The sequence below is a fragment of the Pseudomonas sp. LBUM1669 genome (genome assembly GCF_059695705.1).
Genome location: NZ_CP166784.1, coordinates 5,798,159 through 5,855,829, shown reverse-complemented (window position 1 = coordinate 5,855,829; position 57,671 = coordinate 5,798,159). Strand labels below are relative to the sequence as shown.

The window sequence follows — 57,671 nt, the reverse complement described above, 5'->3', positions numbered from 1 at the left end:
CATTGCCGGGCGGTTTTTATGGCACAAGAGGATGTCTGGATGAAGATTTCACGCGGTTTTGCACTGGCTTCGCTGATGAGTCTGGCGGCCAGCCCGGTCTTCGCCGGTTTCAGCCTGGATGATGTGACCAAAGCAGCTTCGAGCATGCAGGGCGGTAATGCAGCCACTGCCGCCGCACCTACGCAGGAAACCGCCGGGCTGCTCGGCGCGCTGACGTCGCAGTTGAACGTAAAACCCGAGCAAGCTGTCGGTGGCACTGCGGCGATGCTGGGGCTGGCAAAAAATCAGTTGAGCTCCACCGACTATTCGCAACTGGCCAAAAGCGTACCGGGTCTGGACAAACTGTCCGGCGGCGGTCAATTGGGTGCCCTCAGCGGGTTGCTCGGTTCGTCCGGTAAATCGGCCGGTCTGGAAAACGCGCTGGGCAATGTGAAGAACACCAGCGACCTGAACAGCGCGTTCGGCGCCCTGGGGATGGACGGCAGCATGGTCGGCCAGTTTGCTCCGGTACTCCTTAAATATCTCGGCGATCAGGGCGTTGGCGGTCCATTGCTGGAAAGCCTGGGCGGGATCTGGGGCGCCGGCGCCGGTAGCTGATCTAGCGATGCCCGGCGCGTAATTCGTCGATGCGTTGATCCTTCTCGATCCAGAGCTGGTTGACCCAGTTCTGGACCGTTTCACGAAACACCGGGTCGTTTTCGTAATCGCCTTGCCACAGCGCCGGGTCGAGTTCGCGGGTCTTGATGTCGATGATGATCCTCGGCACGTTGCCGCTGATCAAATCCCAGAACCCCGGAATCTTCTGCTGCGGATACACCACCGTCACATCGAGCACGGCGTCCAGCTGTTCGCCCATTGCCGCCAGCACAAACGCCACGCCGCCGGCCTTGGGTTTGAGCAGGTGGGTGAACGGTGACTGCTGCTGAGTGCTTTTCACTGCGGTGTATCGGGTGCCTTCCAGGTAATTGACCACGGTCACCGGCTGACGCTTGTACAACTCGCACGCCGCTTTGGTGATGTCCAGATCCTTGCCGGCCAACTCTGGGTGCTGGGCCAGGAATGCCTTGGTGTAGCGCTTCATGAACGGGTAATCCAGGGCCCACCACGCCAGCCCCAGGAACGGCACCCAGATCAGTTCTTTCTTGAGGAAGAACTTGAAGAACGGCGTGCGGCGGTTCAGGGTCTGGATCAGGGCCGGGATATCGACCCAGGATTGGTGGTTGCTGATGACCAGATATGAGGTATCGACGCGCAGGCCTTCACCACCACGGATGTCCCACTGTGTCGGGATGCATAACTTGAAGATCAGCTTGTCGATTTCGGCCCAGGTTTCGGCGATCCACATTACCGCCCAGGAGGCGTAGTCGCGAAAACGCCCGGGCAGGATCAGTTTGAGCAGGGCAAACACCATCAGCGGCCCGAACAGGACCAGGGTGTTGAGCAATAGCAGCAGGGTAACGAAACAGCCGGTGAGCAGGCGGCGCATAAGTAACTCTTGAAAGCTTTTGGGCGCGCCATGATATGCAGCTTCGGGCGGCAGGCCAAATCGGCGGTGACGAATGTTTCACCTTTACCTCGTTATGCTTGCAGCCTGATGAGATCCCTGTGGCGAGGGAGCTTGCTCCCGCTGGGCTGCGAAGCGGCCCCAAAGGCTCCGTGAAGTGGGTTGTCAGGAACATCAGGTTGATGAATGGATTTACGACGGCTTCGCCGCCGAACGGGAGCAAGCTCCCTCGCCACAAAGGTAGGTGGTCGTCCAACTATCGTTGTTGTTTGCGGTCTAGAATTCGGCCACTGCGCCCCAATTCCCAAAGGATGCCCATTACGTGAAATCCCTCCTTGCACTGCTTTCCCTCGTGTCCCTGCCGGTCCTGGCCGCTGAGCCGACGCTGTACGGGCGTTACGAATACATTGCGCTGCCGGAAATCGGCGGCGAAGTCCTTAAAGCCAAAATGGACACCGGTGCCCTGACGGCATCGCTGTCGGCCAAGGACATCGAAACCTTCACCCGCGACGGCGACGAGTGGGTACGTTTCCGCCTCGCCACCAAAGACGCGAGCAACAAGGTCTACGAACACAAGGTCGCGCGGATCAGCAAGATCAAGACCCGCTCCGAAGAAGACGAGGATGACAAGGAAGCCATCGAGCCCACCAAGCGCCCGGTGGTTGATCTGGAACTGTGCCTGGGTAACGTCAAGCGCACCGTCGAGGTCAACCTCACCGACCGCAGCAGCTTCAACTATCCGCTGTTGATCGGTGCCAAGGCCTTGCGTGAATTCGGCGCAGCGGTGAACCCGGCGCGGCGTTTCACGGCCGACAAACCCGACTGCTGATTGACGGAACGAGAGGCTTGGGGCACCGTTCGCCCACTTAACTGCCGGGCTCGGACGCCATGCCTCATATCCTGATTGTCGAAGACGAAGCGGCGATTGCCGACACCCTGATATTCGCGTTGCAGGGCGAGGGGTTCACCACCACTTGGTTGAGCCTCGGCGCGGCGGCGCTGGAGCATCAGCGCCAGACTCCGGCTGACCTGATCATTCTCGACATTGGCCTGCCGGACATCAGCGGCTTCGAGACCTGCAAGCAACTGCGGCGTTTCAGCGACGTGCCGGTGATCTTTCTCAGCGCCCGTGATGCGGAAATCGACCGCGTCGTGGGCCTGGAAATCGGCGCCGACGACTACGTGGTCAAACCGTTCAGCCCCCGGGAAGTCGCCGCGCGGGTGCGGGCGATTCTCAAGCGCATGGCGCCGCGACCCGTGGCCGAAGCCTCATCGGCGCTGTTTCGTGTCGACAGCGAACGCGTGCAAATCAGCTATCGCAGTCAGTCCTTGAGCCTCACCCGGCACGAATTCCGTCTGCTGCAATGCCTGCTGGAACAACCCGAGCGCGTCTTCAGTCGCGAGCAATTACTCGATGCACTGGGCGTGGCCGCCGATGCCGGTTACGAGCGCAGCATCGACAGCCATATCAAAAGCGTGCGCGCCAAGTTGCGTCTGGTGAAGGCCGATGCCGAACCGATCCAGACCCATCGTGGCCTCGGTTACAGTTACAGCCCGGGGCACAGCTGATGCCGTTGGGGATCCGGATCTTCCTGGTCTACGTGCTGTTTATCGGCCTGACCGGTTACTTCGTGCTCAACACCGTGATGGAAGAAATCCGCCCCGGCGTGCGTCAGTCCACAGAAGAAACCCTGGTCGACACCGCCAACCTGATGGCCGAGATCCTGCGCGACGATTTCAAGGCCGGTACCCTCAACCAGAACCGCTGGCCTGAGCTGCTCAAGGCCTATGGCGAGCGGCAGCCGAAGGCAAGCATCTGGGGCTTGCCGAAGAACCAGGTCAACCACCGCATCTACGTTACCGACGCCAAAGGCATCGTCGTGCTGGATTCCAGTGGCACGGCGGTGGGGCAGGATTACTCGCGCTGGAACGACGTGTACCTGACGTTGCGCGGTGAATACGGCGCACGTTCCACCCGCAGCGATCCGAACGATGCGACCTCTTCGGTGATGCACGTCGGCGCGCCGATTCGCGACAACGGCCAGATCATCGGCGTGGTCACCGTGGCCAAGCCCAACAGTTCGTTGCAGCCTTACGTTGATCGCACCGAACGTCGACTGCTCGGCTATGGAGCCGGGTTGATCGGCCTGGGCTTGCTGTTCGGCGCGCTGTTGTCGTGGTGGTTGAGCGCGGCGCTGCGGCGGTTGACGGCTTATGCGCAGGCCGTCAGCGAAGGGCGGCGCGTCGAGGTGCCGCATTATCGTGGCGGGGAGCTGGAGCAACTGGCGACGGCGGTGGAGCAGATGCGAACGCAGCTGGAAGGCAAAGCCTACGTTGAGCGCTATGTGCACACCCTGACCCATGAATTGAAAAGCCCATTGGCGGCGATTCGCGGTGCAGCGGAGTTGCTGCAAGGTGAAATGCCGTTGGCTCAGCAGCAGCGTTTCGTGAGCAACATCGACAGCGAAAGCGTGCGGATGCAGCAGTTGATTGAGCGGCTGCTGAACCTGGCCCAGGTTGAACAGCGCCAAGGGCTGGAAGAGCGGGTGGCGATACCGTTGGCGGGTTTGGTGGATGAGTTGCTCAGCGCTCAGGCCGCACGGATCGAAAGCAAGCAGTTGCGCGTGGAACAGCGGATTGCGCCGGATATGACCCTGCATGGCGAGCCGTTCCTGTTGCGTCAGGCGTTGGGGAATCTGCTGGAAAACGCTTTGGATTTCACTGCGCCTCAGGGGCTGCTGCGGTTCAGCGCCGAGCGGGTCGGTGAGCAGATCGAGTTCAGGTTGTTCAACCAGGCCGAGTCGATTCCTGACTATGCGTTGCCGCGTTTGAGCGAACGTTTCTACTCGCTGCCGCGCCCGGACAGTGGGCGCAAGAGCACCGGGTTGGGGCTTAACTTTGTGGAAGAAGTGGTTCAGTTGCATGGTGGGGCATTGAGTATCGGCAATGTCGAGGGTGGGGTGGAAGTCAGGTTGTGCCTGGCTTAGGACCGAGTTGCGGCCCATCGCGAGCAGGCTCACTCCTACAGGGGGTCTATGGTGAACACAAAATTGTGAACACATAGATCCCCTGTAGGATGAGCCTGCTCGCGAAGAGGCCAGCCCGGTCTCCACATAATCTCCATATTCCCCCCACAAAGCCTCCACACACCCACCTCAGACTCTCCCCATCCAAACAGGGAGAGTCCCATGAACCGCAGCCTGACCCTAAAACTCGGGGCCATTGCCCTTCTGATTCTGTTATTGCTGATCCCGTTGCTGATGATCAACGGCATCATCCAGGACCGCCAGCAATTGCGCGACGGTGTGCTCGAAGACATTGCCCGCAGTTCCAGCTACAGCCAGCAACTGAGCGGGCCGCTGATGGTGGTGCCGTATCGCAAAGTGGTGCGCACCTGGAAACTCAACGAGAAAACCAACCAGCGCTACCAGGACATCGGTGAGGAACGCGGTCGTCTGTATTTCCTCCCGGAGCGCTTCGAGCTCGACGGCCAGGTGCAGACCGAGCTGCGCTCCCGAGGCATTTACGAGGCGCGGCTGTTCCACGCCGACAACCGCATCAGCGGGCATTTCTCGGTCCCGGCGCAACTGGGCATCAGGGAAGACTTTGCCGATTACCAGTTCGATCAGCCGTTTCTGGCCGTCGGTATCAGCGACATTCGTGGCATCGAAAACGCCCTGAAACTCGAACTCAATGACCAGCGCCTGGACTTTGTTCCGGGGACCCAGGTGGGCTGGTTAGGCGAAGGTGTACACGTGACGTTGCCGGCGCTGGATATCAAGCAAGCCACGCAATTGACCTTCGGTTTCGACTTGCGGCTGCAAGGCACCGGTCAGTTGCAGATCCTTCCGGTGGGCAAGACCAGCAAAGTTTCGCTGAGTGCCAACTGGCCGCACCCAAGCTTCATTGGCAATTATCTGCCGGCCCAGCGTGAAGTGACTGACCAGGGTTTTACCGCCAATTGGCAGACCTCGTTTTTCTCCACCAACCTGCAGGAAGCGCTGAGCAGTTGCGTGTCCGGTGGTGGTTGCGAGGCGTACAACGGCCGCAGTTTTGGCGTGAGTTTCATCGATCCGGTGGACCAGTACCTCAAGAGCGACCGAGCGATCAAATATGCGCTGCTGTTCATCGTGCTGACCTTCGCCGGCTTCTTTCTCTTCGAAGTGCTGAAAAGCCTGGCGGTGCACCCGGTGCAATATGCATTGGTGGGCGTGGCGCTGGCGTTCTTTTACCTGTTGCTGCTGTCGCTGTCGGAGCACATCGGTTTTGCCCTGGCCTATCTGTTGTCGGCCGGCGGCTGCGTGTTGCTGATCGGGTTCTATGTCTGCCATGTGCTGCGCAGCGTGCGTCACGGCTTGAGCTTTTCGGCGGGTTTGGCGGCGTTGTATGGCTTGCTCTACGGCTTGTTGAGTGCCGAGGATTACGCGCTGTTGATGGGCTCCTTGTTGCTGTTCGGCTTGCTCGGCGTGTTCATGGTGCTGACCCGCAAGCTGGATTGGTACGGGATCGGGCAAAAGCCGGCCAAGCCGTTGGCGTTTGATCTTGGAGCGGTGGAATGAGCCGGTCGCTTGGGTTGCGTGAGGATCAGCGGGAGGGGGAGGTGTTGGTGACGCTGATTCACGGGTTGTTTCCGTTAGATCCGGTGTGGTGCATTCGCGAGCAAGCCCGCTCCCACATTGGTTTTGTATTCGTCACTGCATTTTTGCAACGACATAGATCCAGTGTGGGAGCGGGCTTGCTCGCGAAGAGGCCCTGACAGCCAGCGAAAATCTAAACCTTCGGCGTCGTCGCCACCATCGAAGGCCGCTGACTCACCTCGAAATACCAGGCCGCCAGCTGCGGGTTCGACTCGCGCCATTGCAAATCCGGATGGCGCAAGTCGAGGTAACCCAACGCACACGCCACACTGATTGCCGCCACATCAAAATGGCTGGTCAGCTCGGCAATCGCATCCTTCTCCAACAGCGCCAGCGCGCGACGAATCTTGTCGCGCTGGCCATCGAGCCATTCGTCCCACTGTTTCTCCGGGGTGCGCAGGGCCACTTCATACCGAACCATTACCGAAGCGTCCATGATCCCGTCGGCCAGGGAGGCCAGGGTCAGGCGCCGCCAGCGGGCCGAACCGTCGCGGGGGATCAGCGGGTTGCCGACGTGTTGATGATCGAGGTAATCGAGGATCACCCGGCTGTCATGGATGACGTTGCCGTCGGCCAGGCGCAGGGCCGGGATCTTGCCCAGTGGGTTGTCTTGGTTGAGCGCCTGGTCCGGGCTCACCGGCGTGAGCACGCAGTCTTGCAGCGCCACGCGGTCGGTCTGACCGGTTTCGTGCAACAGCACCATGACTTTGCGAACGAAGGGCGATAACGAATTGTGGAACAGGGTCATGCTGGGGGCGGACATGGCAACGTCTCGGTGTTGGGCAGTGCTGGGCAGCATAGCGCGTTGATCCGATTGCTCAAGATGACAAACGTCAAGGATTGAAACCTGTGCGAGCGAGCCTGCTCGCGATGGGATCACCTCGGTCTGCCTGAGTGACCGCTGCGATCCCATCGCGAGCAGGCTCGCTCCCACAAAAGATCAGCAGCCCGGCAAACGCAACATCAGGGTTTCAGGATTTGCGACTGCTGCGCAGCCGGACGCAGCCTCGCAGGCTCGGCAGCTGCTACAGGAATCCTCCAATCAATTCAAATCAGCGGCGTTGCAGAACGCCGCGCAGCGCCAGGAAGGCGGGGACGCCCAGGCCGAGCCAGCTCAAGGCATCCCACACGCCATCGCCCAGCAACGCGGCGAACAACCCCGCGGCACTGAGCAGGGCAATAACGGTGGGCGTGGCGAAAACCTTCCAGAAGCTCGACTGTCGCGGCCTCATGCTTGAGCCTCCGCTTGCTCGAGGGCAGGTTTCGCCGCCTTGCGCCGCACCACCCACAGATAAACCCCGCTGCCGAGCACGACGATGGTCAGCCCATCCAGGGTCGCCCAGAGGATTTTCATCGGCATGCCGCCGTAATCACCAAAGTGCAGAGGTTGCGACATGCCCATGGCGTCCATGTACCACGGTCGTTCGGCCACTGCCGTGACTTGCAGGGTACTGGCGTCGATCAACACCGGGGTCAGCAGGTGCGACGTCAGGTGGGTGCTGCCCTTCATGAACACGGCGTAATGGTGTTCGCTGGAAAACCGCGTGCCGGGGAAGGCAATGAAGTCGGGTTGCATGCCCGGCGCGACTTCCTTGGCGATGTCGAGCAAACGGGTCGCGGGCGCCAATTGCGTCAAGGGCGGCGCGTCGCGGTACGGCGCGATCATCGCGCTCAGGGCGTCGTTGCGCCAGGCGGCGATTAGCAGGTCGGCGCAGGCACTGATCACGCCGGTCACCCCGACCACCAGTGCCCAAGTCAGGGTGACCACGCCGATCAGGTTATGCAGGTCGAGCCAGCGCAGGCGGGTGGATTTGTCCTGGCGCACGGTGGCGAATTTCAAGCGGCGCATGAACGGCAGGTACAGCACCGTCCCGGAAATAATGGCCACGACAAACATCAGCCCCATGAACGCCAGCAGCAATTTGCCTGGCAGACCGGCGAACATGTCCACGTGCAGGCGCAGCATCACCATCATGAAACCGCCGTTGGCCGACGGCATTTCCAGCGCTTCGCCGGTGCGGGCGTCGAGCATGAAAGTGTGTGACGAATTGGGTTCGGTACCGGCGGTGGCCGCCATGATGGCGATCGCCGCGTTGGGCTCTTCTTCCTCAAAGCCGAAATATTGCATGACTTCGCCGGGGCGATGTTTTTCAGCCGCTTGCACCAACTGCTGCAAATTCAGCTGCGGAGTGTCCGCCGGCATCTGCTTCAACTCGGCGGCATCGCCCAGCAAGTGGTCGATCTCGTGGTGAAAGATCAACGGCAGGCCAGTCAGTGCCAGCATCAGCAGGAACACGGTGCTGATCAGGCTGGTCCAGGTGTGGATGAACGACCAGCGGCGAATAGTTTTGCTTTTCATTTGACGGCCTTCAGAAATACCCAAGCCGTACTCGAAGGAAGGCTTGGGTCTTGGAGCTTCGGCTCAGGCAATTACCACTTGTAAGTTGCACTGGCGACGACGCTGCGCTGGTCACCGTAGTAGCAGTAGAAACTGTCACAGGTGGAGATGTAGTCCTTGTCCAGCAGGTTGGTGGCGTTAAGTGCCAGCGACGCGCCTTTCAGGCTGTTGTCCAGACGGCCGAGGTCGTAATGGACCGCCGCGTCGAACACGGTGTAGGCATTCGCCTTGCCCAGCCAGGTGTTGGCCTGGTCGCCGTAGGTGTTGCCGGTGTAACGAGCGCCGGCACCCATACCGAAGCCGTCCAGCACGCCGGCGTGCCAGGTGTAATCGGCCCACAGCGAAGCCTGTTGGTTAGGCATCAGTTGCAGGCGATTGCCTTTGTTGTCGCCTTTTTGCACTTCGGATTTGGCCAGGGTGTAGGCGGCAATGATTTTCAGGTTTTCGGTGACGTCGGACACCGCTTCCAGCTCCAGACCCTTGACCTTCACTTCGCCGGTCTGGCTGGTGATCGGCGTGGCGCCGACGGTGGTGGTGACCGAGACATTTTTCTGGGTCAGGTCATACACCGCCGCGCTGAGCAGGGTGTTGCTGCCCGGTGGTTGATACTTGATGCCCAATTCCCACTGCTTGCCTTCGGTCGGCTTGAACGATTCGGTGCTGGAGGCCGATGCGCCGGTGGTGGGTTGGAAGGATTCGGCGTAAGACAGGTAGGGCACAAAGCCGGAGTCAAACACATAGCTGATCGCCGCGTTGCCGCTGAAGTTCTTGTCGCGCTGGGTGTTGGTGGCGTCGCCCTTGTTGAAGAACTCGGTGCTGGTGTGGACCCAATCCTCACGTCCGCCGACGGTCAGGCGCCATTGGTCGAGGGCCATCTGGTCCTGCACGTACAGGCCGGTCTGGTAGGTCTTCTGGTTGTAGTCGTAGAACGCAGTGGAGCGCGGCGGACGAACGATTGGCTGGCCATAGATCGGGTTGTTGACGTTGGTGGTCAGTCCGTCGCCGAAAATCGAGGTGTAGTTGGTGTTGCTGCGCTGGTGGTCGAGCCCCAGCAGCAGCGTGTGACGGACATCGCCGGTGGCGAAGTCTGCCTGGAAATTGTTATCCACGGCGAACTGGCTGATGTCTTCATCGACGATGGTGCTGGTGCGCCCGACGTTGCCTTCGTCATCCACCTGGGTGAATGGATACGAGCCGACAGTGAGCCCCTGAAACGACAGATCGGTTTTGGTGTAACGCAGGTTCTGCTTGAACTGCCAGACGTCGTTCAAGCGATGTTCGAACGCATAGCCCAGCGCATAGTAGGTGCGGTCGTAGTATTCCCAGTCCGGGTCGCCGAGGTTCTTGTGATGGGAAACCTTGCCGAACGGCATGTCGATCTTGGTGCCCTGCACCGGCAGGAACTGGCTGGTGATGCCGGTATCGTCGCGGGTGAATTGCGTAAGCAGGGTGAACCGGGTGTCTTCGTCGATGTTCCAGGTCAGGCTCGGCGCGATGTTGTAGCGCTTGTTATCGACGTGGTCGATCTGCGTGCCGCTGTCGCGCACCACGCCGCTCAGGCTATAGAGGAACTGACCTTCGTCATCGATCTTGCCGGTGCTGGCGAAGTTGATCTGACGCTGGTTATCGCTGCCGTATTGCAGCTGGATCTCGTGACTGTCTTGCGCGGTTGGACGGCGGCTGACCATGTCCAGCAAGCCACCCGGCGGGGTCTGGCCGTAGACCGACGACGCCGGGCCGCGCAACAGGGCGAGGCGATCGAGGTTCCAGGTTTCCTGTTTCGGGTTGGCGTAGGTGCCTTTCGGCAGAGGCAGGCCGTCGAGGAACTGGGTCGGTTCAAAACCCCGGACCCGCAGCCAGTCGGCGCGGGTGTCGCTGCCGTAGCTGCTGGCGACGATGCCGGGCATGTAGCGCACGGCGTCATCGAGGTTCTGCACATTGCGATCGTCCATTTGCTGGCGGGTGGCGATCGAAATCGAGCGCGGCGCTTCGACCAGCGCGGTGTCGGTCTTGGTGCCAGCGGCGGTGCGCGTGGCGACGTAGCCTTCCACCGGGCCCCAGGCGCTTTCAGTATTTTCGACGCCGATGACGGCGGTTTCCGGCAGGGCCAGCGTGCCCTCGGGAATGGCGATCAGGCTGTAGGTGCCGGCGTTGCTTTGTTCCAATTGCAGACCGGACCCGCGCAGGGCTTCACGCAGGGCGCCGGCCGCGTCGAACTGACCCTTGACCGGGGCGGAGGTCTTGCCCGCGGCCAGCGATGGGTTCAACGACAGCGCGAGGCCCGCCTGGCTGGCGATCTGGTTCAGCGTGCTGGCCAATGGCGCGGCCGGCAGGTTGTAGGCGCGAACGCTGGACGCCTGTTCAGCAGCAATCAGCGGACTGCTGGCCAGCGGGGCGCAAAGGGCAATGGCGAAGGCCAGCAAGCTGGGGCGCAACAAGGTGTCTAGCGAACGGGACATACAGCGGCTCCTGAATGGAAATATTTCTCAATTGCCTAGGTGCCGAACGAGAATTCAAAAGTGATAGGGCTGGATGAAAATAATTTCGATTCAGTAAGTGAGGGGGCTGAGTCGAGATGTGTGCTGTTGTTGAGGGCCTCTTCGCGGGCAAGCCTCGCTCCTACAGGTTTTGTGTCGATCTGTGGAGCGATGACATCCTGTAGGAGCGAGGCTTGCCCGCGAAGGCGGCCGATCAGGCGCAACATCGCTCAGGGCTTGGCCTCCGTTTTTGCCGCCACCGTCACCCACCACGGCGTTTGCTGTTCGATCTGCACCGGCAGGGTCGGCAGCAGGGCGCTCAGGGCCTTGTCGGTGTCGTGCAGCGGGAAGCTGCCGGTGATCCGCAGGTCAGCCACCTCCGGCGCAACACCCAAATGCCCGCGTCGATATCGACCGAGTTCGTGCACCAGGTCTTCCAGTCGTGTGTTGTCCACCACCAGCATGCCGCGGGTCCAGGCATCGGCGCCGAGGTTCAGCGCGACGATGGGCCCCAGGCCATTGCTGCGCATCAGCACTTGCTGGCCTTCACGCAGGATCTGTTCTTCAGGGCTCGACTGCGGATGGGCCGCCACCGCGGACTGCAACACGCTCAGCCGCGTGCCGTCGTCCTCGCGCTTGACCAGGAATCGCGTGCCCAGCGCGCGCAGGCTGCCCTCGCGGGTTTCGACGATAAACGGCCGGGCATCGCCGTGACCGGTTTCGACGAGGATTTCCCCTTCCTGAAGGATGATCAGTCGCTGTTTCTCATCGAAGCGCACATCCACCGCGCTGTGGGTGTTGAGGTTGAGCAGCGTGCCGTCGGTCAGACGCAGGGTGCGCTGCTCGCCGGTGGCGGTGCGCTGGTCTGCGAGCCAATAGTCGATGGGCAGATAACGATCACCGACGAACAGCGCCAGGCCGATCACTGCAACGATGCTGGCCAGGCCACTGCCGAGCGTGCGTACCCGTCGGCGGATGCTTTCGCGCGATTGCAATAACGCCGTGCGCGCAGGACCGCTGGCGACGCTGAAACGCTGGTCGAGCATGCCCAACTGGCGCCAGGCCCGAGCGTGTTCCTCGTGTGCGGCGTGCCATTTGGCGAATTCTTCACGCTCCACCGGGCTGCCGGAATCCAGGGACAATTGCCAGGCAATCGCGGCGTCGAGCACGTGGGCCGACACCGGTTTGGAACTGGCCGGGCTCATACCGGCTCACCGTACAGCGCGATGTAGCACTGACGAATGCCTTGGGCCAGGTATTGGCGAACCCGGGGCACCGACACACCCAGGCGCTCGGCGATTTGCGCATGGCCGAGGCCGTCGAGACGGTTATAGAGAAACGCCGCTCGAGCCTTGCTTGAAAGCTTGCCGAGCAGGCGGTCGATGTTTTTCAGGTCTTCGAGGATCAACTGCTGTTCTTCCACCGACGGTTGTTCGCCTTCGGGGATCAGCATCAATTCGGTGAGGTAGGCCTGTTCCAGCGCTGCGCGACGGAAATAGTCGAACAGCAGGCCCTTGGCGATCGCCACCAGAAACGCCCGCGGTTCGCGAGGCTCCTTCAGCTCGTCACGGCCCAGCAAGCGCACGAAGGTGTCCTGACTCAGGTCCTCGGCCCGTTGCGGGCAGGCCACATTGCGTCGCAGCCAAGCCAATAGCCAACCGCGATGGTCGCGATATAACGCACCAACGAGCTCACTTTGGGGGCTTTGGACTGACGACACGCAGCATCACCGATTGGGAAATGTTAACTAACGAGAATTGTTCGCGATTGTGGCAGAGGCGGGGGAGGTAAGCAATTGGCCACTGGTCAGGTGGTTTTTGATGCGGGGCTTCAGTTGGACCGCGTTATCGTTCTTCGCGGGCAAGCCTCGCTCAGGATGTCGTCGTTCCACAGATCGACACAAAACCTGTAGGAGCGAGGCTTGCCCGCGAAGGCGTCAGAACAGGCGCCGCAGATTTAGAAGGACGGCGCCCGCTGCCTGCGTTTCCACTGACTCACCCGCTGCTGCAAATTCAACGGGCTATGTATCTGCTGCTGCCGAGCGCGGCTGAACAGAATCAACGCCAGCTCCGCCGTGGCCAAGGCATCCGCGCTGGCGTTGTGCCGTTCGAAAACCTCCAGCTTGAACCAGTCGATCCACTCATCCAGCCCGGCATCGCGAATGTGCGCCTGAGGACACAGCAACGGTGCGATGTCCGCCACATCCAGGAACGGATGCTGCAATTTGTAACCTAAATGATCTTTCAGCGAACGCCCAAGCATGTGTTGATCGAACGGCGCATGAAACGCCAGCACCGGGCTGTCTGCGACGAACTCCATGAATTCGACCAGGGCTTGAGCCGGATCGCTGCCAGCGGCAATCGCGCTAGGCCCCAGACCATGAATCAACACGCTGGGCCCCACTTTCATATCGGCGCATTGCAGCGTGCGTTCGAACTGCTGGCTGAAATCGATCGCCCCGTCTTCGATCACCATCGCGCCGATGGACAGCACCCGGTCCTTGTTCAGGTTCAGCCCGGTGGTTTCCAGGTCGAGCACGACCCAGCGCTGCTCGCGCAGGCTGCATTCACTCAGATCTGCCGCCGAGGGCAAGCGTTGCAGACGCTGTTGCAGTTCACCGGTCAGGCTTGGGCCTGCCGGGCGCAGCCATGAAAACAGACTCATAGCTGATACCGCAGCGCCAGGCTGCTTTGCAGGCGTTGAGCCTGGCGCAGGGATTCACGCAGGATCCGGCGGTCCAGATGATTGAGGCTGTCCGGATCGACCCGGTTGGAGTAGGGCAAGTTCTCTCGGGTCTGTAGTTGATGTTGCTGCATGCGGGTTTGCTGGATGAAGTGGTAGGCCTCTTCATACGCGGCGCCGTCCAGCCGTTCAATGACCTCTTTGGCCACCAATTCGCGAAAGCGCTCCAGGGTATTGTTGGACTCGATGCCATGGGCCAGGGCCAGCAATCGAGCGCCGTCAACGAAAGGCGTCAGTCCTTGGACCTTCAGATCCAGCGTGGCTTTCTCGCCATTCTTGCGCGCGAGCACGAACTCACGGAAACGTCCTACCGGTGGACGGTTGCGCAAGGCGTTTTCGGCCATCATCCGCTGGAACAGCCGGTTGTCATTCACTTGATCGAGAATGCCCTGACGCAGCTGCTCGCAGCCTTGCTCGTCGCCCCAGACCACGCGCAGGTCGAAATAAATGCTCGATCCCAGCAGGTTCTCCGGCGTCGCGTCGCGAATAAATGCCGCAAAACGCCGCGCCCATTCGGCCCGGGACAAACACAGTTCGGGGTTGCCGGCCATGATGTTGCCCTTGCACAGCGTGAAGCCGCAGAGCGCCAGGCTTTGGTTGATCTGCTGGGCAATGGGCAGTAATTTGCCGCGAATTTCGGCGGCATGCGCCGCGTCCCGGGCTTCGAACAGAATGCCGTTGTCCTGATCGGTGTGCAGCGTCTGTTCACGACGGCCTTCGCTGCCGAAGCACAACCAGCTGAACGGAATGCCGGGGTCACCTTTCTCGGCGAGGGTCAGTTCGATCACCCGGCACACGGTGTGATCGTTGAGCAAGGTGATGATGTGGGTGATCTGGGTCGAAGAGGCACCGTGCGCGAGCATGCGCTCGACCAGTTGACCGATCTCGCCGCGCATCGCCACCAGGTTTTCCAGTTTCTGCGCGCTGCGAATGGTCCGCGCCAGATGCACCAGGTCGACCCGTTGCAGTGAAAACAGATCCCGCTCGGACACCACGCCACACAATCGATGGTCTTTCACCAGGCAGACGTGGGCGATGTGGCGCTCGGTCATGGCGATCGCCGCATCGAAGGCGCTGTGGTCCGGCGACAGGAAAAACGGCGCCTGGGTCATGTGGCGTTCGATCGCTTCGTTGAAGTCGTCAGTGCCGTCGGCCACCACATGGCGTAGGTCGCGCAGGGTGAAAATGCCCAGCGGGGCTTTTTGCTCGTCGACAATCACGATGCTGCCGACCTGTTGCTCATGCATCAGGGTCACGGCTTCACGCAATGGCGTGGCGGGGCTGCAGGTCACCGGATGGCGCATGGCCAATTCGCCCAGGCGCGTGTTCAGCGAATATTGAGTGCCGAGGGTTTCCACGGCTTTTTGCTGGACTTGCTGATTGACCTGATCCAGCAGGCTGCTGACACCGCGCAGGGCAAAGTCGCGAAACGTGGTGGAAAGTGCGAACAGTTTGATGAACGCCAGCTTGTTCAGCTGCAGGCAAAAGGTGTCTTCGGCCGCCAGGTGTTCGGTGCGGGTCGCACGCTCACCCAGCAGCGCGGCGAGGGGGAAACACTCGCCGGTGGCGATTTCGAAGGTGGTTTCGGTGCCGTCCTTGGACGTATGCGGGCGTTCACCCACGACCCGGCCTTGTTTGACGATGTAGAAATGCTCAACCGGTCCATCGGCCGGTTTGATGATGCTCTCGCCGGGCGCATAAAAACGCAGCTGACATTGTTCAACCAGGTACGCCAGGTGGGCGTGTTCCATCTGATTGAAGGGCGGGAAGCGCTGAAGGAATTGCAAAGTGCCCTGGATGTTCTGCAACACCGCGGTCTTCCCTGCCTGTGTAAAGGCGTCCTCTTTACTCATAACCATTACCGCAGTCTTTTTTGAATTGTTGTTGTCGGATGACTCAGCCATGGTCGGCCCCTGCGCGCAGGGTGCCCATTGGACGTAAGTCTAGGTCGGGGCGTGCAGGCGTCGGAAGTTAGGAAATGTCTGACGCAACTGTGCGAAAAAACCTCTACATTTACTATAGGAAAACTTTCCGACGAAGTGCACATTGAAGGCCTGCTTAGCGATGTCTGACGGATGAGCTAGGGAATTGAAATGAAAACGTAGAGAAAGCCATGTCTGACCACGATATTTTGAGCGATGCCGAGCGCGAGGCGCTGAGTGCAATCATGCTCGAACCCGATTTGCCGCCGCAGCGTGTGCTGATCGTCGACGACGATAAAGACGCGCGGGAGCTGTTGTCGGAGATTCTCGCGTTGGACGGTATTCGTTGCATGACCGCCGCCAGTGGTGAAATCGCACTCAAGATGTTGAGCGAGAAACCCTCGATCGGCCTGGTGATTACCGATCTGCGCATGGGGCACATCGGTGGCCTGGACCTGATCCGGGAAGTTCGCGAGTCGGTAAGGGCGGCAATGCCGATCATCATTGTTTCCGGCGACGCCGACGTGCAAGACGCGATTGCCGCCATGCATTTAAGCGTGGTCGACTTCCTGCTCAAACCTGTCGATACCGGCAAGCTGTTGGCGCTGGTCAAGCATGAGTTGGGAATGGATGTGCAGGAACCGATTTGAAACAAAAAGGCCCTGATCTTTCGATCAGGGCCTTTTTTTGTCCGGCATCAGTCTTCAGTTACAGGCCATTGGCAGCCTTGAACTCGCGACGACGACGGTGCAGGACCGGCTCGGTGTAGCCGTTCGGCTGCTTCGTGCCTTCAACCACCAGTTCGACCGCCGCCTGGAAGGCGATGTTGCTGTCGAAGTTCGGTGCCAGCGGGCGATACAGCGCGTCGTTGGCGTTCTGACGGTCAACCACCGGCGCCATGCGCTTGAGGCTTTCCATCACTTGTTCTTCGGTGACGACGCCATGACGCAGCCAGTTGGCGATGTGCTGGCTGGAAATACGCAGCGTCGCACGGTCTTCCATCAGGCCGACATCGTTGATGTCCGGCACCTTCGAGCAACCCACGCCCTGGTCGATCCAGCGCACCACGTAACCGAGAATGCCCTGGGCGTTGTTGTCCAGTTCGTTCTTGATCTGCTCTGCGGTCCAGTCTGGATTGACGGCCAACGGGATGGTCAGGATGTCATCCACCGAAGCGCGCGCACGTTTGGCCAACTCGGCCTGACGGGCGAACACATCGACCTTGTGGTAATGCAGCGCATGCAGCGCAGCAGCGGTCGGCGATGGAACCCAGGCGGTGTTGGCGCCGGCCAGCGGGTGAGCGATTTTCTGTTCGAGCATCGCCGCCATCAGGTCGGGCATCGCCCACATGCCTTTACCGATCTGGGCACGACCTTGCAGGCCGGTGCTCAGGCCGATATCGACGTTCCAGTTCTCGTAGGCGCCGATCCACTTCTCGGCCTTCATGTCGGCCTTGCGCACCATCGGGCCGGCTTCCATGGAGGTGTGGATTTCATCGCCCGTGCGGTCGAGGAAACCAGTGTTGATGAACACCACACGCTCGCTGGCGGCCTTGATGCAGGCCTTGAGGTTGACCGTGGTCCGGCGCTCCTCGTCCATGATCCCGACTTTCAGCGTGTTGCGCGGCAGACCGAGCACATCTTCGATGCGACCGAACAGCTCATTGGTGAACGCGGCTTCTTCCGGGCCGTGCATTTTCGGTTTAACGATGTAGACCGAACCGGTACGGCTGTTCTTGCGCGAGCTGTTGCCGTTGAGGCTGTGGATCGCCGCGAGGCTGGTGATCAGGCCGTCGAGGATGCCTTCCGGTACTTCGTTGCCGTCCTTGTCGAGAATCGCATCGATGGTCATCAGGTGACCGACGTTGCGCACGAACAATAGCGAGCGACCGTGCAGGCTCAGTTCCTGACCGTCGACACCGGTGTAGGTGCGGTCTGCGTTCATGGTGCGGGTAAAGGTCTGACCGCCCTTGGAGACTTCTTCCGACAGGTCGCCCTTCATCAGGCCGAGCCAGTTGCGGTAGATCACCACTTTGTCATCGGCATCGACAGCAGCGACGGAGTCTTCGCAGTCCATGATGGTGGTCAGCGCGGCTTCCATCAGGATGTCTTTGATACCGGCAGCGTCGGTCTGGCCGACCGGGGTGCTGGCATCGACCTGGATTTCGAAATGCAGGCCGTTGTTTTTCAGCAGGATCGCGGTCGGTGCGGCTGCATCGCCGTGGAAACCGATCAGTTGGGCGTCGTTGCGCAGGCCAGTGTTGCTGCCGCCTTTGAGGGCGACCACCAGTTTGCCGTCAACGATCTTGTAGCCGGTGGAGTCGACGTGGGAGCCGGCCGCCAATGGCGCGGCCTCGTCGAGGAAGGCGCGGGCGAAGGCAATCACTTTGTCGCCGCGAACCTTGTTGTAGCCTTTGCCTTTCTCCGCGCCGTCGGCTTCGCTGATGGCGTCGGTGCCGTAGAGCGCGTCGTACAGCGAACCCCAACGGGCGTTCGAGGCATTGAGCGCGAAACGGGCATTCATCACCGGCACCACGAGCTGTGGACCGGCCATGCGGGCGATTTCGTCATCGACGTTTTGCGTCGTTGCCTGGAAATCGGCCGCTTCTGGCAGCAGATAACCGATGTCTTGCAAGAAGGCTTTATAGGCCACCGCGTCGTGTGATTGACCGGCACGGGATTGGTGCCAGCCATCGATACGAGCCTGGAAATCATCGCGTTTGGCGAGTAGGGCTTTGTTCTTCGGCGCCAGGTCATGAATGACCTTGTCGGCACCGGCCCAGAACTTATCGGCGGTGAGGCCGGTACCGGGAATGGCTTCGTTGTTCACGAAGTCGAACAGGACTTTGGCGACCTGCAGGCCACCGACTTGAACGTGTTCAGTCATTGCTTGCCTCACTCTGCTCAGCTATTTCGCTTTTCAGCTCTTCAATTTTGACAATGAAGCCTCTGGCTATTTAAACCACAAACCCCCTCCACCAGTACATGCCATTTCGGGCGGCTGGGATGGAACCGATCAACGGCTTTGAGGCCTTGCTGATAGGGCTTTCAGGGCTGCGAGTGTGCCTGTGGCAGACATCGATCCAACGTTATGTAGTGCGCGCTGCGGCATACTACATGATGAATTGCGCTTGTGAAAATTAGACTAATTACGTCGTTCTGCGACCCCGTGACGCATTGCGGTCACGTCGGGGCACGGGATGTTCTCAAAAAACTATTAGATTGTTCCAGTTAAATATAAAAACTTGTACACGATTTGTTGTTTGCAGGTTCATCGCGGCGCTCCTTTCGCGGGAAGCCTCGCTCCTATAGGGGTTGCGTGGTTCCTTGTAGGAGCGAGGCTTGCCCGCGAAGGCGTCCGCCGAATCAACGCAGCAACAACCCTTGCCTATACTTCTTTTTCTATAACAAAAGAGGGCTGCGCCATGGACCACCTCGTACTCACTGTTTTCGCTCCGGACAAGCCAGGGCAGGTCGAGCGCATTGCCCAATGCATTGCCGAGCATGGCGGCAACTGGCTGGAGAGCCGCATGTCGCGCATGGCGGGGCAGTTCGCCGGGATTCTTCGGGTGGGCGTGCCGGCCGAGGCCTACGATGAGCTGGTCGATGCCCTGAAGGCGTTGTCCGCCCACGGCATTCGCGTGCTGATCGCCGAAAGCGGCATTGAGCAATCCTGCACCTGGAAACCGATTGCCATGGAGTTGGTGGGCAATGACCGCCCGGGGATTGTCCGTGACATCACTCGCCTGCTGAGTGAACAAGGCGTGAATCTGGAGCGTCTGGTGACCGAAGTGCGTCCGGCGCCGATGAGCAGCGAGCCGTTGTTCCACGCCGAAGCGATTCTGGCAGTACCGCTGACCTTGTCGCTGGATGTCTTGCAATCGCGCCTGGAAACCCTGGCCGACGATTTGATGGTGGAATTGGTGCTGCGCAGCGAACCCTGACAGGGTTATCCAAGTTAAACGTGCACCTGCCTGTGGATAACCTGTAGAGACAGCCCGCCAGCCCACGCGGGCCGGGCTTCTTCAAGATCTGATCAAAAAACCATCAGTTTCAGCAAGTTGCGCACAAACGGCGGGGATCACGCTGTGGATAACCTTGGGAAGGATCAATGCAGGCCACGAAGGACGTGGCCTGTAGAGGTTTGTGTGTTTTTTGATCAGTTGCGGCGGCGCATAGTGATCACCGCATCGACGCTGTAAATCGCCAGGCCGGCCCATATAAAGATGAAGGCCACCAGCGTGCTGGACGACAAATGCTCGCCAAACAGCAGCACGGCTTGCAACAGCACCAGCGTCGGCGCCAGGTACTGGAGGAATCCCAGCGTCGTGTAGGGCAGATGCCGTGCGGCGGCGTTGAAACACACCAGCGGCACCAGCGTCACCGGCCCGGCCGCCACCAGCCACCAGGCTTCGGACGTGGTCCAGAACTCGGGCTGAGCGCTTGTGGCCGTCTGATTGAACAGCAGCCAGGCAATGGCAATCGGCACCAGCATCCAGGTTTCCACCACCAGGCCAGGCAGCGCCTTGACGGGCGCTTGCTTGCGGATCAAGCCGTAGAAGCCGAACGTCAGCGCCAGCACCAACGACACCCACGGCAGACTGCCGACTTGCCACACCTGCTGCGCCACACCGACCGCCGCCAGACCCACCGCGATCCACTGCATGCGCCGCAGCCGTTCGCCGAGGATCAACATCCCCAGCAGCACGTTTACCAAAGGATTGATGTAGTAACCGAGGCTGGCCTCGAGCATGCGCCCGTTGTTCACCGACCAGACGTAGGTCAGCCAGTTGGCCGCAATCAGCGTGCCGCTCAGGGCCAGGACCGCCAGGCGTTTCGGATTGTCCCGCAGCTCCTGCCACCAGCCCGGATGTTTCCAGACCATCAGCAACAAGCCGCCGAACAGCGCCGACCACAACACGCGGTGGATGATGATTTCTACGGCCGGCACCGATGCGATGGCTTTGAAGTAGATCGGGAACAGGCCCCAGATGATGTAGGCACTCAGGCCCAGGATGTACCCGCGACGCGGGTTGGCGGCTTGCATGCAGAATCCTTGCTTAGGCAGCTAACAAAGAGGGGATTGTATAGATGTGTTGTATTTTTTGTAGGAGCGAGGCTTGCCCGCGAAGAACGATAGCGCGGTATTTCAGACAGGCCGCGTTATCGTTCTTCGCGGGCAAGCCTCGCTCCTACAGGGGATGTGTTGGTCAGAAGAGCTTAAGGGGTTCTTCGTTCAGGGCAGACAGTTGCTCACGCAACGCCAACACCTGATCCCCCCAATACCGCTCACTGCCGAACCACGGAAAGCTGTGCGGAAACGCCGGGTCGTCCCAGCGGCGGGCGAGCCAGGCGCTGTAGTGCATCAGGCGCAAGGCGCGCAGCGGTTCGATCAGTGCCAGTTCCCGTGGGTCGAAGTCGTGGAATTCGTTGTAGCCGTCCATCAATTCCGACAGCTGCCCCAGACATTCCTGACGATCCCCCGCCAGCATCATCCAAATGTCCTGCACCGCCGGGCCCATGCGACAGTCGTCGAGGTCGACGATGTGGAACATCTCGTCGCGGCACATCATGTTGCCGGGGTGGCAATCGCCGTGCATGCGGATGTTCTGGTGCGGCGTGGCCTTGTAGACCTCTTCCACGCGCTTGAGCAGGTCGCGGGCGACAGACTCGTAGGCCGGCAGCAGGCTCTTGGGGACGAAATTGCCTTCGAGCAACGTGGTCAGCGAATCGTGACCGAAATTCTTCACGCCCAGCGCTTCACGGTGTTCGAACGGCTTGGTCGCACCGACGGCGTGCAGCCTGCCGAGCAACTGGCCCAGGCGATACAGCTGATCGAGATTGCCCGGCTCCGGCGCACGGCCGCCACGGCGGGGGAACAGGGTGAAACGAAACCCGGCATGTTCATGCAGGCTGGCGCCGTTGTGAATCATCGGCGCCACCACCGGCACGTCACACTCGGCGAGCTCAAAGGTGAACTGGTGTTCTTCGAGAATCGCTTCGTTGGTCCAGCGCTGCGGGCGGTAGAACTTGGCGATCAGCGGCTCGGAGTCTTCGATGCCGACCTGATAGACGCGGTTCTCGTAACTGTTGAGCGCCAGGATGCGGGCGTCGCTGAGAAAGCCGATGCTTTCGACGGCATCGAGCACGAGGTCTGGGGTGAGGGTTGCAAACGGGTGGGCCATGCTGACTCCTGCGCGCAGCAGGCTGCCGCGTCCGGCCAAGCATGGTAGCGCAGACGGGGCTTCTTTAGTGTTAAGGCTTGAGATGAGTGGTGTTGCCATCGCTAGCAGGCTAGCTCCCACAGGGGATTTGCGGTGTGTCGCAGATCCAGTGTGGAAGAGAGCCTGCTCGCGATGGGGCCCTGTCAGGCGCCGACGATCCCGCCATCCTCACGGGAAATCGCCATCACTGAAGATCGCGGCTTGCCATTCGGCAGATGCTCAGGGAACGTCGATCCACCGTTCTCCCCCGGGTGCTGGATCCCGACAAACAAGGTCTTCTGATCCGGCGAGAAGCTGATCCCCGTGACCTCGCAGCCAACCGGCCCGACCATGAACCGACGAATCTCCCCTGTCACCGGGTCGGCGCACAGCATCTGGTTGTTACCCATGCCGGTAAAATCCCCGGCGTTGCTCGAATCGCCATCGGTGAGAATCCACAACCGCCCGGCATTGTCGAAGCCCAGGCCATCGGGGCTGTTGAACATGTTCTGCGGCGTGATGTTCGACGAACCGCCCTTGGGCGTACCGGCGTGGATGCCCGGGTTGCCGGCGACCACAAACAGGTCCCAGGAAAAGCTTTTGGCACCGTGATCGTCACGGTCGGTGCGCCAGCGCAGGATCTGCCCGTAGACGTTCTTCTCCCGGGGGTTCGGCCCGCCCACCGGTTGACCGTCTTCGCCGCGTTTGGCGTTGTTGGTCAGCGTGCAATAGACCTGGCCATCCTTGGGGCTGACGACGATCCATTCCGGACGGTCCATGCGCGTGGCCTTCACCACGCTGGCTGCCAGGCGCGCGTGAATCAACACTTCGGCCTGGTCGGCAAAACCGCTGCTGGCGTCGATACCGTTTTTACCGTGGGTGAGTTCGATCCACTCGCCCTGGCCTTTCGGGTGATCGGCATTGCCGTCGCCCGCGTCGAAGCGCGCCACGTACAACGTGCCGTGGTCCAGCAGGTCGCGGTTGGCCTTGGGGTTTTTGTGGTTGATCTTGTCGCGGCTGACGAACTTGTAGATGAACTCGCCGCGTTCGTCGTCGCCCATGTACACCACGGCGTGGCCGTCATGGGTTTCAGCCAGCGCAGCGTTTTCATGTTTGAAGCGGCCCAGTGCCGTGCGCTTGACCGGCGTCGATTGCGGATCGAACGGGTCGATTTCCACGACCCAGCCGTGGCGGTTGAGTTCGTTCGGATTCTTCGCCAGGTCGAACCGCTCATCGTGTTGATGCCAGTTGATCTCTTTGCTGGCCGCCACTGCGCCGTAGCGCTTCTGCGCGGCATCGAACTTCTGTTCGGCATTGCTGCTGCCGAAGCAGTCGGTGAAGTTCTCTTCGCAGGTCAGGTAAGTGCCCCACGGCGTCTTGCCGTTGGCGCAGTTCTGGAAGGTGCCGAGGACATTCTTGCCGTGCGGATCGGCGCTGGTTTTCACCAGTGCGTGGCCGGCAGCCGGGCCGCTCAGGCTGATCGGTGCGTTGCCGTGAATGCGCCGGTTGTAGCGCGAGCCCTGGACGAATTGCCACTGGCCATTCTTGCGCTGCACTTCGATTACCGACACACCTTCGCAGGCCAGCGCCTTGCGCACCTCTTGTGCCGATTGCGGCATGCCGCCATGCGGGTAGAGGTAGCGATAGTTGGTGTATTCGTTGTTGATCGCCATCAGCGCCCGGTCTTTTTCACCGGGGAATTCGAACAGGCTCATGCCGTCGTTGTTGTCGCCGAACTGGACTTCCTGCTGCTCGGCGGTGCCATTACCGCTCAAGTCGAACGCCGGGCCGTTTTTTTGCAGAGGCTGGCCCCAACTGATCAGCACCGAAGACTTGTAGCCTGGCGGCAGGGTGATTGCGTCGCTGGTGGCGGCGGGGATGCTGTCGAAACCCAACAGTTTGCTGGAGCCTGCGCTGACACTCGCGGCCAGCACGCTGCGGCTCAGCAGGTTGCCGCCCAGGAACATGGCCGCACCGCAGAGGGCGCCGGCGCTGATGAAACCACGGCGACTGAGGCCGACCATTTTCTCGAGGTCGGTGGACTGGTTTTCTTCTAATAGGCTCACATCAGGCTCCCTGCTGGTTTTTGCAGCCACCTTAAAGAGCAATGATGAAGCTTATGTTTCAGAGCGGTGTACCGAGCAAAACGTTGGACGGCGCGAACTGCACCCGCACCGGTTTGTCAGCGGCAAGCCCCTGGCTTCTCAAGTGCAGTGGCTCGGCCAGCGCGCAGAGGATCTGGCCATTGGGCAGGCCGATGCGCACTTCGCTGGGGCCGTCTTGGGCGTCGAGTATTTCTTCGATGGTGCCATTCAGGAAGTTGTCGCCCGGTGTTGGTTGTTGATCGATGCCCAGTAACTCCAGCCAACCTGCCTTGATCAGGGCCACGACTTCGGTGCCGGTCTGCAGTTCCAGGCGCAGGGTGCTGTCGTGAGTGATCTGCGCATCGAGGGTCAAGCCTTCGGCCAGTTCAAGACGGACCCGGTCGTTGTGCCCCTGGTTGTCGATCGCCACGACCTTGCCGTGCAGTTGATTGCGGGCGCTGGTTCTGAGCATCAGCCGACCGAGCAGGTCCAGGTCGCTGGCATCTTCGGCGGCTTCCAGCACCTGGGCCTGCAAGGCTTGCAGCTTTTGATACAGGCGCAGCACTCGCTGGCCTTCGTTGGACAGTTTGGCGCCGCCGCCGCCCTTGCCGCCGACGCTGCGTTCCACCAGCGGTTTTTGCGCGAGGTTGTTCAGCTCATCGATAGCGTCCCACGCCGCCTTGTAACTTAGCCCCGCACTTTTTGCGGCGCGGGTGATCGAGCCCTGTTCGGCGATGTGCTGCAGCAACGCGATGCGCTGCGGGCGACGGACAATGTGCTGGGACAACAGCGTGGGCAAGGACATGGCTAGGTGCTTTGGGCTGTGGAGATGGGGAAGACGTTGGCGGCTGGACGCGTGGGAGTCAAGTCAGCCCATGTTCCCTGTGGGAGCTAGCAGGCTCGCTCCCACAGGTTTTGTACGTGGTTTTCAGTCAGGCTGCGTCACCGGGTTTGGGCGTGCGGGCCAGACAGTAGATGTCGACCCGCGCGGCTCCGGCATCCATCAACAGGCGAGCCAGGGCCTGGGTGGTGGCGCCGGTGGTCAGCACGTCGTCCACAATCGCCAGGTGCCGCCCTTTGACCGGCGCATCGACCACTAGGGCAAACGCATTGCGCAGGTTCTTTTTGCGAGCGTCGGCATTCAGGTCCTGTTGCGCGCTGGTGTCCTGAATCCTCAGCAGCAGTTTTTCATCGCAAGGGATGTTGAGGCTGTCACCGAGCCAGCGGGCGAGCATCGCGGCCTGGTTGAAACCCCGTTGACGCAGGCGTTTAGCCGCAAGCGGAACAGGGACCAGAGCGTCGGGCCGATTAAGGTCCTCATCGAAGCGATGTTGCAGGTATTGCGCGAGAAGTTCGCCGAGCAGGCGGCCAAACGGCCACTTGGCGCTGTGCTTGAAGCGCGTGATCAATGTGTCCACCGGAAAGCTGTAAGTCCAGGGGGCTGCGACCCGCTCGAAAGCCGGCGGCCGTTTTAAACATGAGCCACACGTCAGGCCCGACGCAGGCAAGGGCAGGGCGCAGGTCTGACAGTGATCGCCCAGCCAGGGCAGGTCGGTTTCACAGGCTATGCAGATGGGCCTGACGTCTTCGGTGGCTTCACTGCAGAGCAAGCAGTGTTGGTTATTATTTAGCCAGATGTAAACCGGTCCTACGTATCGTGGTTGACAGCGCATCACTCTTCCTTAAATATGCCGAACATCCGTGTCGCGTCTGTGGGTATTCCCTTCCCCAGCCGCTTGCCAAGCATAAACAAGGAAACGCCCATGAGCGCCAGCACCTCTGCAACCCTGCGTCATGACTGGTCTTTGGCCGAAGTCAAAGCACTCTTCGTTCAGCCATTCAACGACCTGTTGTTCCAGGCGCAGACGGTGCACCGCGCGCATTTCGACGCCAACCGCGTCCAGGTTTCCACGCTGCTGTCGATCAAGACCGGCGCCTGCCCGGAAGATTGCAAATATTGTCCGCAGTCCGGTCACTACAACACCGGCCTGGAAAAAGAAAAACTGATGGAAGTGCAGAAGGTTCTCGAAGAGGCCGCTCGCGCCAAGGCCATCGGTTCGACACGTTTCTGCATGGGCGCGGCGTGGAAACACCCGTCGGCCAAAGACATGCCTTACGTGCTGGAAATGGTCAAGGGCGTGAAAGCCATGGGCCTGGAAACCTGCATGACCCTGGGTCGCCTGGATCAGGACCAGACCGTTGCGCTGGCCGACGCCGGCCTCGACTACTACAACCACAACCTCGATACCTCGCCGGAGTTCTACGGCAGCATCATCACCACCCGCACTTACAGCGAGCGCCTGCAAACTCTGGCTTACGTGCGCGAGTCGGGGATGAAGATCTGCTCCGGCGGCATCCTCGGCATGGGCGAATCCCTCGATGACCGCGCCAATCTGCTGATCCAGCTGGCCAACCTGCCAGAGCATCCAGAGTCGGTGCCGATCAACATGCTGGTGAAAGTCGCTGGTACGCCGCTGGAAAATGCCGAAGACATCGACCCGTTCGACTTCATCCGCATGCTCGCCGTCGCGCGCATCCTGATGCCGCAATCCCACGTGCGCCTGTCCGCCGGCCGCGAAGCGATGAACGAGCAGATGCAGGCCCTGGCGTTCTTCGCCGGTGCCAACTCGATTTTCTACGGCGAAAAACTGCTGACCACCGCCAACCCGCAGGCCGACAAGGACATGCAACTGTTCTCGCGCCTGGGGATCCTGCCGGAAGCGCGCGAAGAGCACGCGGACGAAGTGCATCAGGCTGCGATTGAACAGGCGCTGGTTGAGCAGAAGAGCAGCGAGCAGTTCTACAACGCGGCTGTTTAACGCTCCACTGATCCTTCTGAAGGAATGCAAAACCCTGTAGGAGTGAGCCTGCTCGCGATAGCATTTTAATATTCAACATAGATGTTGGATGTCATGGCCTTATCGCGAGCAAGCTCGCTCCCACAGGTTCTGCTACATCACTTCTGAATTCTGATCCACGAGGCCTGCATGTCTTTCGATCTCGCCGCACGCCTTGCTGCCCGTCGTGCCGAAAACCTTTACCGCCAGCGCCCTCTGCTCGAAAGCCCTCAAGGCCCGGAAGTAGTGGTCGACGGTCAGCCGTTGCTGGCGTTCTGCAACAACGACTACCTGGGCCTGGCCAATCACCCGCAAGTGATCGAAGCCTGGCGTGCCGGCGCTGCCCGTTGGGGCGTTGGTGGCGGGGCATCGCATTTGGTCATTGGCCACAGCGCGCCGCATCACGCGCTGGAAGAAGCCTTGGCCGATTTGACGGGGCGCCCGCGTGCGCTGCTGTTCACCACCGGCTACATGGCCAACCTCGGCGCAGTCACCGCGTTGATCGGGCAGGGCGATACGGTGCTGGAAGACCGCCTCAATCACGCGTCGTTGCTGGATGCCGGTTTATTGTCCGGCGCACGTTTCAATCGCTATCTGCACAACGACGCGGCCAGTCTGGCCAAGCGTCTGGAGAAGGCCACCGGCAATACGCTGGTGGTCACCGACGGCGTGTTCAGCATGGACGGCGATATCGCCGACTTGCCGGCGCTGGCCCGGGAAGCCAAGGCCAAAGGCGCGTGGTTGATGGTTGATGACGCGCATGGCTTCGGTCCGCTGGGCGCCAACGGCGGCGGGATCGTCGAGCATTTCGGCTTGAGTCAGGAAGACGTTCCGGTATTGGTCGGCACCCTCGGCAAGGCGTTCGGCACCGCAGGTGCTTTTGTGGCCGGCAGCGAAGAGCTGATCGAAAGCCTGATCCAGTTTGCCCGCCCCTACATTTACACCACCAGCCAACCGCCGGCCTTGGCCTGCGCAACGCTAAAAAGCGTTGAACTGCTGCGCACTGAACATTGGCGACGCGAGCATCTGAAAACGTTGATCCGCCAATTTCGCCACGGTGCCGAGCAAATCGGCCTGGAGCTGATGGACAGCTTCACGCCGATCCAGCCGATCATGATCGGCGATGCCGGGCGTGCGATGCGACTGTCGCAGATGCTGCGCGAGCGCGGGCTGATGGTCACGGCGATTCGACCGCCCACCGTGCCCGCCGGCAGCGCCCGTCTGCGCGTGACCCTGACCGCCGCCCACAGTGAAGCGCAGGTGCAGCTATTGTTGAATGGACTGGCCGATTGTTTTCAACAACTGGGACCGGAGCCAAGCCATGCGTGATCGACTGATTCTGCTGCCCGGTTGGGGTCTCGGGATTTCACCGCTGGAGCCTTTGGCGGCCGCCTTGCAGGGGTTGGATGAGCATCTGCGGGTCGAGATCGAGCCGTTGCCGGAACTGGAATCGAGCGATCTTGAGGAATGGATCGATGAGCTGGATTCGACGATCCCGCAAGACGCTTGGCTCGGTGGCTGGTCCCTTGGCGGCATGCTTGCGTCTGAGTTGGCGGCGCGTCGTGGTGACCGTTGCTGCGGCTTGCTGACCCTGGCGAGCAATCCTTCTTTTGTCGCCCATGAGCTATGGCCGAGCGCGATGCCTGGCGAAACCTTCGACGCGTTCCTGGCCGGCTGCAAGGCCGATCCGCGGATGACGCTGAAGCGCTTTTCCCTCCTCTGCGCTCAAGGGGTCGAAGACCCGCGCGGACTGTCGCGTCTGTTGCTCGGTGGTGCGCCAAATGCCTCCGCGTCGATATTGATGAGCGGACTGGAAGTGCTCGCACAACTGGATACCCGCCAGGCGTTGCAGGCGTTTCGTGGCCCGCAATTACATCTGTTCGCCGGGCTCGACGGCCTGGTCCCGGCCGAAGCGGCCGGAGACCTTCTGGCCTTGCTGCCGGACGTCGAAATCGGCCTGATTGAACAGGCCAGCCATGCGTTTCTTCTGGAAGATCCCCACGGTGTGGCGGGGGCGATCCAGGCCTTTTTGCACGAGTCCGGTGATGACTGATTTATCCCTCCCCAATCTGCCCGGCGGTTTGCCCGACAAGCGTCAGGTGGCGGCATCCTTCTCCCGCGCGGCAGCGAGTTACGACAGCGTCGCCGAATTGCAGCGCGATGTCGGCAGCCAGTTGTTGAGCCGTTTGTCCGGTGATTTTGTGCCGGGTGTCTGGCTGGATCTGGGTTGCGGTACCGGGCATTTCAGCCGGGCATTGGGCGAGCGCTTTCCTTCGGGCAACGGACTGGCAATGGACATCGCCGAGGGCATGCTCAACCACGCCCGGCCATTGGGCGGCGCCAGCCATTTCATCGCCGGGGACGCGGAGCGTTTGCCGCTGCAGGATTCGACCTGTGATCTGATCTTCTCCAGCCTGGCGGTGCAGTGGTGCGCGGATTTCGAATCGGTGCTCAGTGAGGCATATCGGGCACTGAAGCCGGGTGGGATTTTCGCGTTTGCCAGTCTTTGTGTAGGAACGCTATTTGAGTTGCGTGACAGCTGGCGTCAAGTGGATGGCATGGTGCACGTCAATCGCTTCCGCGAGTTCGGTATTTATCAACAGCTGTGCGCGGCCAGTGGCTTGAGGGTTGTCAGTCTCGGAACTCGTCCTCACGTGTTGCATTACCCGGACGTGCGCAGCCTGACGCATGAACTCAAGGCGTTGGGTGCGCACAACTTGAACCCCGGTCGACCGGGCGGTTTGACCGGTCGGGCGCGGATCCTCGGCTTGGTCGAGGCTTATGAGCAGTTTCGTCAGGCCGAAGGATTGCCGGCGACTTATCAGGTGGTCTACGCCGTGTTGGAGAAAACCATATGAGCGCTGCTTATTTCATCACCGGCACGGACACTGATGTCGGCAAGACCACCATTGCTGCAGGTTTGTTGCATGCCGCGCGGTCGGCGGGCATGAGCACGGCGGCGGGCAAGCCGGTCGCTTCCGGCTGCGATGTGACGCCCAAGGGTTTGCGTAATTCCGATGCGCTGGCGTTGCTGGCCGAGTGCTCATTGCCGCTGACTTATGCACAGGTCAACCCGGTGGCATTCGAACCGCCGATCGCTCCGCACCTGGCCGCGCGGGAGGCGGGCGTAGCGCTGACGGTGCAGTCACTGTTGGCGCCGATGCGCGAAATTCTCGACATGCAGGCGGATTTCACCTTGATCGAAGGCGCCGGCGGCTGGCGCGTGCCGTTGGCGGATCAGGCCAATCTGTCGGATCTGGCGATGGCGCTGGATCTGCCGGTGATTCTGGTGGTCGGCGTGCGCCTGGGTTGCATCAATCATGCGCTGCTGACCGCCGAGGCGATTGCCCAGGACGGTTTGCAGCTGGCGGGGTGGGTGGCCAATATCATCGATCCGAAGACTTCGCGCCTGGAAGAGAACCTCGCGACTCTCGCTGAGCGGATCCCGGCACCTTGCCTTGGGCGAGTGCCGAAACTCAAGTTGGTGACGGCCGAAGCGGTGGCGGAACATTTGCAACTGGATCTGCTGGATTGAGGTTTTGCCTATGACAAGGCACTGTGCCATTAGTGTTTTTGTCGGGCCTTTTGCCATCAGGTCTGGTTCAATGGCCAAAGTTAATCCTTTGTAGGACGAGTTCCCCTATGGAAATCTCAGGAAACACCGCTTTTTATGCCGGTCTGAGCACTATTCAGACAGGGCAGAACCGTGTCGATCAGGCTTCCAGCCAGATTGCCAGCAGCACCATCGAGCGTTCGGTAACCAGCCAGTCTTCCGAGGTTCAGGTAGACCGCCTGCGTTCGGTAGATCGCAGTCAGCAATCGGACGTGGCCAGCAGCATGGTCGAGATGGCACAGGGCAAGTTTCAGGTTGAGGCGGGCGCCAAAGTCGCCAAGGCTTCCGATGAAATGCTTGGGACGTTGATCGATACTTTCGCTTGACCCCTCGCTGAATCCGTCCTGCCAACGCCGCGACTATTCGCGGCGTTTTTATACGTAAGTCCTTCTCCCTCAACTAATCTTTCCTACAGGGCCTGTTGCGTTGTCAACGGCGGCAGCGCGGCTGCGTGTCCGGCATTTGGCGGCGCGATGACGAACGGCAAAAGATCGGCGCTTGACAAGATTTGGGCGTAAACGTATGTTTCAAACAACTGTTTGACCGTCACAACAAATCAACACGGTCGTTCATTCCCGGTTACATCAGCAGAGGTTTATCGCTATGCCTGACTACAAGGCCCCCTTGCGTGATATTCGCTTCGTTCGTGACGAACTGCTCGGCTACGAAGCGCACTATCAGAGCCTTCCGGCTTGCGCAGACGCAACTCCAGACATGGTTAGCGCCATTCTTGAAGAAGGCGCCAAGTTTTGTGAGCAGGTGCTGGCTCCGCTGAACCGCGTGGGTGACACCGAAGGCTGCACCTGGAGCGAGTCCGGCGTTAAAACCCCGACTGGCTTCAAAGAAGCCTACAAGCAATTCGTTGAAGGCGGCTGGCCAAGCTTGGCCCACGACGTAGAACACGGCGGCCAGGGCCTGCCGGAGTCTCTGGGTCTGGCCGTCAGCGAAATGGTTGGCGAAGCCAACTGGTCGTGGGGCATGTACCCAGGCCTGTCGCACGGCGCGATGAACACCATCTCCGAGCACGGCACCCCTGAGCAGCAAGAAGCCTATTTGACCAAACTGGTTTCCGGCGAGTGGACCGGCACCATGTGCCTGACCGAACCGCACTGCGGCACCGACCTGGGCATGCTGCGCACCAAGGCCGAACCTCAGGCCGACGGTTCCTACAAAGTCTCCGGCACCAAGATCTTCATCTCGGCCGGTGAACACGACATGGCCGACAACATCGTCCACATCGTGCTGGCCCGCCTGCCGGATGCACCGGCTGGCACCAAAGGCATTTCCCTGTTCATCGTGCCGAAGTTCATGCCGAACGCTGACGGTTCGATCGGCGCACGTAACGCCGTGAGCTGTGGTTCCCTGGAACACAAAATGGGCATCCACGGCAACGCCACTTGCGTGATGAACTTCGACGCGGCCACCGGTTACCTGATCGGCCCGGCGAACAAAGGCCTGAACTGCATGTTCACCTTTATGAACACCGCTCGTCTGGGCACCGCGCTGCAAGGTCTGGCCCACGCCGAGATCGGCTTCCAGGGCGGCCTGAAATACGCTCGCGATCGTCTGCAAATGCGCTCGCTGACTGGCCCGAAAGCGCCGGAAAAAGCCGCTGACCCGATCATCGTTCACCCTGATGTACGTCGCATGCTGCTGACCATGAAAGCGTTCGCCGAAGGCAACCGCGCGATGGTTTACTTCACCGCCAAGCAAGTCGACATCGTCAAATACGGCGTAGACGAAGAAGAGAAGAAGAAAGCCGACGCACTGCTGGCCTTCATGACTCCAATCGCCAAAGCCTTCATGACTGAAGTCGGCTTCGAATCCGCCAACCACGGCGTGCAAATTTACGGCGGCCACGGCTTCATCGCCGAGTGGGGCATGGAGCAGAACGTTCGCGACAGCCGCATTTCGATGCTGTACGAAGGCACCACCGGTATCCAGGCACTCGACCTGCTGGGCCGTAAAGTGCTGATGACTCAAGGCGAGGCTCTGAAAGGCTTCACCAAGATCGTCCACAAGTTCTGCCAGACCAACGAGGGCAATGAAGCGGTCAAAGAGTTCGTCGAGCCATTGGCTGCGCTGAACAAAGAATGGGGCGATCTGACCATGAAGGTCGGTATGGCTGCCATGAAGGATCGCGAAGAAGTCGGCGCGGCGTCGGTGGACTACTTGATGTACTCCGGTTACGCCTGTCTGGCCTACTTCTGGGCTGACATGGCGCGTCTGGCTGCCGAGAAACTGGCTGCCGGCACTTCCGAAGAGGCGTTCTACACCGCCAAGCTGCAGACTGCGCGCTTCTACTTCCAGCGCATCCTGCCGCGTACCCGCACTCACGTTGCAACCATGTTGTCGGGTGCCAACAACTTGATGGACATGAAAGAAGAGAACTTCGCGCTGGGCTACTAAGCCTTAACGTAGATCTTCATGAAGCCGCTACTCCTTCGGGGGTGGCGGTTTTTTTTTGCTTTTCAAAACAATACAGCCACCCGTGACCCAAAACTGGCCGCCCTGCAGATAGCCAATATCGCAACCGCTAAAAAAACCTTGGCCAACGACTCAGTAAGTCGGCATTTCTGCCGTTACAGTAGGTGGGCACAATGCCATCTATTGTCATGACGGTCGGAGCTTTACCCTTGCCGCGTTCTTCCGCTGTACGTTTCAGCCATTTCCTACCGTCGTTACTGCTTTTACTTGCGGGGCTTGCGGCCGCCTACATCAAGGACCTCAACGTCTTTTTCACTTCGCTGTTCAACGTGCTGCCGACCCTGGTGCTGTTGCTCGGCGGTGCGTACTGCGCGGTTTACCGACGTCAGCGCGAGCTGTTTCTGATGGTGACGGTGTACATCGCCTACTTTCTGCTCGACACCCAGACCGATTATTACCGCGACAACGGCAAGGTCCGAGATGACGCAGCGGTGGTTTTCCACCTGTGTTGCCTGTTGCTGCCGCTGTTGTTCGGTGTTTTCGCCGCCTGGCAGGAACGCACTCATTTGTTTCAGGACATGGTGGCGCGCTTCGCGGTATTGCTGGCCGTCGGCAGTGTCGCGTTGGGGCTGGAGCAAAGTTATCCCCAGGCCTTGTTGATGTGGCTGTCGGAAATCCGCTGGCCAGCGCTGCATGGCGCCTGGATGAGCCTGATCCAGTTGTCCTATCCCGTGTTCATTGCCTCGTTCCTGCTGCTGAGCTGGCAATACTGGCGTAACCCGAGACCCTTGCACGCCGCACAGCTGGTCGGCTTGCTCGGGTTGTTTTGGGCGCTGCCGAAAACCTTCATCCTGCCCTTCACCTTGAACATCATGTGCAGCCAGGTGATGTTGATGATTGCCGCCGCGGTTGCCCACGAAGCCTATCAAATGGCCTTCCGCGACGAGCTTACCGGCCTGCCGGGGCGCCGCGCCTTGAACGAGCGGATGCAGCGGCTGGGGCGCAATTACGTGCTGGCCATGAGCGACGTCGATCACTTCAAGAAATTCAACGACACCCACGGTCACGATGTCGGCGACCAGGTCTTGCGACTGGTCGCCAGCAAGCTGTCGAAAATCGGTGGGGGCGGTAGGGCGTATCGCTACGGCGGTGAAGAATTTGCCCTGGTGTTCGCGGGCAAGACACTGGAAGAGTGCATGCCGCACCTGGAAGTCATCCGCGAGTCCATCGCCACGTACAACATTCAACTGCGCAACCAAGACGCCCGCCCGCAAGACGACCAACAGGGGCGTCAGCGTCGCGCGGGGCCGGGCGCTTCAAGCGTGTCGGTGACCGTGAGCATCGGCGTCGCCGAACGCGTGGAGCAGCGCACCCCCGAAAAAGTGCTCAAGTCCGCTGACGAAGCGCTCTACAGCGCCAAGGGCGCCGGGCGAAATTGTGTGGTGGCCTTCGGTCAGACTCGCCGTGGCGCGGTGCGCATGGACGCCGCTGCGGGTTGAGTGATGATGGCGCATTCAGCGTCTGGACTGTGATTGTGAGGCAGGGTGGGCAGCAGTAGGTTTGAACGATCTGCTGACGGAGAAACGACCATGCCCGAATACAAAGCTCCCCTGCGCGACATGCGCTTTCTGATCGACCACGTCTTCGACTTCCACGCCAACTACGCCGCGCTCGGCGCCACCGATGCCAGCCCGGACATGGTCAATGCGATCCTCGAAGAAGGCGCGAAGTTCTGCGAGAACGTTCTCGCACCGTTGAATCGCAGCGGCGACGAAGAAGGCTGCCATTTCGACAACGGTGTGGTGACAACGCCTACAGGCTTCAAGCAGGCTTTCGCACAGTACGTGGAAGGTGGCTGGCACGGTCTGGCAGCTGACCCGGCGTATGGCGGACAGGGTTTACCAAGTTCACTGGGCCTGGTCATCAGTGAAATGGTCGGTTCCAGCAATACCTCGTGGGGCATGTACCCCGGCTTGACCCACGGCGCGATGTCGGCCATCCATGCCCACGGCACCGAAGATCAGAAGAACACCTACCTGAGCAAACTGACGGCTGGCCAATGGACCGGCACCATGTGCCTGACCGAGGCGCATTGCGGCACTGACCTGGGCATCATCAAAACCCGCGCCGTCCCTTACGCCGACGGCAGCTACGCAATTTCCGGCAGCAAGATCTTCATTTCGGCCGGCGAACACGACATGAGCGACAACATCATTCATCTGGTGTTGGCGAAACTGCCAGATGCTCCGGCAGGCACCAAAGGCATTTCCCTGTTCATCGTTCCCAAATTCCTACCCGATGCCGAGGGTGAAGCCGGCGAGCGCAACGGCGTTTCCTGTGGCTCGATCGAACACAAAATGGGCATCAAGGCCTCGGCCACCTGCGTGCTGAACTTTGACGAAGCCAAGGGCTTCTTGATCGGCGAGCCGAACAAGGGCTTGAACTGCATGTTCACCATGATGAACCACGCGCGGCTCGGCACCGGCATGCAGGGGTTGTGTCTGGGTGAGGCGAGTTTCCAGGGAGCCATCAAGTACGCCAACGATCGCCTGCAAATGCGCGCGCTGACCGGTCCCAAAGCGCCGGAAAAAGCCGCTGACCCGATCATTGTTCATCCTGACGTGCGCAGGATGTTGCTGACCATGAAAGCCTTCAACGAAGGCAACCGCGCGCTGACCTATTTCACTGCGCAGCTGCTGGACGTTGCACACCTGAGTCCAGATGAAACGGCGCGTCAGGACGCCGAAGACCTGTTGGCCTTCCTGACGCCGATCTGCAAAGCCTTCATGACTGACACCGGTCTGGAAGTCACCAACCACGGCATGCAGGTGTTTGGCGGTCACGGCTTTATCCGTGAATGGGGCATGGAGCAGTTGGTTCGCGACTGCCGGATCGCGCCGATCTACGAAGGCACCAACGGCATTCAGGCGCTGGATTTGCTCGGGCGCAAAGTGCTCGGCAGCCAAGGCAAACTGCTGCGTGGCTTCACCAAAATCGTCCATAAGTTCTGTGCGGCGAACGCTGATCACCCGCAACTCGCAAGCTACGTTGTACAACTCAACGAACTGAATCAGCAGTGGGGCGAGTTGACCACCAAGGTCGGCATGGCCGCGATGAGGAATCCGGACGAAGTCGGTGCAGCGTCGGTGGATTACTTGATGTACAGCGGTTACATCATCCTCGGCTATCTGTGGCTGCGCATGGCGCTGGTGGCCCAGTCGCAACTCGACGCGGGCAGCGGTGATGCCGATTATTGCCAGGGCAAACTGGCGACCAGCGAGTTTTACTTCAAGCGATTGTTGCCGCGTACTGCCGCTCATCGGGCGGCGATAGAGGCCGGGAGTGATTGCCTGATGAAGCTACCGGCGGAGTTATTTGCGCTCTGACGATTGTTAAAAGCTTCGCGGGCAAGCCTCGCTCCTACAGGTTAAGTGTCGTTTGCACCCTATGTGCACGACAAAGGACCTGTAGGAGCAAGGCTTGCCCGTGAATGCGTTCTTGCAGGCGAGAGCTGCTCAGCTGGAATACTGCTGACTAAAAATTACAAAACGGTCACGGCCTGACCCTATGTGTCGCAAAAGTTGTTGGGTTACACTCGAACCCAACGAAAACATCATTCCCACGAATCACCTGTTTAGATCTTGCGAGGTTTGCCATGGCTGACTACAAAGCGCCCCTGCGCGATATGCGCTTCGTCCTCAATGAAGTCTTCGAGGTCGCCAAACTCTGGGCGGAGCTGCCTGCGCTGGCCGAGACCGTTGATGCTGAAACCGTCGAAGCCATTCTCGAAGAAGCCGGCAAGGTCACCAGCAAAAGCATCGCGCCCCTGAGCCGTGCGGCTGACGAAGAAGGTTGCCATTGGGCGGACGGTGCCGTCACCACGCCGGCCGGTTTCCCACAGGCTTATCAGACATACGCTGAAGGCGGCTGGGTCGGTGTCGGTGGCGATCCGACCTACGGCGGCATGGGCATGCCCAAGGCCGTGTCGGCGCAAGTCGAAGAAATGGTCAACTCCGCCAGCCTGTCGTTCGGTCTGTACCCGATGCTGACCGCCGGCGCCTGCCTGTCGATCAACGCCCACGCCAGTGAAGAACTGAAAGCCGCGTACCTGCCGAACATGTACGCCGGCGTCTGGGCCGGTTCCATGTGCCTGACCGAGCCGCATGCCGGTACGGACCTGGGGATCATCCGCACCAAGGCCGAACCTCAGGCCGATGGTTCCTACAAAGTCAGCGGCACCAAGATCTTCATCACCGGCGGTGAGCACGACCTGACCGAGAACATCATCCATCTGGTGCTGGCCAAACTGCCGGACGCACCGGCGGGGCCGAAGGGCATTTCGTTGTTCCTGGTGCCGAAGTTCATGGTCAATGCCGATGGCAGCCTGGGCGCGCGTAACCCGGCGAATTGCGGTTCGATCGAACACAAGATGGGCATCCAGGCCTCCGCGACGTGCGTGATGAACTTCGATGAAGCCGTGGGTTACCTGATCGGCGAGCCGAACAAAGGCCTGGCGGCGATGTTCACCATGATGAACTACGAGCGTCTGGGCGTCGGCATCCAAGGCCTGGCCACCGGAGAGCGCTCGTACCAGAACGCCGTCGAATACGCCCGCGACCGTCTGCAAAGCCGTTCGCCGACCGGCGCGCAGAACAAGGACAAGGTCGCTGACCCGATCATCGTCCACCCGGACGTGCGTCGCATGCTGCTGACCATGAAAGCCTCGAACGAAGGCGGCCGTGCGTTCTCCACTTACGTGGCCATGCAGCTGGACACCGCCAAGTTCAGCGAAGACGCGACCACCCGCAAACGCGCGGAAGATCTGGTTGCGCTGCTGACGCCGGTTGCCAAGGCGTTCCTGACCGACCTCGGTCTGGAAACCACCGTGCACGGCCAGCAGGTTTTTGGCGGCCACGGTTACATCCGTGAGTGGGGCCAGGAACAACTGGTGCGCGACGTGCGCATCACCCAGATCTACGAAGGCACCAACGGCATTCAGGCGCTGGACCTGGTAGGGCGCAAGATCGTTGGCACGGGCGGGGCGTTCTATAACCTGTTCGCGGATGAGATCCGTCATTTCACCGCCACCGCCAGCGCTGACCTGGCGGAGTTCACCAAGCCGCTGAACGATGCCGTGACCACCCTCGACGAGCTGACTTCGTGGTTGCTGGACCGGGCGAAAAACAACCCGAACGAAATCGGCGCGGCGTCGGTCGAGTACCTGCAAGCTTTTGGTTACGTTGCTTACGCCTACATGTGGGCGCTGATGGCCAAGGCGGCCTTCGGCAAAGAGGCGCAGGACGACTTCTACGCGAGCAAGCTGGGGACGGCGCGGTTCTATTTCGCCCGTCTGTTGCCGCGTATTCACTCGTTGAGTGCGTCGGTGAAGGCGGGTAGCGAATCGCTGTTCCTGCTGGACGCTGCACAGTTCTGACGGAGTCGCGTCATGTAAGCATTCTCTTACATGACGTGCTGCTGTTCTCCCATAGGCGAAGATTGGATCCAGAGCTAATCTACTTCACATGGACGTCGCGCAGGAAGCGCAAAGCAACAACACGGACACGTAGGATTCTGCCAGGACGGCGGAGTGAAATGGATGTCAGGGAAACAGTCTGCAAAGCCCCGCTTCGGCGGGGTTTTCTTTTGCCCGCAGAAAAGTATTCAGCTCAACCCGTCGAGCGTGTTCGAGTTGTTCAAGCGTTCAGCCCGTTGTGTCTGCCAGATCTGCCGTACTTGAACCCTGACGGTCACCGCAGGTCGATTAGCTGTAGGGCTTTCACGAGCCCACTTCAAATCAGGAGCTGCCCCATGGATTTCATTCGCATCATCATTGCCATTCTGTTGCCACCACTGGGTGTGTTTCTGCAGGTCGGTTTCGCCGGCGCGTTCTGGCTGAATATTCTGCTGACGTTGTGCGGTTACATTCCGGGGATCGTGCATGCGGTGTACATCATCGCCAAGCGCTGAGTTCTGCGGCGTCAGATAGATCGCTTTCGCGGGCAAGACTCGCTCCTACGGGGATAACACCGTACCTGTAGGAGCGAGGCTTGCCCGCGAAGGGCGCGACGCGGTTTCAGCTTGCGAGTTCGATCACCCGCCGATAAAACAACCACTCCTGCTCCAGCGCATGGGCCTGGTTCCCCGCCTTGCGAAAGCCATGACGTTCGTCCGCGTAGTAATGCGCATCGACCAGAATGCCGTTGTCCTGTAGCGCCGTGACCATGTCGCGGGTCTGTTGCGGCACGACCACGGCGTCCAGTTCACCTTGAAAGAAAACCACCGGAACACTGATGTTGCTCGCATGCAGCAGCGGAGTGCGCGCGGCGTATCGTTCGGCATCCTCAATCGGATCGCCAATCAGCCAATCCAGATAATCGCCTTCGAACTTATGGGTCGCCCGGCCTAGTGCAACGGGATCGCTGACACCGTAAAGACTGGCGCCCGCGCGGAAGACGTTGTGGAAGGCCAGCGCACACAGCGTGGTGTAACCGCCGGCACTGCCACCGCGAATAAATGCCTTGTCGCTATCGATCAATCCTCGTTCAGCGAGATGAGCAACCACCGCGCAGGCATCTTCGACATCCACGTCACCCCAACTCAAATGCAGCGCCTGGCGATACGCCCGGCCATAGCCACTGCTGCCGCGGTAGTTGAGATCGGCCACGGCGAAGCCGCGTTGCGCCCAGTACTGGATACGTGGATCAAGCATCGGGTAGCAGGCCGAGGTTGGGCCGCCATGGATGAACACCACCAGCGGCGGTTTCGCCTCGCCGGTCATCGGCGGATAGAAGAAGCCGTGGGCCTCGCCCGAACCACTCGGGTAGCGCAAGGTTTGCGGGACGCTGATGTGCTCGGCGGGCAACGGTGCAATACCGCCGGCGAGGATTTTGACCTGACGGGTATCGCGCTCGATTGCGATCACCGCCGACGAACTGACCGGCGATGCCGCGATGCAGTAGATAAATTGCTCATCCAGTGCGAGATGGCGAAAGCGACTGTAATCACCGGTGAAATCTTCAGCGGTGTCACCGCAAAGCCCCAGTTTGCCAAACCCGCCTTCGGTCCAGCTGGCCAAGTAGCTGCTTTCGCTTAGCGGCAACCAGGTGCTGCCACCCAGTTGCCACGGCGCTGGCCCATGATCAGCGGCGGCACTCGGCAACGGGCTCAGGCCTTCTGCGGATTCCACCCAAGGCTGCCAGTAGCCGCCGCGATCCGTCAGGCAAAACAGGCGGCCGCCGCTATCGAAACGGGGTTGTTGCAGTGACTCCTGCACCCCGTCGCCGGCCACACAACGCGGTTGAGCAAAGCCCCCATCGTTCTTGCGCTCGGCAACCATCAAGCGACTGGCAGTCCATGGCTGATCCGGGCGGCTCCATTCGATCCACGCCAATCGTTGCGAGTCAGGACTCAATGTCGGCGCGGCATAGAAATCGGCGCCCTCGGCCAGCAGATGACGCCTGCCGTCAGCCACGTCGATCGCGACCAGACGATGGCGGTCACGGTTCTCTTCAACCGCGAGCACCCGGCCATTGGCAAATTGCAGATCGCCGTAACGGCATTCACTTGAGGTCAGCACCTCAGGCGTCTCGCCCGCCAGCGATTGCCGATAGAGTTGCTGGTCCGCTTCGTTGACGAAAACAATCCCGTCATCCGTCAGACAAAACGCGCCACCGCCATATTCGTACACCCGACTGCGCACGCTGAAACCCGCTGGTGTCAGGCAACGGGCCTGGCCTTCGCGCCAATGCCAGACCCTGCAGGCGGAATCCTCGGGGCGGTATTCGTTCCAGAACAGGCCATGCTGGCCGACCAGCAGTTCGGCGAAGTCGATACCGGCAGCGACGGCCCGGGAGGCGCTGAAGGGTTCAGCTTTTAGCGATGAGGCGTGAGTTTCGTTCATTGCGAAAGGCCAGTTGTTCGATGGTCTGGGTCGCGTGTTCGGCTTCTTCGCGGGCCTTGAGAATCACGCCGTGATGTTGCGACTTGCTGCACACCGGGTCGGCATTGCTCGCGTCACCCGTGAGCATGAATGCCTGGCAGCGGCAGCCGCCGAAGTCTTTTTCTTTCTCGTCGCAGGAGCGGCACGGCTCGGGCATCCAGTCGTAACCGCGAAAGCGGTTGAAGCCGAACGAGTCGTACCAGATGTGCTGCATGCTGTGGTCGCGCACGTTGGGAAATTGCACCGGCATCTGTCGGGCACCGTGACACGGCAGTGCGGTTCCGTCCGGCGTAACTGTAAGAAAGATGCTGCCCCAGCCGTTCATGCAGGCTTTCGGGCGTTCTTCGTAGTAGTCCGGTGTGACGAAAATCAGCTTGCACGGATGCCCTTCGGCTTCGAGCTTGGCGCGGTATTCATTGGTGATGCGCTCGGCTCGGACCAGTTGTTCCCGAGTCGGCAACAGGCCGACCCGGTTGAGCTGGGCCCAACCGTAAAACTGGCACGTCGCGAGTTCGACGAAGTCGGCCTCAAGGGCGATGCACAGTTCGATGATCCGGTCGATCTTGTCGATGTTGTGCCGATGGGTGACGAAGTTCAGCACCATCGGATAGCCGTGGGCTTTCACCGCGCGAGCCATCTCCAGCTTCTGGGCGAAGGCTTTTTTCGAACCGGCCAGCAAGTTATTCACTTGCTCGTCACTGGCCTGGAAACTTATCTGAATGTGGTCCAGGCCGGCTTTCTTGAAGTCTCTGATTTTCTGCTCGGTGAGGCCGATGCCGGAAGTGATCAGGTTGGTGTAGAAACCCAACTTGCGCGCCTTGGCGATGAGTTCGGCGAGGTCCTGGCGCACCAGCGGTTCACCACCTGAAAAGCCCAGTTGTGCGGCGCCCATTTCCCGAGCTTCGCGGAACACTTTGATCCACTGTTCAGTGCTCAACTCTTTGCCTTGTTCGGCGAAGTCCAGCGGGTTGGAGCAGTACGGGCATTGCAGCGGGCAGCGATACGTCAGCTCGGCGAGCAACCACAGTGGCAGGCCGATGTCGGGTTTAGGCGGTAACTTGTCCGACACGGAATCAGGCAAGTTCGATCCAGTGCTGAGCACGGGCAACCTCCATGAATTGCTCGATGTCTTCACCGAGCTCGGGCACGCCGGGGAACTTCGCATCCAGTTCGGCAATGATCGCCGCTACGTCACGTTCGCCGTCGATCAAACCGCCAATCAGGGCGGCGCTTTCATTGAGTTTGATCATGCCTTCCGGGTAGAGCAGGACATGGCCTTTCTGCGCCGGTTCGTACTGATAGCGGTAGCCCTGACGCCAGGTCGGGGTCTTGCTGCGATCGAAACTCATAAGGTGATTCCTTTATGCCAGACCCGCTGGTCGGTCACGCTGTGATACGGCGGGCGGTTCAATTCGTAGGCCATGCTCATGGCATCGAGCATGCTCCAAAGGATGTCCAGTTTGAACTGGAGAATTTCCAGCATGCGCGCCTGGCCTTCCCGCGTCGTGTAGTGCTGCAACGTAATCGCCAGACCGTGCTCTACATCCCGGCGTGCCTGGCCGAGGCGTGTGCGGAAATACTCGTAACCAGTCGGGTCGATCCACGGGTAATGCTGCGGCCAGCTGTCGAGGCGCGATTGGTGGATCTGCGGCGCGAACAACTCGGTCAGCGAGCTGCTGGCGGCTTCCTGCCAACTGGCCCGGCGGGCGAAGTTGACGTAGGCGTCCACGGCGAACCGCACGCCGGGCAAGACCAACTCCTGCGAGCGCAGCTGATCCGGGTCGAGGCCGACAGCTTGGCCCAGACGCAGCCAGGCTTCGATGCCGCCGTCTTCACCGGGGGCGCCGTCATGGTCCAGCAGGCGCTGAATCCACTCGCGACGGATTTCACGGTCCGGGCAGTTGGCGAGGATCGCGGCGTCTTTCAGGGGAATGTTCACCTGATAGTAGAAACGATTCGCGACCCAGCCCTGGATCTGCTCGCGGGTCGCCCGGCCTTCATACATCGCCACGTGATACGGGTGATGGATGTGGTAATAGGCGCCCTTGGCGCGCAGGGCCGCTTCGAATTCGGCGGGGGGCATTGGGGTGTCAGTCATTGCGGTTCTCCGGGTATGACCGGTGGATTCTGTGGTGTCTGGTCCGACGCCTTCGCGGGCAAGCCTCGCTCCTACAGGGGTACGCGATCACTGTAGGAGCGAGGCTTGCCCGCGAAGAGGCCATCCGCTACAGCACAATACTCATGCCGTCATACGCCACTTCAACCTTGCGCCGAGCCAACTCGGCACGTTCCGGCGAATCCTCATCAAGAATCGGATTGGTGTTGTTGATATGGATAAGCACCTTGCGTTGCTTGGGCAGCTGTTCGAGCACTTCGAGCATGCCGCCGGGGCCGTTTTGCGCCAGATGGCCCATTTCCCGACCGGTACGCGTGCCGACGCCACGGCGCTGCATTTCGTCGTCGTCCCACATCGTGCCGTCCACCAGCAGGCAATCGCTGCCGGCCATGATGTCCAGCAGCGGCGCATCGACTTTGCCCAGGCCCGGCGCATAAAACAGCTTGCCGCCGGTGTTCAGGTCTTCGACGATCAGGCCGATGTTGTCGCCCGGGTGCGGGTCGAAACGGTGCGGCGAGTAGGGCGGTGCCGCGCTACGCAGGGGCAGCGGGGTAAAGCGCAGGCTCGGGCAGGCCGGGATGGTGAAGCTGCGGTCGAGTTCGATGCGGTTCCAGGTCAGCCCGCCATTCCAGTGCGTGAGCATGGTGAACAGCGGAAAACCGGTGCTCAGGTCTTCGTGGACCATGTCGGTGCACCAGACCTGGTGCGGGCAGCCTTCGCGCAGGCTGAGCAGGCCAGTGGTGTGGTCGATCTGGCTGTCCATCAGGATGATCGCGCTGATGCCGGTATCGCGCAGTGCGCGGCCCGGTTGCATCGGAGTGTAGCTCTGGAGTTGGGCGCGGATGTCCGGCGAAGCGTTGCACAGGATCCAGTTCACGCCGTCATCGGACAGGGCGATGGACGACTGGGTACGCGCCTTGGCGTTCAGGCTGCCGTTGCGAAAACCGGCGCAGTTCACGCAGTTGCAGTTCCACTGGGGGAAACCGCCGCCGGCGGCGGAACCTAGAATCTGGACAAACATGGGCGCTCCATCATTTCAACGCTGAAAATAAAAACGCCCCGGTAAACCGAGGCGTTGCACATCATTACAACGGCAGACCTTAGCGGCTTGCGAAGTACATGGTGACTTCAAAGCCGATACGCAGGTCGGTGTAAGCAGGTTTGGACCAGGACATGGGAGCGCTCCTTCAGGTGATGAGACAGTTAAGACCTATACATATAGTCCACCTCCAGCCGGAGATGTTCAGATAGTTAGGTGGCTATGTTACTCAAAATTACAGAGCGATTGGCCGCGAATCTTTGAGAAAGCTAATTGCAGTGTCGGTAATGATCATTTTGCCGCTTGCCAAGGCGCCGTCGAGCAAGCACTGCTGGCTAGGCAGCGCCAGCCACCTTCGGCTTGATTCAATTGTCGGGCGGCGTCTTTTAATGCTTTGCGATCGATCATCAGGATCGCTTCTGGCAAACGCTCCAGATAATCCGACGAGTGGCCCGCCAGTTTGCCCTGCCAGAGCAGTTCGGCCGCCTGAGCGTGGGGCAGTGCGGTGGGGTGGAATTGATCGGCCAAGGCCTGGCGCTGGGCAATGAAGGTCGCATCATCGACGTCTTCAATCAGTGCGGGCATTTCGTTCAAGAAGCGCTCTATGTGTTCCAACAGATCCTGAGGGGCAACGCTCGGTGATTGAACGCCGAACAGCAGCCCGGTCTGCCCATGGAACTGATGCAGGCCGCTGAACACGGCATAACCCAATTGCAGTTCAACCCGTAGGCGCTGATAGAACGGCGTCTGGCACAGGTGAGCGAGCAAGCGCCACGCGGCTTCATCTGCGATGTCCCGTGTGGCCGTCGGACAAAACAGCAACAACGCGTGTTCGCTGGAACCGGTGTCGACAGTGCTCCAAAGGTGCTGCGAGTTTATCGAGGCGGGCGGCGACGGCTGATCGTTCGCAACACCGGGCACGCGGCTCAGTGCCAAGCCCATCCCCGATTGAGTCTGCGCCGACAGGCCCGTCGCCAGACCTTGCCAGCGTGCGCTCACCCACAGCTGCTGCACGTCATCAGTCTCAGCGGTGCGTTCAAGGCAAAGCTCGGGCAGTGCCTTCAGCAGTTGTCTGATCGGCATCAACGGCACGCTTGGTGGTTCTTCCTGTGGGAAACCGGCGTCGGGTGTTGTCAGCTCTTTCAGCGCATGTTCGAGGACGGTCGGCATTGGCTCCTGCAGGCCTGTCAACTTCAGCAGCCATTCATTGCCTGACGCACTGAAGGAAAAGTCGACGCCCGCCTGACGGGCATCTTCGCGTAAGGGTTGCAGGCGATTTTCCAGGCTCGATTGAAGACGAGGGTGAGGTTTCGCCAGCAGTCGCCACCGCAGATAAATCGCGCCTTCGTCAGTGTTATCCGGCAACGCCTGACTGAACTGCATCGGCGAGTTTTCGCGACGGATGCGCGAGCGGTCCTGGGCGAATGTCCGCAGGCCCCGGTGTTTGCTGGTCTGGCCGCGAATCAGCCCGGCATTGGCCAGAGGGGCTTCAGCCCGTAAGAACGGGTTAGGCGTCGGCAATTGCCATTCACCGCTGAAGTTATCCACAGCGCCGATTTTTTTCAGGATGTCTTTGAGCGCTATGACGCCTTGTTCGGATAAACCGGCTTCAAGCTGCTCGCTGTCCAGTCGCGCCCGTTGCAGGGCACCGCTGACTTGTTGCTGACGGTCGAGCAGGGCGTCGTATTCTTTGCGCAACTCGGTCCAGTTTTGGTGAGAGGCAAAAAAGCTGAGCCAATCCAAAAGCCGCTCGCGGATCGTGTTCCCCGCTTGAGCCCTGTTGAACTCGATGTGCAGCAAGGCTTGCCCGGCGAACTGGTACAACGGCGCGGCTTTCAGGCCGTCCGCCAAGCCGCGCTCGCGCAACTCAGCCAGCAGACCACCGGGTTTTGCGGCGTTCAGCCAATGGCACAGAAACGCTAATGCTTCGCGCGATGAGTCGGGCAATGCTTCGAAAGCGAACAGAAGATCGAGCCGACGCTCACCAGCCTGTTGATAACTTTTGTCGGAAGAATCCATCAGTGGTGCAGGTTCCTGTTGTGCGACCTTTTCCCCTGCGGCAACAGAATCGCCAAAGCGCTGAGCCATCGTCCTCAACTCATCAAGCGTTTGCGGGCCGGCCAGGCTCAACGTCATCTGCCCGGTCTGATAAAACTGCTGATGGAAATCCCTCAACGCTTGCTGAAACTCCGGCTGCGGCACCGGCAGGCTGTACCGGTTGCCCGCATGAAATGCCCGAAGCGGGTGAGCGGCCGACAGCCCATCGAACAGCGCGAACTGCTGTTGTGCAGTGGCATCCCGGGACCATGCGACAAATTCGGCGTGCAGCACTTCCCGTTCCCGCCGCTGATCGTCCGGATTCATACGCGGATGAGCGAGCATGTCTGACAGACGCTCCAGCCCACCGACAAAGGCTTGCGGTGGCAGTTCGAAAAAGAAATCGGTAGTGCGTTCGCTGGTGCGCGCATTCACCTGGCCGCCATGACCAAGGACGTAGGCCATCAGCCCTTGCCCTGCGGGAAAGCGCTCCGTCCCCAGAAACAGCAAATGCTCAAGGAAGTGCGCGAGGCCGGGCCATGCCAGCGGCACGTCATGACTGCCCGCGAAAACCCGCAACGCCGCCGCGCAGCGCTTCAAATCGGGAGCATGACGCAGCGTCACCCGCAGGCCGTTGGCCAGGGTTTCAGTGTGGGGGCGAGGGTGATTCAGCGCAGGCATGAGCACTTCCAGAACAGAGAAGCGCTAATGCTAGCGGATAACGACAGATCAGCGCTTGTTAAGGTCGCCGTAAAGCTCAGGACGGCGATCGATCAAGTATCGATTGGCGGCGCGGGAATCGACCATCAACTGACGATCCAGCTCGCCGACAATCAGCGCTTCATCCAGGCCCGCCTGGGCGATGCGGCTGCCATCCGGTGCGGCAATGCTGCTCTGACCGCAGTAGTTGATCTCGCCTTCCTGCCCGCAGTAGTTGGCATACGCCACATAACACTGGTTTTCGAAGGCGCGGGAACGAACGGTGACGTCGGCGACGAAGTCGAAGGGAATCATGTTTGCCGTCGGCACTAGGATCAGCTCGGCACCGGCCAGGGCCAGGCGCCGGGCGTTTTCCGGGAACTCCAGGTCGTAACAGATCAGAAAGCCGAGCGTCCAGCCATTGAGTTCCACCAACGGGAAATCATCCTGACCGGCGCTGAACATCGAGTGATCGAGGTCGCCGAACAGGTGAGTCTTGCGGTAGTTGCACAGGCGCTCGCCGTTGGCGTCGATCAACTGCACGGCGTTGTAAATCTGCCCGTCCTCGGTGCGCTCGGGATAGCCATACAAAATGGCGATCCCGGCGGTCTTGGCAATGCGCGCGATCTGCTGCGCCGATTCACCGTTGTGCACCTCCGCCAACACGCTGACCGCGTCGATGCCGATGTTGTAGCCGGTCAGGAACATTTCCGGCAGCACGAGCAGGTCTGCGCCCTTGGCCTCCAGTGCCAGTTGATGCAGGCGTTGCAGGTTGCCGGCGACGTTCAGGGGCAGCGGTGGACATTGGTAAAGGGCTACGCGCATTTTGGATTCCTTTTACTCGGGCAGGGCGATCGGACCGATCTCGTTGAACACATCACCTGGACCCGGGTTCTCGGCGTGAGTTTCACCACCGAAGTGTTTCATGATGCCCCAGACCGCGTTGAGCGAGGTCTGCACCGCGCCTTCGACCCACGCCGGCGTCCATGAAACGTCGTCGCCTGCGATGAATATCCCGCGTTGCTCGGCCGGCATGTCGTCCTGCATGAAGTGCGCGTACATCCGCTGGTTGTAGCGGTAGTGGCCGGGCAGGGCGCCTTTGAACGCGCCGAGGAAGTGCGGGTCGGCTTCCCACGACACGGTGATCGGATCGCCGATGATGCGCGCGGCGATGTCGACTTTCGGGTAGATCTTTTTCAATGCGTCCAGCGCCAGTTTCACGCGTTTTTCCACTGGGTGCGGGAGCATTTTCAGCGCGTCGCTCATCCACGAGTAAGACAGGCAAATCACGCCCGGCTTGTCATCACCGTTGTCGAAGAGGTAGGTGCCGCGGGTCAGGCGATCGGTGAGGGTCATGCTCATCAGGTCGCGGCCGGTTTCCGGGTCCTTGTCCTTCCAGAATGGCCGGTCGACCATCACGAAGGTTTTCGACGATTGCATGTAGCGGGTGCGGTCCAGGGCCATCCACATCTTTTGCGAGAACAGGCTTTCGTCGCATTCGATCTGGGTGGTCAACAGCCAGCTCTGGCAAGTGGTGAGCACCGCCGCGTATTCGCGGGTATCGCCATAGATGTCGGTGACCGCGAAACGACCGTCCGCCGCATGGGCAATCTTTTTCACGCCAGAGCGTGGTGCGCCCCGGTGCAACGAGCTGAGGCTGGTGCCTTCAGGCCAGTGCACGCAACGTTCCGGCACATGACGCCAGATGCCCAGCGGCACTTGTTCCACGCCACCGACCACCAGGTGTTGGTGATCGTCGCAGTTGGTCATCACCACGCGGAAGATTTCCAGCATCGAGTTCGGGAAGTCCGAGTCCCAGCCGCCGGTGCCGAAGCCGACCTGGCCGAACACTTCGCGGTGATGGAACGACAGCTTGGCGAACGCTTTGGAGGTGGCGACGAAGTCGTAGAAAGTGCGGTCATCCCACAGTGGGACAAGCGTGTTCCACAGCTCTTTGAGACGCGGCACATCGCGGTCGCGGATGGCTTGCTGGATATCGGCGAACTGCGAGCCGGCTTCCAGTGCGTCCGCCCAGGCGTCAGCCACTTCCTGGAACAGTGCAGGAAGATCCGCCAGCTTCTGTGCGTAATGGGTCTTGCCTTCCAGATCGATCACAGTGCTGCCCGAGGCGGGGGTCAGCGGGTTCGGGAAGGGCTTGGTCTCAAGGCCTAGCTTGTCGACGTAGTGGTAGAACGCGGTGGACGAAACCGGGAAACGCATCCCGCCAAGTTCGGCGATGATGCCTTCGGCGCCGTTGAACGCCTGGGAACGCAGACGGCCGCCCATCTTCGAGGCTTCGTAGACGACGGGTTTGAGGCCCAGTTTCATCAGCTCGTAAGCCGCCACCAGACCTGCGATGCCCGCGCCGACAATCGCCACTTCGGCACCATGATTGTGCGCCGGAATGCTGCCCAGGCCGGCCGGGTGTTCGATCCAGTCGTCAAAGCCGAAAGGAAAGTCCGGGCCGAAAATGGTGACTGGTTTTTTACCGTCTGCAGGATGGCGATTGTTCTTGTTCTTGTTCTTGTTCATGACTGACCTTACTGGCGACCCGACGCGGAATGCGCATCTGAGTATAGGAAAAGATGGCAGCCATTCTAGAGAGCGTAGAACACGTTAATAAGACGCAATGTGTCGTCGTTTTGCCAGTTTCTCAATCAATATGACGATATTTCACTACAAACTGACCACTGTGGGAGCGGGCTTACTCGCGAAAGGGCCCGATCAGCCAATCGAGAATTACCGGTCAACACTCAAACCGGCTGCCCCCGATCAATCTTGCTACTCAAGATGATCGAAGTCGTCGTCTTCTCCACCCCATCCACACTGCCAATCTGATCCAGCAACTGATCCAGCTGCTCCGGCGATTCCGTGCGCAACCACGCCACATAATCAAATTCACCACTCACCGCACACAACTGCTGAACCTGGGCCATGGCGCTGAGCCGACGCAACACTTCCTTGCCCGAGCGCGGTTGCACCGTGATCCCGACGTAAGCCTGCAATCCGCCGTCCACCACCCGCTGACCCAAACGCACACCGTAACCGGTGATGACTTTGGCCTTTTCCAGCCGTGCCAGACGAGAAGTCACCGTGGTCCGTGCGATCCCCAATTGGCGAGCGAGCATGGCCACGCTTTCGCGGGCATTGATCTGCAAGGCCGCGATCAGTTGGCGGTCGATTTCGTCAAGAACGGGCGGGCGGGTGTCAGGCAAGGGTCGTCTCCGGCAACACAAATCAGTGAGTGGGCATGTTACAGCACGGCTGGCACGGCGGAGCTGGGATCTGGCTTCGGTACCGTGCCATTGCAGGCTTTGGCCGGGCATCTGGTCCATAGGATGGACACACAGAGTAAGTCGTAGTCGAATGCGAAATCGAGGGATGCGAGTTGATCACAATGACGAAGAAGATGACTCCCGCTGTACGGGATCACGCAGTGCAGATTGCCCATCACGAAATGGGTCACTACGTCGTTGCCCGGGCCCTGGGGTTTGAAACTGGCGGCGTGAGTCTGACGGTCACCATGGACTTGAGGCATCAAGCGGGCGCTTCCATAACCTTGGCGCGTTCAGTTTCGTCGATTGAAGCCATGAAGGAACATCTGGAAGCCCGGATGATGGTCCTCTTTGCTGGCGCGATGGCGCAGTCATTAACCTCAAAACGTTCACTCGGCAAACATGTCGATCAGCCGAAAGCGACCGCCATCCTGAAGGGAGAACTTGGGGCGGAGCAGGACTACGCAAAAATAAGGGAATTACGGCACCTGCTGCGCAACATCACCTACCCCGAGACGGATCCGGCTTCGGCTGGCCGGGTAGCGGCTGAGCTGAAAGAGATTACGGATCGCTTGTGGGTACGGACTCAAACAATCGTTGAGGAGTTGGCCGATACGATTATTGGGTTGGGCGAGACGTTGGTTGATGGCATGGCTATCGTGGAGCAATGGGGGCGGGCGGCGGATACGTATGAGGGTGTTTTGACGAGGGAGGGGCTTGAGCGGATGGGGTTGGTGCGGGCGATTCCGGTGTTGAGTGTTTGGGCTCATTAATCCTGGCATCTCTGCCGGGCTTTTTAACAAACCAGGTCCGGCTCAAACGCATGTTTTAGCTTGATTGCGCCATTCGCTTCCAAACTCCAGATTCAGTTGGTAGAGGTCGTGGTTCGATTTGTTAATGGTATTGATAGCCGCCATCAGATCCGCTTCGCCAGTTTTGGCTTCAAGGTAAAGACTCCGCAAGTGCCGGTCGTACCCCATGGGGATTTTGTCGGTTTTCTCCAAAATCGCTACAGCCTGGCTCGTCAAGCCGACTATCTCGGCGAGGCTTTCCTGAGAAAGCCCAAGCTCTTTTCTAAGAAATCCAAACTCAGCACCTGTCAGCACTGAAGGCTTCTCAGCAACGGCCTTGCCGATTACGTCATGTAGGCCCTTCACATCAGTGATGGCTACAGACTTGCCATATGCGGTCTGTTTCACCACGAAGCCGTTGCTAAGCCATACGTTCGGTAGGGCGCTTTCTACGTAGTGGTATATAAAATCTACCTTTTCTTTTGGCCCTCGACTTTAGTTTGCGGGCAAGTCGAGGTGAACCGGTTTTGGGAAATTCAGATGCTTCTGACGGAAAAGTCGCTTGGGAAACCTGAACGCCAGAAACGGAAAAACCGCGCATTTGCGCGGCCTTTTCATTACCGAAAGCCTGAAGAGCGTAGTAATCGAACTTTAGACAAACTACTAAGCGTAGCTCTGAGCGAAAGCGGCAATTGCCTGAGTAGCTTGAAAGTCGACCAGCTGCAGGCCACGTTCTTGAATGCTAGCCTTGGCAACCTCCACTGCTTTACGGTGGCGGGGCGATTCACTCTCCGTTGGAGTGGATACAGGGATTAGTACGTTTTTCAGTTGAATAATCCCTTCCTGTTCGGCGCGTACGAACTTCATCAGCCACTGGTCGCAGTGGTCGAGTATCGCGCTTGGCTCAGCCTGATCAAAGGCTAGGGGTTTGATCGCGGCCACTATCTCATTTCTGTGAACCAGAGGTAGGTGCAGTTTGGTCAGTTCACCAAGAAGGGTGTCATCGCGAAAACTACGGATCGATGCTTCCGAGAACAGGGTTCGAATTTCCCGAACCATGATGTCTTCGCGACGATCACGCCCTATGCCTTGACGGTCGATGTAGCGACTGAACAGCGTTGCAAGGGTCGCGTCAAAATTTTCGACCAGGATCGAGCGCATAGGGCTGAAGCGAATCAGTGATTCCTTCGGTTCGGTCAGGAAGCGAAAGTGGTTAACAATCTGGGACTCTTGAGCCTCTGTTGTCATGAGGCGAACGCTATCCAGTTCGTTCTGGGCTATCTCCATAGCCTTAGCGAAAAGGTTGCTGCATTCGAAGAAGTGATTGACCCGTTTCAGGTTTTTACGGGCGAGCTTGTACTCCATGCGCCCGATAGCTGGTGCCGAGAGAACGATGCCGACGTTGGCAAACTCTTCGGTTTCGGCAAAAGGCGCGAATCGCACGATGCTGTAAAGGCAGGTGTATTTCATTGCAGGACGCTCCAGAAGTCGTCCGATTGGCAAAGCATCAGGTTACTTTCAATTTCTTCGAGCAGAATGTCGAGCCCCGGTTTGCCAATGGATTCACGCCATTCATCGGGTACGTCCAAGCATAGGTCATGAAATCGCATGGCAGTGTCGTGCATCCGCTGGCTGTATTCAACTCTGTCGACCAGATCCAGTTTCCATGTTCGATTACTCGGACCAAACACATGGCTTTCCGCGAATTTTTGAGCATCCAGAGGCCATTTGAACGCCTGGTTGTGATCGATCAGCTGAAGCCGATTGTCAATTCCACACATCAGTAGGTTGGGGCGACCGCCGAAGGGACCTAATTGACGATCACCGTTACCCACCCAGTAATCAAAGATGAAAACGGCTTTTTGCAGGTCACTCGGCACCTGCTGTGCTTGTGAGTACAAAAGATCGGCGGCATCCGCGACATAGGCCAGGGCGTAGCTGTCTCCAGGCCCAAGATCGTTGCGTGCCTCTAAGTTGTAGCGCAGCAGGGCAGGGTCAATATAGATATAGCCATGCTCGGGGATCGGTAAGCCGAATTGAGCAGCTAGGCGGGCACAAAGCAGCTCGGCAATGCGCTCGTTGGGCGGTAGCTCTAACCCTTTGGCCACATAGTGCTTGTCGTTACTGGCGCGGCACAGGAAGGGACGCGTGATGCCACCTTCCAGGCGCCGGATGATCTCTACCGCTTCGATGTAGTTACCCACGGCCATTGCCGGCTTCCTTATAAATCAGCTTGCCAGACGATACTGGTCTACATCCTGCTTCACCATGCCCCGCAATCATTTTCAGGGTATTGCGAAGGCAAGGCTTCGTACGCTAAATCGAGAGTATTGGAGATGCTTATCTAAAGCCCCGATGCGAAAGCACCGGGGCTTTATGCTGCCTATCAAACGGATTTGCCAGTGTTACGCATTTCTAAAGTGGAACGCGCGGCTTGCTTTGGGGTATCCCGCATCTTACTTGGCGCTATTCCTCGGACTCCGTCGCCGTCCGAGCAGGCCGAGGTGTCAGCACCTTCACCACATCATCAATCACCGCCTTACCCATCGCCGTCAGATAGTGCGCGGCCCAGGCATGGCGGTCTGTGTCTCTTGCGTAGGCTGCGTCCTCGGCAAATGATTTGGCGAGGAACAGCAGATCGGAGGCTTGTGACAACGCATCAACGATGGGGACGCCGGCACGGACGTTAAACAACGCCTGATCCGAGCAGTAGATGAGTGGGGTGAAACCGATGGTTTTCAGGTCTGAAATTGCGGATGGATTTGTATTGTTCAAGATATAACTCCTGGGTTCGATGAGCTGCCACTTTCGTTACCACACGAAAGGGAGGCAGCTGTACGCAGGGTGGTAAACCGGGAACCTAGGAAACCGGCACGCCCGAAGGCGTCCCACGCACAGCCGCCATATCGAGATCACAGGCATAAAAAACTGCCTCTCTTCGTGATGAGTGCACTGTTGCGCTGGTTTCACCGGGTTACCACACCCGATCGCTACATTTGCAGCGACGTCCGGAGAGTATCCCGTCGAAGAGAACGCCAACAAGGCGGCAAAGTGCCCAAACGCACTCATTACGCAATTCTCGGAGTTTGCCTACAAGGTCGGCGGGCGTCATCTGATATTGCGACAATCTCAGCAAATAAAGCCTGAGCATCAGGTACGAAAAAAACGGTGCATCGCACGGCTTTCTCACTTGGCCTGCCTCATCCTGAAACCAGATGTAGATCTAGTTCAGAGTGAGAGATGTGCATCATTTTCGGGAGCAAGCTCTAACAAACGCTAGTGCCAGAAACGAAAAAAGACGCCATAGGCGTCTTCTTCGATTTGGTAAAGCAGATCCGGACACCACTTGCGAACCGCCTTGCGCGGTTACGGCTTTCGCCGCTGGGAAGCGCTCAATCTCATCCGGTCAGTCGCTTCGACAACACTATTCACGTCAATCATCAAATCTAAAGAAAGCCGCGCATCAGCGCGGCTTTCTTGTTTGGTGGGCCCACACGGATTTGAACCGTGGACCAAAGGATTATGAGCCCGATTTAAGCCACTCTTATATAAGGTGTTTTTATATTTTTGCCAATGATTTAGGGCGCTTTGTATGTATATGCCGACTATGCATACGGATGGTGTGGACGGATTGTGGACGGGCGGTGCTGTGGAAACTGTCCTTTGTTGCCCATCCCAGGCAGCCATGATCGCTCTCAAAATCAATGCGACAAAATGAAATTAAGAATCCGCCATACAAAACCCTGTAGCCCTTCAATAATAAGGGCAACACCTTATATCAGGTGTTGCACTTGTTCCTTGAGACCGCCGTTCTTGAGTGCTGGAAACTTCCTCTAACATTTTTCAAGTAGCCTTCATCCCGATTTCGGTTATTAAGTTTGAGTCATCGCATCTAGGCGATATTGAACCTATCACCGATTACAAGGAATTGACTACAAATGCCGAAAGACTTTGGATCAACTGCAGGCAAAGGCCCCATGCCCAGCGTTCCATCTCCTGCAAGACCCAATACGCCGCCGACAAACCAGGTGCGCAAGAGTGGAAAAGTTTTCCCCTGGGTTAAAAGCGGCCAGGCGTATTCACCCAGCACATTGCTGCCTTCCGCTCGAATCGCCCCCCCCACTGCCCCCAAACCTAAGCCGTTTTCAGTCCCCAAGACATGCTCCGCCTGTGGAAGGTATCACCAAGGCGACTGCGCACGTCCCTCGGACAATGAAACATCCTCCTCGCAAAAGCTGCCTGCGCAACAACCGTCGCTCACCGAGGTTGTGACAACTTCCTCGGCTCCGTTAGGAACGAAGTTCACACTTTATCGAGCCGACAACCGGACGTACGAAAAGCTACAACAATCCTCACCAGAGGGTTTTACCGCTTGGGTTCCATTGAATACAGAACAGGCCAGAACATTTGCAAGTGTTTTCGTAGGCAGCAAGGAAACCTCTGGCCTGCCTAGGCATGTTGTTGAGAACATCGAGAAATGGGGTTTAAAACCAAAGCTTAACGACTTGTCCACGTACATAAAATACACAAAAGATAAATCTACGGTTTGGGTATCCACCGCCATCAATACCGAAGCCGGGGGACAGAGCACTGGCGCTCCGCTCTATGAAATAAGCATGAATTTGTATGAATATAAAATCGGTCGAAATGGTCTCGAACCGCTGCTTGGAGGAAGGAGCAAAAATATGGAGTTCTCTCTCTTGCTGGACAGTTCAAGCATTGAAACTTCGCAAGTGATTGCGCTCAATCATGGCCCCAAAGACGATGCTGAAATCTCGTTCCTCACCAAAATTCCGATGAGCAATATTAAGCCTTATACAGGGAAGAGATAACAGGTATTGAGGATTGGATGGATGCCACGAGATACGCCATTTGGGCGCTGCTCCTAGCGCCTAACTCATCGTTTGATGGTGGATCAGACCATGGCAGCCATTCTCCCGAAGGGTAAACACCAATAGTGCTCCCGCTTTTTGTTCCGTCGAGATCTGCGCCAAATGGCACACTGAAGTATCGGCAGCTATTGAGCTGAAGCTTGGCGACCTGACCGATAGGGTAAGCCAGATGCTCTGAGCATTTGCGAGTCAGCAGCAACTGCGAACCATGGTAGGACCTCGCAGCACTCCCCATCCGGCTTCATCAATCGCACACCGAAAAGTTGGCATGCAGATTTGGAAAACACACCACCTCCAGCGTTTTCCTATTTTCCACCGCTCTAGTCCGGGCCTCTTCTCTTTTCGCTGCCTGCACACTTCCAAGTGCAACGCCTGCAAGATCGTTTCGAAAAACTGAAAAATGTTTCTCATTGAGAAAAACGCTCTAGCCCACCAAGGCCCGCTGCCGGCTTGGGCTGGAGGGTTGTTTTCATCGCTCGATTCTTTTCGCAAAATTTGAACGCAAAGCCCGTCGGCGGGAGGGGGATAAGTGCCTTTTTCGATGGTTTTTTTGTGCTCCCCGGGATTTTCGCGGGCTTATGCGTTCCAACATCTGGACACAAGCTGGCACGTTGCTGAGAACTAGGGGAAAACCCGATTGCTTTCTACAAGAAGCGTCAGCAAGGTGTTGTCTCTAAAATCCTGATATGGAAGTCAGCAATGTCCGGTAAACCTGCTGCACGCAAGTCCGATACTGTGAGCTGTCCCCGCTGTGGTGGAACAGCCATTGAATCCGGGTCACCCAATGTATTTTTTGATGGTCTACCCGCTGCCCGGGTAACCGACTGCACTACCTGCGGCAGTATCTTGACCATGGCCGCAATGTCTTCGGTCCAGATCAATGGCCAGGCCGCGCTGGTAACCGGTTCGCAAGGGAGTCATGGCGACACCATTACCGGCGGGTCATCGACCATCATCATCGGCAACAGCTTCACGCCAGCGCCAGTTTCCCCGGTCAGCCCGATGCCTGCCCATTTGGTTGCGCCTGCTAGTTACCAGGTACCAATTACTGTACCTGCGCCGTCGCCAATCCCTGCCACCGTTGTTGACGACTCGGTTTTAGAGGAAGAGGAAGAAGAAGAGGAATTGGACGAAGAACAGCCAGTGGGTATCACCTTACGCATCGGCGTGTTCTTCGATGGCACGCTAAACAATGCGAATAACAGCGTGATGGGGCAGCTGTGTGGCGCAACCCACGCCATCAAGCCTGAGGATCTGGACGCCAGTTGCAAACCGTATATGGCTGATCCGGAAAGCAGCTATGCAAATGATGAATCGAACATTAAAAAACTGAGCGATTTGTATTTTTCCTCTCGCGAAGTTTTGGATGAGGGGAAATTGCATCTGAAATTTGAAACGGTCTATGTGGATGGGATAGGCACATCGTCCGGTCAACCCGATAGTATGCTTGGGGCCTCGATGGGGCGCGGCGAAATGGGCGTCACTGGGAAAGTAGATGAGGCTTTTAAAAAATCGGGCGAGCTATCTATGACTTTTCTCAAACCTACCCCAATTCAAAGATCATTCACTTAACGTTCGATACATTTGGCTTCAGCCGAGGTGCAGCGGCTGCACGACATTTCTCCAATGAAGTCGCGCTGGGGCAAAGTGGTCCACTGGGCAACATCTCCAAGATATTTCGTGGGGCTTTCCACCAAACCTATAACGTCGAATACCAGCACGATGTCCAAATGGGTTTTATCGGCTTGTTTGATACCGTGCCGTCAGTAGGCGGCTTGGCCAACCTGGGCTACATACGTAGCCAAACACAACCAGGCCTCAAGCTGTACCTGCCTCGGAGCTTGTTTCCGAATGTCGTCCAATTGGCTGCACGGGATGAAATCCGCGCTAACTTCGCCTTAAACCGAGTAAAACCCGATCACCTGGAGATCACATTGCCCGGTGTTCACTCGGACCTTGGCGGGGGCTACTTTCCTGAATCCGAAGAGAACCTGCTGATCAGCCCAATGCAGGCGCTGGATGTTCCCATCACGACAGACG

General features: G+C 59.3%; 51 protein-coding genes (1 of these 51 cut by a window edge). 22 read left to right on the top strand and 29 right to left on the bottom strand.

Annotated elements, in window-relative coordinates:
• Nucleotides 1-39: 39 nt before the first annotated feature.
• Entirely contained in the window at nt 40-597 is a 558-nt protein-coding gene (locus ACA051_RS27270; protein ID WP_497372609.1) for a DUF2780 domain-containing protein, read from the top strand.
• A 1-nt stretch (nt 598) separates the two neighbouring features.
• On the opposite strand, the gene yihG is transcribed toward ACA051_RS27270, so the two are convergent.
• Nucleotides 599-1,486 carry a 1-acylglycerol-3-phosphate O-acyltransferase, YihG family gene (yihG, locus tag ACA051_RS27265; RefSeq protein ID WP_497372607.1) on the bottom strand — a complete coding sequence of 296 codons (888 nt, stop codon included), beginning with the start codon at nt 1,484-1,486 and terminating at the stop codon, nt 599-601.
• Nucleotides 1,487-1,826: 340 nt separating this feature from the next.
• On the opposite strand from yihG, the gene rloA2 reads away from it, so the two are divergent.
• The 4 genes from rloA2 to creD all read left to right on the top strand — a co-directional run bounded on the left by rloA2 (nt 1,827) and on the right by creD (nt 6,063).
• A complete protein-coding gene (gene rloA2, locus ACA051_RS27260) occupies nt 1,827-2,333 on the top strand; it encodes a retropepsin-like aspartic peptidase RloA2 (RefSeq protein WP_497305982.1) in 507 nt (168 codons plus the stop codon).
• Between the two features lie 59 nt (nt 2,334-2,392).
• Entirely contained in the window at nt 2,393-3,073 is a 681-nt protein-coding gene (gene creB / locus ACA051_RS27255) for a two-component system response regulator CreB (protein WP_497305980.1), read from the top strand.
• A complete protein-coding gene (gene creC / locus ACA051_RS27250) occupies nt 3,073-4,491 on the top strand; it encodes a two-component system sensor histidine kinase CreC (RefSeq protein WP_497372605.1) in 1,419 nt (472 codons plus the stop codon). The genes creB and creC overlap by 1 nt, the downstream gene beginning before the upstream one ends.
• Before the next feature lie 201 nt (nt 4,492-4,692).
• On the top strand, nt 4,693-6,063 hold the full coding sequence (creD, locus tag ACA051_RS27245; protein ID WP_497372603.1) for a cell envelope integrity protein CreD: 1,371 nt from the start codon (nt 4,693-4,695) through the stop codon (nt 6,061-6,063).
• 211 nt (nt 6,064-6,274) lie between these two features.
• Here creD and ACA051_RS27240 read toward each other — a convergent pair whose 3' ends face one another.
• The 8 genes from ACA051_RS27240 to ACA051_RS27205 form a co-directional block, all read right to left on the bottom strand.
• Nucleotides 6,275-6,904, bottom strand: a complete 630-nt coding sequence (locus ACA051_RS27240) for a glutathione S-transferase (protein WP_497372601.1) — start codon at nt 6,902-6,904, stop codon at nt 6,275-6,277.
• 289 nt (nt 6,905-7,193) lie between these two features.
• A complete protein-coding gene (locus ACA051_RS27235) occupies nt 7,194-7,373 on the bottom strand; it encodes a hypothetical protein (protein WP_497305973.1) in 180 nt (59 codons plus the stop codon).
• Nucleotides 7,370-8,500 carry a PepSY-associated TM helix domain-containing protein gene (locus ACA051_RS27230; protein WP_497305971.1) on the bottom strand — a complete coding sequence of 377 codons (1,131 nt, stop codon included), beginning with the start codon at nt 8,498-8,500 and terminating at the stop codon, nt 7,370-7,372. Before ACA051_RS27230 ends, ACA051_RS27235 begins: the two co-directional genes overlap by 4 nt.
• A gap of 71 nt (nt 8,501-8,571) precedes the next feature.
• The gene (locus tag ACA051_RS27225) at nt 8,572-10,998 is read right to left on the bottom strand and encodes a TonB-dependent siderophore receptor (protein ID WP_497372599.1); all 2,427 of its coding nucleotides are present in this window, start codon (nt 10,996-10,998) and stop codon (nt 8,572-8,574) included.
• A gap of 248 nt (nt 10,999-11,246) precedes the next feature.
• The gene (locus tag ACA051_RS27220; RefSeq protein ID WP_497372597.1) at nt 11,247-12,221 is read right to left on the bottom strand and encodes a FecR domain-containing protein; all 975 of its coding nucleotides are present in this window, start codon (nt 12,219-12,221) and stop codon (nt 11,247-11,249) included.
• Complete coding sequence (locus tag ACA051_RS27215; RefSeq protein ID WP_497372595.1) at nt 12,218-12,736, bottom strand: RNA polymerase sigma factor; 519 nt, start codon at nt 12,734-12,736, stop codon at nt 12,218-12,220. Before ACA051_RS27215 ends, ACA051_RS27220 begins: the two co-directional genes overlap by 4 nt.
• A gap of 236 nt (nt 12,737-12,972) precedes the next feature.
• Entirely contained in the window at nt 12,973-13,680 is a 708-nt protein-coding gene (locus tag ACA051_RS27210; protein WP_497372593.1) for a 3'-5' exonuclease, read from the bottom strand.
• On the bottom strand, nt 13,677-15,617 hold the full coding sequence (locus ACA051_RS27205; protein ID WP_497310672.1) for a putative nucleotidyltransferase substrate binding domain-containing protein: 1,941 nt from the start codon (nt 15,615-15,617) through the stop codon (nt 13,677-13,679). Before ACA051_RS27205 ends, ACA051_RS27210 begins: the two co-directional genes overlap by 4 nt.
• Nucleotides 15,618-15,871: 254 nt before the next feature.
• On the opposite strand from ACA051_RS27205, the gene ACA051_RS27200 reads away from it, so the two are divergent.
• Entirely contained in the window at nt 15,872-16,330 is a 459-nt protein-coding gene (locus ACA051_RS27200) for a response regulator (RefSeq protein ID WP_497305962.1), read from the top strand.
• Nucleotides 16,331-16,388: 58 nt separating this feature from the next.
• On the opposite strand, the gene ACA051_RS27195 is transcribed toward ACA051_RS27200, so the two are convergent.
• On the bottom strand, nt 16,389-18,566 hold the full coding sequence (locus ACA051_RS27195; RefSeq protein WP_497305960.1) for a malate synthase G: 2,178 nt from the start codon (nt 18,564-18,566) through the stop codon (nt 16,389-16,391).
• Nucleotides 18,567-19,104: 538 nt separating this feature from the next.
• Between ACA051_RS27195 and ACA051_RS27190 the strand changes: the two genes are divergently transcribed.
• Complete coding sequence (locus tag ACA051_RS27190) at nt 19,105-19,623, top strand: glycine cleavage system transcriptional repressor (protein WP_094470306.1); 519 nt, start codon at nt 19,105-19,107, stop codon at nt 19,621-19,623.
• 215 nt (nt 19,624-19,838) lie between these two features.
• Here ACA051_RS27190 and rarD read toward each other — a convergent pair whose 3' ends face one another.
• The 5 genes from rarD to ACA051_RS27165 all read right to left on the bottom strand — a co-directional run bounded on the left by rarD (nt 19,839) and on the right by ACA051_RS27165 (nt 25,639).
• A complete protein-coding gene (gene rarD / locus ACA051_RS27185) occupies nt 19,839-20,726 on the bottom strand; it encodes an EamA family transporter RarD (protein ID WP_497305958.1) in 888 nt (295 codons plus the stop codon).
• Between the two features lie 163 nt (nt 20,727-20,889).
• Nucleotides 20,890-21,864, bottom strand: a complete 975-nt coding sequence (locus ACA051_RS27180; RefSeq protein WP_219096955.1) for a serine/threonine protein kinase — start codon at nt 21,862-21,864, stop codon at nt 20,890-20,892.
• Nucleotides 21,865-22,046: 182 nt separating this feature from the next.
• Nucleotides 22,047-23,948, bottom strand: coding sequence for a PhoX family protein (locus ACA051_RS27175; protein WP_497372591.1), 1,902 nt, complete (start codon nt 23,946-23,948; stop codon nt 22,047-22,049).
• A gap of 58 nt (nt 23,949-24,006) precedes the next feature.
• Entirely contained in the window at nt 24,007-24,771 is a 765-nt protein-coding gene (locus ACA051_RS27170) for a TOBE domain-containing protein (RefSeq protein WP_497305954.1), read from the bottom strand.
• Nucleotides 24,772-24,898: 127 nt separating this feature from the next.
• Nucleotides 24,899-25,639, bottom strand: a complete 741-nt coding sequence (locus ACA051_RS27165; RefSeq protein WP_497372589.1) for a ComF family protein — start codon at nt 25,637-25,639, stop codon at nt 24,899-24,901.
• A gap of 90 nt (nt 25,640-25,729) precedes the next feature.
• Between ACA051_RS27165 and bioB the strand changes: the two genes are divergently transcribed.
• From bioB to ACA051_RS27110, 11 genes are all read left to right on the top strand, one after another.
• Nucleotides 25,730-26,785: a biotin synthase BioB gene (gene bioB, locus ACA051_RS27160; RefSeq protein WP_010467114.1), complete on the top strand. Its 1,056-nt coding sequence runs from the start codon at nt 25,730-25,732 to the stop codon at nt 26,783-26,785.
• A gap of 168 nt (nt 26,786-26,953) precedes the next feature.
• Entirely contained in the window at nt 26,954-28,132 is a 1,179-nt protein-coding gene (gene bioF / locus ACA051_RS27155; protein ID WP_497305951.1) for an 8-amino-7-oxononanoate synthase, read from the top strand.
• The gene (locus ACA051_RS27150; protein ID WP_497372587.1) at nt 28,125-28,856 is read left to right on the top strand and encodes an alpha/beta fold hydrolase; all 732 of its coding nucleotides are present in this window, start codon (nt 28,125-28,127) and stop codon (nt 28,854-28,856) included. Before bioF ends, ACA051_RS27150 begins: the two co-directional genes overlap by 8 nt.
• Nucleotides 28,849-29,661, top strand: coding sequence for a malonyl-ACP O-methyltransferase BioC (gene bioC / locus ACA051_RS27145; RefSeq protein WP_497372585.1), 813 nt, complete (start codon nt 28,849-28,851; stop codon nt 29,659-29,661). Before ACA051_RS27150 ends, bioC begins: the two co-directional genes overlap by 8 nt.
• Entirely contained in the window at nt 29,658-30,338 is a 681-nt protein-coding gene (bioD, locus tag ACA051_RS27140) for a dethiobiotin synthase (protein WP_497305948.1), read from the top strand. Before bioC ends, bioD begins: the two co-directional genes overlap by 4 nt.
• Before the next feature lie 107 nt (nt 30,339-30,445).
• Complete coding sequence (locus tag ACA051_RS27135) at nt 30,446-30,742, top strand: pyrroloquinoline quinone biosynthesis protein PqqE (protein WP_497305947.1); 297 nt, start codon at nt 30,446-30,448, stop codon at nt 30,740-30,742.
• Between the two features lie 277 nt (nt 30,743-31,019).
• Nucleotides 31,020-32,825: a phenylacyl-CoA dehydrogenase gene (locus ACA051_RS27130; protein ID WP_497305946.1), complete on the top strand. Its 1,806-nt coding sequence runs from the start codon at nt 31,020-31,022 to the stop codon at nt 32,823-32,825.
• A 227-nt stretch (nt 32,826-33,052) separates the two neighbouring features.
• Nucleotides 33,053-34,342: a GGDEF domain-containing protein gene (locus ACA051_RS27125; RefSeq protein ID WP_461982626.1), complete on the top strand. Its 1,290-nt coding sequence runs from the start codon at nt 33,053-33,055 to the stop codon at nt 34,340-34,342.
• 90 nt (nt 34,343-34,432) lie between these two features.
• On the top strand, nt 34,433-36,229 hold the full coding sequence (locus tag ACA051_RS27120) for an acyl-CoA dehydrogenase C-terminal domain-containing protein (RefSeq protein WP_497372583.1): 1,797 nt from the start codon (nt 34,433-34,435) through the stop codon (nt 36,227-36,229).
• Between the two features lie 269 nt (nt 36,230-36,498).
• Complete coding sequence (locus tag ACA051_RS27115; protein WP_497305941.1) at nt 36,499-38,277, top strand: acyl-CoA dehydrogenase C-terminal domain-containing protein; 1,779 nt, start codon at nt 36,499-36,501, stop codon at nt 38,275-38,277.
• A gap of 374 nt (nt 38,278-38,651) precedes the next feature.
• Entirely contained in the window at nt 38,652-38,810 is a 159-nt protein-coding gene (locus tag ACA051_RS27110; RefSeq protein ID WP_007904205.1) for a YqaE/Pmp3 family membrane protein, read from the top strand.
• A 106-nt stretch (nt 38,811-38,916) separates the two neighbouring features.
• On the opposite strand, the gene ACA051_RS27105 is transcribed toward ACA051_RS27110, so the two are convergent.
• From ACA051_RS27105 to ACA051_RS27060, 10 genes are all read right to left on the bottom strand, one after another.
• The gene (locus tag ACA051_RS27105) at nt 38,917-40,743 is read right to left on the bottom strand and encodes a S9 family peptidase (protein ID WP_497372581.1); all 1,827 of its coding nucleotides are present in this window, start codon (nt 40,741-40,743) and stop codon (nt 38,917-38,919) included.
• On the bottom strand, nt 40,709-41,851 hold the full coding sequence (pqqE, locus tag ACA051_RS27100; RefSeq protein WP_497375642.1) for a pyrroloquinoline quinone biosynthesis protein PqqE: 1,143 nt from the start codon (nt 41,849-41,851) through the stop codon (nt 40,709-40,711). The genes ACA051_RS27105 and pqqE overlap by 35 nt, the downstream gene beginning before the upstream one ends.
• 4 nt (nt 41,852-41,855) lie before the next feature.
• On the bottom strand, nt 41,856-42,131 hold the full coding sequence (gene pqqD / locus ACA051_RS27095; protein WP_428278159.1) for a pyrroloquinoline quinone biosynthesis peptide chaperone PqqD: 276 nt from the start codon (nt 42,129-42,131) through the stop codon (nt 41,856-41,858).
• A complete protein-coding gene (gene pqqC, locus ACA051_RS27090) occupies nt 42,128-42,880 on the bottom strand; it encodes a pyrroloquinoline-quinone synthase PqqC (protein ID WP_497372579.1) in 753 nt (250 codons plus the stop codon). The genes pqqD and pqqC overlap by 4 nt, the downstream gene beginning before the upstream one ends.
• Before the next feature lie 127 nt (nt 42,881-43,007).
• On the bottom strand, nt 43,008-43,919 hold the full coding sequence (gene pqqB, locus ACA051_RS27085; protein WP_497305937.1) for a pyrroloquinoline quinone biosynthesis protein PqqB: 912 nt from the start codon (nt 43,917-43,919) through the stop codon (nt 43,008-43,010).
• Between the two features lie 79 nt (nt 43,920-43,998).
• On the bottom strand, nt 43,999-44,073 hold the full coding sequence (gene pqqA, locus ACA051_RS27080) for a pyrroloquinoline quinone precursor peptide PqqA (RefSeq protein ID WP_009045898.1): 75 nt from the start codon (nt 44,071-44,073) through the stop codon (nt 43,999-44,001).
• A 155-nt stretch (nt 44,074-44,228) separates the two neighbouring features.
• On the bottom strand, nt 44,229-46,655 hold the full coding sequence (gene pqqF / locus ACA051_RS27075) for a pyrroloquinoline quinone biosynthesis protein PqqF (protein ID WP_497372577.1): 2,427 nt from the start codon (nt 46,653-46,655) through the stop codon (nt 44,229-44,231).
• 48 nt (nt 46,656-46,703) lie between these two features.
• Nucleotides 46,704-47,498 carry a carbon-nitrogen hydrolase family protein gene (locus ACA051_RS27070; protein ID WP_497372575.1) on the bottom strand — a complete coding sequence of 265 codons (795 nt, stop codon included), beginning with the start codon at nt 47,496-47,498 and terminating at the stop codon, nt 46,704-46,706.
• Nucleotides 47,499-47,510: 12 nt separating this feature from the next.
• A complete protein-coding gene (locus tag ACA051_RS27065; protein WP_497372573.1) occupies nt 47,511-49,205 on the bottom strand; it encodes a flavin monoamine oxidase family protein in 1,695 nt (564 codons plus the stop codon).
• Nucleotides 49,206-49,426: 221 nt separating this feature from the next.
• Entirely contained in the window at nt 49,427-49,888 is a 462-nt protein-coding gene (locus ACA051_RS27060; RefSeq protein ID WP_109635345.1) for an Lrp/AsnC family transcriptional regulator, read from the bottom strand.
• A gap of 182 nt (nt 49,889-50,070) precedes the next feature.
• On the opposite strand from ACA051_RS27060, the gene ACA051_RS27055 reads away from it, so the two are divergent.
• Nucleotides 50,071-50,721 (top strand): zinc metalloprotease, encoded by a 651-nt coding sequence (locus ACA051_RS27055; RefSeq protein ID WP_497372571.1) that lies wholly within the window; start codon nt 50,071-50,073, stop codon nt 50,719-50,721.
• A 42-nt stretch (nt 50,722-50,763) separates the two neighbouring features.
• Here ACA051_RS27055 and ACA051_RS27050 read toward each other — a convergent pair whose 3' ends face one another.
• The 4 genes from ACA051_RS27050 to ACA051_RS27035 all read right to left on the bottom strand — a co-directional run bounded on the left by ACA051_RS27050 (nt 50,764) and on the right by ACA051_RS27035 (nt 53,514).
• Nucleotides 50,764-51,147 (bottom strand): helix-turn-helix domain-containing protein, encoded by a 384-nt coding sequence (locus ACA051_RS27050; protein ID WP_497372569.1) that lies wholly within the window; start codon nt 51,145-51,147, stop codon nt 50,764-50,766.
• 255 nt (nt 51,148-51,402) lie between these two features.
• On the bottom strand, nt 51,403-52,209 hold the full coding sequence (locus tag ACA051_RS27045) for a DUF3037 domain-containing protein (RefSeq protein WP_497372567.1): 807 nt from the start codon (nt 52,207-52,209) through the stop codon (nt 51,403-51,405).
• A complete protein-coding gene (locus tag ACA051_RS27040) occupies nt 52,206-52,949 on the bottom strand; it encodes a HipA family kinase (protein ID WP_154501922.1) in 744 nt (247 codons plus the stop codon). Before ACA051_RS27040 ends, ACA051_RS27045 begins: the two co-directional genes overlap by 4 nt.
• Nucleotides 52,950-53,205: 256 nt before the next feature.
• Nucleotides 53,206-53,514 (bottom strand): DUF3077 domain-containing protein, encoded by a 309-nt coding sequence (locus ACA051_RS27035; RefSeq protein ID WP_497305926.1) that lies wholly within the window; start codon nt 53,512-53,514, stop codon nt 53,206-53,208.
• A 1,163-nt stretch (nt 53,515-54,677) separates the two neighbouring features.
• On the opposite strand from ACA051_RS27035, the gene ACA051_RS27030 reads away from it, so the two are divergent.
• From ACA051_RS27030 to ACA051_RS27020, 3 genes are all read left to right on the top strand, one after another.
• Nucleotides 54,678-55,571: a hypothetical protein gene (locus tag ACA051_RS27030; RefSeq protein ID WP_497372565.1), complete on the top strand. Its 894-nt coding sequence runs from the start codon at nt 54,678-54,680 to the stop codon at nt 55,569-55,571.
• Nucleotides 55,572-56,330: 759 nt separating this feature from the next.
• Complete coding sequence (locus ACA051_RS27025; protein ID WP_497372563.1) at nt 56,331-57,203, top strand: PAAR domain-containing protein; 873 nt, start codon at nt 56,331-56,333, stop codon at nt 57,201-57,203.
• Nucleotides 57,204-57,361: 158 nt separating this feature from the next.
• Nucleotides 57,362-57,671, top strand: the 5' end (the start) of a protein-coding gene (locus tag ACA051_RS27020; protein ID WP_497372561.1) for a hypothetical protein. The gene runs 512 nt beyond the window's last position; only the first 310 of its 822 coding nucleotides appear in the window; it begins with the start codon at nt 57,362-57,364; its stop codon lies beyond the right edge, outside the window.

What these genes read in the sequence shown, in the direction of transcription:
- ACA051_RS27135 (WP_497305947.1), top strand. Translation starts at nt 30,446, where the DNA reads ATGGAAATCTCAGGAAACACCGCTTTTTATGCCGGTCTGAGCACTATT.
- pqqF (WP_497372577.1), bottom strand. Translation starts at nt 46,655, where the DNA reads ATGCCTGCGCTGAATCACCCTCGCCCCCACACTGAAACCCTGGCCAAC.
- ACA051_RS27210 (WP_497372593.1), bottom strand. Translation starts at nt 13,680, where the DNA reads ATGAGTCTGTTTTCATGGCTGCGCCCGGCAGGCCCAAGCCTGACCGGT.
- ACA051_RS27170 (WP_497305954.1), bottom strand. Translation starts at nt 24,771, where the DNA reads ATGTCCTTGCCCACGCTGTTGTCCCAGCACATTGTCCGTCGCCCGCAG.
- ACA051_RS27105 (WP_497372581.1), bottom strand. Translation starts at nt 40,743, where the DNA reads ATGAACGAAACTCACGCCTCATCGCTAAAAGCTGAACCCTTCAGCGCC.
- ACA051_RS27225 (WP_497372599.1), bottom strand. Translation starts at nt 10,998, where the DNA reads ATGTCCCGTTCGCTAGACACCTTGTTGCGCCCCAGCTTGCTGGCCTTC.
- ACA051_RS27235 (WP_497305973.1), bottom strand. Translation starts at nt 7,373, where the DNA reads ATGAGGCCGCGACAGTCGAGCTTCTGGAAGGTTTTCGCCACGCCCACC.
- ACA051_RS27200 (WP_497305962.1), top strand. Translation starts at nt 15,872, where the DNA reads ATGTCTGACCACGATATTTTGAGCGATGCCGAGCGCGAGGCGCTGAGT.
- rarD (WP_497305958.1), bottom strand. Translation starts at nt 20,726, where the DNA reads ATGCAAGCCGCCAACCCGCGTCGCGGGTACATCCTGGGCCTGAGTGCC.
- bioF (WP_497305951.1), top strand. Translation starts at nt 26,954, where the DNA reads ATGTCTTTCGATCTCGCCGCACGCCTTGCTGCCCGTCGTGCCGAAAAC.
- bioC (WP_497372585.1), top strand. Translation starts at nt 28,849, where the DNA reads ATGACTGATTTATCCCTCCCCAATCTGCCCGGCGGTTTGCCCGACAAG.
- bioD (WP_497305948.1), top strand. Translation starts at nt 29,658, where the DNA reads ATGAGCGCTGCTTATTTCATCACCGGCACGGACACTGATGTCGGCAAG.
- ACA051_RS27055 (WP_497372571.1), top strand. Translation starts at nt 50,071, where the DNA reads ATGACGAAGAAGATGACTCCCGCTGTACGGGATCACGCAGTGCAGATT.
- creD (WP_497372603.1), top strand. Translation starts at nt 4,693, where the DNA reads ATGAACCGCAGCCTGACCCTAAAACTCGGGGCCATTGCCCTTCTGATT.
- ACA051_RS27195 (WP_497305960.1), bottom strand. Translation starts at nt 18,566, where the DNA reads ATGACTGAACACGTTCAAGTCGGTGGCCTGCAGGTCGCCAAAGTCCTG.
- bioB (WP_010467114.1), top strand. Translation starts at nt 25,730, where the DNA reads ATGAGCGCCAGCACCTCTGCAACCCTGCGTCATGACTGGTCTTTGGCC.
- ACA051_RS27180 (WP_219096955.1), bottom strand. Translation starts at nt 21,864, where the DNA reads ATGGCCCACCCGTTTGCAACCCTCACCCCAGACCTCGTGCTCGATGCC.
- creB (WP_497305980.1), top strand. Translation starts at nt 2,393, where the DNA reads ATGCCTCATATCCTGATTGTCGAAGACGAAGCGGCGATTGCCGACACC.
- pqqB (WP_497305937.1), bottom strand. Translation starts at nt 43,919, where the DNA reads ATGTTTGTCCAGATTCTAGGTTCCGCCGCCGGCGGCGGTTTCCCCCAG.
- ACA051_RS27040 (WP_154501922.1), bottom strand. Translation starts at nt 52,949, where the DNA reads ATGGCCGTGGGTAACTACATCGAAGCGGTAGAGATCATCCGGCGCCTG.
- yihG (WP_497372607.1), bottom strand. Translation starts at nt 1,486, where the DNA reads ATGCGCCGCCTGCTCACCGGCTGTTTCGTTACCCTGCTGCTATTGCTC.
- ACA051_RS27150 (WP_497372587.1), top strand. Translation starts at nt 28,125, where the DNA reads ATGCGTGATCGACTGATTCTGCTGCCCGGTTGGGGTCTCGGGATTTCA.
- ACA051_RS27205 (WP_497310672.1), bottom strand. Translation starts at nt 15,617, where the DNA reads ATGGTTATGAGTAAAGAGGACGCCTTTACACAGGCAGGGAAGACCGCG.
- ACA051_RS27220 (WP_497372597.1), bottom strand. Translation starts at nt 12,221, where the DNA reads ATGAGCCCGGCCAGTTCCAAACCGGTGTCGGCCCACGTGCTCGACGCC.
- ACA051_RS27045 (WP_497372567.1), bottom strand. Translation starts at nt 52,209, where the DNA reads ATGAAATACACCTGCCTTTACAGCATCGTGCGATTCGCGCCTTTTGCC.
- ACA051_RS27270 (WP_497372609.1), top strand. Translation starts at nt 40, where the DNA reads ATGAAGATTTCACGCGGTTTTGCACTGGCTTCGCTGATGAGTCTGGCG.
- ACA051_RS27110 (WP_007904205.1), top strand. Translation starts at nt 38,652, where the DNA reads ATGGATTTCATTCGCATCATCATTGCCATTCTGTTGCCACCACTGGGT.
- pqqD (WP_428278159.1), bottom strand. Translation starts at nt 42,131, where the DNA reads ATGAGTTTCGATCGCAGCAAGACCCCGACCTGGCGTCAGGGCTACCGC.
- ACA051_RS27025 (WP_497372563.1), top strand. Translation starts at nt 56,331, where the DNA reads ATGTCCGGTAAACCTGCTGCACGCAAGTCCGATACTGTGAGCTGTCCC.
- ACA051_RS27120 (WP_497372583.1), top strand. Translation starts at nt 34,433, where the DNA reads ATGCCCGAATACAAAGCTCCCCTGCGCGACATGCGCTTTCTGATCGAC.
- ACA051_RS27115 (WP_497305941.1), top strand. Translation starts at nt 36,499, where the DNA reads ATGGCTGACTACAAAGCGCCCCTGCGCGATATGCGCTTCGTCCTCAAT.
- ACA051_RS27190 (WP_094470306.1), top strand. Translation starts at nt 19,105, where the DNA reads ATGGACCACCTCGTACTCACTGTTTTCGCTCCGGACAAGCCAGGGCAG.
- ACA051_RS27130 (WP_497305946.1), top strand. Translation starts at nt 31,020, where the DNA reads ATGCCTGACTACAAGGCCCCCTTGCGTGATATTCGCTTCGTTCGTGAC.
- ACA051_RS27230 (WP_497305971.1), bottom strand. Translation starts at nt 8,500, where the DNA reads ATGAAAAGCAAAACTATTCGCCGCTGGTCGTTCATCCACACCTGGACC.
- ACA051_RS27240 (WP_497372601.1), bottom strand. Translation starts at nt 6,904, where the DNA reads ATGTCCGCCCCCAGCATGACCCTGTTCCACAATTCGTTATCGCCCTTC.
- ACA051_RS27070 (WP_497372575.1), bottom strand. Translation starts at nt 47,498, where the DNA reads ATGCGCGTAGCCCTTTACCAATGTCCACCGCTGCCCCTGAACGTCGCC.
- pqqC (WP_497372579.1), bottom strand. Translation starts at nt 42,880, where the DNA reads ATGACTGACACCCCAATGCCCCCCGCCGAATTCGAAGCGGCCCTGCGC.
- ACA051_RS27065 (WP_497372573.1), bottom strand. Translation starts at nt 49,205, where the DNA reads ATGAACAAGAACAAGAACAAGAACAATCGCCATCCTGCAGACGGTAAA.
- creC (WP_497372605.1), top strand. Translation starts at nt 3,073, where the DNA reads ATGCCGTTGGGGATCCGGATCTTCCTGGTCTACGTGCTGTTTATCGGC.
- ACA051_RS27165 (WP_497372589.1), bottom strand. Translation starts at nt 25,639, where the DNA reads ATGCGCTGTCAACCACGATACGTAGGACCGGTTTACATCTGGCTAAAT.
- ACA051_RS27030 (WP_497372565.1), top strand. Translation starts at nt 54,678, where the DNA reads ATGCCGAAAGACTTTGGATCAACTGCAGGCAAAGGCCCCATGCCCAGC.